We start from the raw sequence: 54,178 nt of genomic DNA on the forward strand, positions 1-54,178 counted from the left end.
ATTTGTGCCTCGCCGCAGGCGATTTTAAATGCACAAATGCGGTTACTGTGCACAGCAGCAGGCTGTGAACAGTAACAAGATTTTTAAAATATACAAATGTTAGTAAAAGAATATTAGGAGGTTTCTTATGAAAGGTATTATTTTAGCAGGTGGCTCAGGAACAAGGTTATATCCGTTGACAAAAGCTGTTTCCAAGCAGATTATGCCGGTGTACGACAAACCGATGATCTATTATCCGCTGTCCATTTTGATGCTGGCGGGGATTCAGGATATTTTGATCATTTCTACACCAAGAGATCTGCCGATGTTTGAGGAGTTGTTTGGTACAGGAGAGGAACTTGGACTTCGTATGTCCTACGCTGTGCAGGAAGAGCCGCGCGGACTGGCAGATGCGTTTATTATTGGAGAGAAATTTATCGGAGATGACAATGTAGCGTTGATTCTGGGAGATAACATTTTCTACGGACAGAGCTTTTCTAAGCTGTTAAAGGAAGTTGCATCCAGAGAAAAGGGAGCGACGATTTTCGGATACTATGTACGCGATCCGAGGGCTTATGGTGTAGTAGAATTTGATGAAAACGGCAAGGCAATCTCTATTGAGGAGAAACCGGAGCATCCGAAGTCAAATTATGCCGTTCCGGGCCTGTACTTCTATGACAATGATGTTGTGGAAATCGCTAAGAATGTGAAGCCGTCTAAAAGAGGCGAGATTGAGATTACAAGTGTTAACAATGCATATCTGGAAAGAGGAGATTTGCGTGTGGAGACGATGGGTCGAGGATTTGCATGGCTGGATACCGGTACACATGACGCACTTCTTGATGCTGCGGATTTTGTAGCTGCATTCCAGAAGCGACAGGGGCTTTATGTATCCTGTATCGAAGAAATCGCATACAAACGAGGATTTATTACAAAAGAACAGCTTTTGAAGTTGGCGGAACCTTTAATGAAGACCGAGTACGGTAAGTATCTGGTAGAGGTCGCAGAGGGCTTATAATGAGACGCGGCTTAGTTATGAGAATGCTCAGTGTGGTATTGCAAGAAGATAGATTAAGACAGGATAGAGTAGTTTAGAAAGGACAGATGTTTTATGGGTAAGATTCAGGTAGAAACATGTGAAATCGAAGGGCTGAAAGTAATTACGCCGGCAGTATTCGGCGATGAGCGCGGATATTTTATGGAAACCTATAATTATAATGATTATAAAGACGCAGGAATTGACATGGAGTTTGTACAGGACAATCAGTCCAGTTCTAAGAAAGGGGTCTTACGCGGACTTCATTTTCAGATCAATTATCCGCAGGATAAGCTGGTACGTGTTGTCAGCGGTGAGGTGTTTGATGTAGCGGTTGATCTGCGGAAAGATTCTAAGACATACGGACAGTGGTGTGGTGTGCTTTTGTCGGCAGAGAATAAGAAGCAGTTTTTTATTCCGAAGAATTTTGCGCATGGTTTCCTTGTAGTATCTGATTCTGCTGAGTTTGCGTACAAGTGTACCGATTTTTATCATCCGAATGATGAAGGCGGTCTTGCATGGAATGACCCGGATATTGGAGTAGAGTGGCCGATTCCGGAGGGAATGGAGCTGACGATTTCGGAGAAAGATAAGAAGTGGAAGGGAATCAAATCCTTATAAACAGTCATTGGAGGTAGATTTGTGTCAACTTATATACATAACTTTTTTGCATACAAAGAACTGCTTAAGGAACTGGTGAGAAGGGATATTAAGATTAAGTACAGACGTTCTGTTCTGGGGATTTTGTGGTCGGTTTTGAATCCACTTGGTATGATGGTGATCATGTCTGTCGTATTTTCGCATGTATTCCGTGGAAATATCGAAAATTTCCCGGTATACCTGATGTGCGGACAGATTATTTTTAACTTTTACAATGAGGCCAGTTCTGTTGCTATGGGGTCGATTCTGGGCAATGCAGCGCTGATTAGAAAAGTGTATGTGCCAAAGTATCTGTTTCCTATGTCAAAAGTTTGTTCTTGCTTTGTAAACCTGCTTACATCATTCATCGCATTGTTGATTGTAATTGTGTTTACTGGAACAAAACTGTCATGGACGGTGTTATTAATTTTTATTCCGATATTATATGTGTTTTTGTTTTCTCTGGGAATGGGGCTTTTATTGTCTGCTCTTGTTGTAGCATTCCGCGATTTGATGCATCTTTACGGGGTACTGCTTACAGCATGGCTGTATCTGACGCCGATTTTTTATCCGGTAGAAATCCTTCCGGGATGGGTAAAGACGATCGTGGGACTAAACCCGCTGACAAATATTATTACAATGCTGCGGGAATTGATTATGTACGGTGCTTTGCCGGGAATGATGCTTCATGTGAAGTGTATTATTTCTTGCCTGACCGCGCTTGTACTGGGAATTGTTGTGTTCCATAAACAGCAGGATACCTTTATTTTAAAGGTGTAGGAGGAAAGAAAGATGAATGAACCGATTATTGAGGTGAATGACGTCTCAGTTATGTTCCGGTTATACAGAGAACGGGTAGATGGTATCAAGGAATTTGTCATTAAGAAGATAAAGAATCAGATCGCCTATGATGAATTCTGGGCATTGAAAGATATCCATTTTTATGTAGGAAGAGGCGAAGCTATTGGACTGGTGGGGAGAAACGGATCCGGAAAGAGTACGCTGCTGAAGACAATTGCAGGGGTATTAAAGCCAACCAGAGGAAATGTGAAAATCAGAGGAACCGTGGCTCCTATGATTGAGCTGGGAGCCGGATTTGATATGGAACTGACTGCGGCGGAAAATGTATTCTTAAACGGAGCAATTCTTGGGTATCCGAGAGAGATGCTGGAAGAGAACATGGAGAAAATTATTGAGTTTTCGGAACTGAGAGATTTTATGGATGTTCCGATTAAAAATTTCTCATCCGGTATGTTTGCAAGGCTTGGATTTGCGGTTGCAACGATTTATACACCGGACATTCTGATCGTAGATGAAATTCTTTCTGTCGGTGACTGGCAGTTCCAGGAGAAATGCCAAAGAAGGATTCATGAGATGCTGGAACAGGGAACTACTCTTCTGTTTGTTTCTCACAGTATGGAACAGGTAAAAAGTATCTGTAACCGGGCAATTCTCATTAATCACGGTGAGATGATGCTGGATGATTCTGTGGATAAGGTATGGGAGCGTTATAATCAGTTATAAAATTTTAGGAGAGCAAGGTTTCTAAAACCGAAAGAACCGAGGAGCAAAACATGTTAATAAACAGTGAAAATGCAAAGCGGCTGGCAATTTTTTTCTTTTATGACAAAAGTGGGATTGTCGACCGCTATGTTCCATATTTACTGGACGATTTAAAGAAAAACGTAACAGAGATCTGTACGGTCTGCAACGGCGGGATTCCTGAAAAGAGCAAGGAAGTACTGGAGCAGTACGGAGAGGTTTTCATTCGGGAGAACAAGGGGTTTGATGTCTGGGCGTATAAGGAAGCTATGGCTCATTACGGCTGGGACAGGCTGCAGATATATGACGAAGTAATTCTGCTGAATAATACGATTATGGGGCCGGTTTATCCGTTTCAGGAAACATTTGAGAAAATGGACCATATGGATGTAGATTTCTGGGGATTAACAGAATATTTTCAGTTCGCAGGTGATCCGTTCGGATATTCGCCTTATGGATATCTGCCGGATCATATTCAGTCTCACTGGATTGCATGCAGAAAAAGTCTTGTGTCAAGCAAAGCATTTCAGGAATACTGGGAACAGATGCCGATGATTGAAGACTATGCGCAGGCAGTTGGAAAGCACGAATCTCTTTTTACAAAACGGTTTGCCGACCTGGGATATAAGTGGGCGGTTTCTGTTGAGTGTGAGAATTTGAGGGAGTACAGCGGATATCCGTTGATGATGTGTCCCAAACGGCTTTTGAAGGAGTATCGTTGTCCTATTTTTAAGAAGCGGAGTTTCTTTCATATGGAATCGGATTATCTGCGGAACACTATGGGAGAGCAGACAACGGAACTGTATAACTTTCTGCAGTATGAGACGGACTATGATGTGGATTTTATCTGGGAAACAATTTTGAGAAGTTATCCACAGTATGATATTGTAAAAAATATGAACTTGACGTATATCCTTTCAAAGGAACAGTATGACAAGGAGTTGTTGGAGAAACAGACCAAAGAGAACAGGGTTGCTCTTGTCATGCATTTATATTTCCCGGATTTACTGGAAGAGTCATACCGCTATGTTTCTGCTATGCCAAAGGAGGCGGACATTTATCTGACGACCGATACAGAAGAGAAAAAAGCGGCAATTGAGCGGGCTTTTGCCAAGCTGCCGTGCCATAAGCTGGAGGTTCGCCTGATCCAGAACAGAGGACGTGACGTGAGCAGTCTTCTTGTAGGTGTACAGGATGTGATTATGCAGTATGATATTGTCTGCTTTGCACACGATAAAAAAACCGCGCAGATTACACCGGGAACAGTAGGAGCGTCTTTTGCATATAAGTGTTTTGAAAATACACTGGCAGGGAGGGCATTTACGGCGAATGTAATTGATACCTTTGTTAAGAATCCGAGACTGGGAATTCTTTCTCCGCCGGAACCGAATCACAGTGTGTTCTTTACGACATTGGGGAACGAGTGGGGACCTAATTATGATGTGACAAAGGAACTGGCAGACAGGCTGGGGCTGACAGTTCCAATCAGCAGAGACGTTCCGCCGGTGGCGCCTTACGGTACCATGTTCTGGTTCCGTCCAAGGGCTATGAAGCCGTTGTTTGAGATGGATTGGAAGTATGAAGATTTTCCGGAAGAACCTAATGGGATTGACGGTACATTTCTTCATGCGGTAGAGAGGATTTATCCTTATGTAGTACAGGAGTCCGGATATTATCCGGCAATTGGTATGAATGATAAATTTGCATCCATTGAATATACGAATCTGCACTATTATGTCAGAGAGTACAACAAGGTGTTTGTTGAAAATGAGATGATTGCCTGTCCGGACCAGTTAACAGATATATTGCGGCAGGCTTTGGAAATGAAAGGATTTTTTAGTACGTTTTTGAAGTACCGGGTAAAGATGGTATTGAGGAGACATGTATCAGAAGATACCTATAAAAAACTTAAGAAGAAATGGCAGAAGTTTCGGGGGAAAACGCCTGAAGAAACTGGTGTGAAGGTAGAAGGATAGAATTTTTACAAAAGAAAAGCGAGGCAGAGAAATGCAAAAAAGAATAGGAAGAGTGCTGGCTCTATTTTTGACAGCAGGAATGATCAGTACGTCACCTGAAATACAGGTTCTTGCAGAAGAGTCTGTTGAAATACAGGCAGATATTATAGATGATGTTCAGACAGAAGACCTGACTGAGGAAAACACAGCTGTGAACGAGTTTTTGGAAGAAGAAGCAGAGAATGATACTGCTCCAGACGCAGCTTTGGCAGAGGACAAGAGTGACTCGGAGGATGTTCCAGAGACAGATGTACAGGTATTTACAGAGGAAGGAATAGAAGAGAAAAAAAAGTCAGAAGAAAATGATCTTGTTATTGCGCCGGTACCGGATGTCAGTTCTTATCCGGTCAGCGGCAGCCTGTTTGACGATGTCAGTGATGATTCGTGGTATCTTCCTTATGTCACATATACGTTGAACAAAGGTGTGATGACAGGGAAAGGGAACAACAAATTTGCGCCGGGAGAGGCGCTGGCAAGAGCGCAGTTTGCTGTTGTTCTCTGGAGAATTTCCGGGGCACCAGAAACGGGCTACAAAGGAACATACCCGGATGTGCCGGACCATCAGTTCTACACATCCGCCGTTGAGTGGGCAAGCGGTGAAGAAGTAGGCGTAATCGGCGGATATGATGAAGGAAATTTCGGACCAAATGACAATATTACCAGAGAACAGATGGCTACCATGCTGTTTCGGTATGCAAAATACAAAAGTCTGGACACAACGCATATAAATGATCTGAAAGAGTTTCCTGATGCAGGCAATGTGACAGAATTTGCCCTTGAAGCAATGCAGTGGGCGGTTGGAAGCGGTATTATAAAAGGTGATAAGGGGAACTTAAATCCACAGGGGAATACAAACCGTGCGGAATGTGCCACCATGTTACAGCGGTTCTGTGAGACATTTATGCCGGGAACGCTGCAGGATATTGAGATTTCTGCAAGCAGCAGCTGGTCGGGGCTTTCTGTGACCAGCCAGCAGAACGGAGAATTTTGGATTAAGGCAGAAGGCATACAGGGGACTCCTGGTGTGCAAAAAGTACAGGCCCGGGTGTGGTGCAATGATTACTGGAGTGATGCAGATTTCTATGATCTGGAGAAACAGCCGGATGGTTCATGGGGAACATTAGGAAAGGTCAGAAATCATGCAAATCACGTGGGGACTTATCAAATGCAGACGTATGTACTGTTGGATATCGGAGTCAGAATCCCAGTAGGCGATGTACAGACGATGGAGGTGGAAGGAACACCGGGATACTATCAAGTGATGAGTCATGTGCAGGATATCTATGACCAGGTTGGATATGATTTGAATGCATGTTACTGGTGGTGTGTCAATAACATTACGTACAGGACACTTCCGATTCCGCTTGATCCAGAGGAAGGGTATACAGGTTCTGAGTGGTATGCAATGCAGGCATTTTTGAATGGAAGCGGCAACTGCTATGTATTTGCGGCAGTATTTTATTATTGTGCGCTGGGACTGGGATATGACGCAGAGTATATTGAAGGGCAGGTGGGTCTGGCGGCAGGCGGATATGGACCTCACGGCTGGGTAATCATCAACCAGGACGGCAGTTCTTACATATGTGACCCGGAAGCTCAGTACGAAATTGGCGGACATAACTTTTATATGCAGCCGGTATACAGTCCGGTTCTCCAATATACATGGTAGTAAAGGAGTAGACAATGGTTTTTAGTTCAATGACCTTTTTGTGTGTATTTCTTCCTGTGGTATTTCTGCTGTATTATATACTGCCGGACTTGCGCATCAGAAATGGGCTGTTAATCATCGCAAGTCTGCTGTTTTATGCATACGGCGAACCGGTATATGTTCTGCTGATGCTGCTTAGCATTTTTATGAACTATTTCTTCGGAAGAATGCTTGGAATACGGAGTGAAACGGGGAGAAAGCTGGTTGTTGCCGCCGCAGTTGTGACTAATCTTGGTCTGCTTTTTATATTTAAATATACGGACATGGTTCTAAAAACAGTGAATCAGATTAGCCATAGTGAGCTGCCTATGGCTAATCTGGCGTTACCGATCGGAATTTCTTTTTTTACGTTTCAGGCGCTTTCTTATGTAATTGACGTGTACCGGGGGGAAGCGCATGCGGAAAAGAATGTGCTTCATGTGATGCTGTATATTTCCTTTTTTCCCAGTTGATTGCGGGACCGATTGTGAAGTATCATGATATACAGGAACAGATACGGAAAAGAAAGGCAGACTCGCAGGAAATTGCAGAGGGAATGAGACGTTTTATTGTCGGTTTGTCCAAAAAGGTGCTGATTTCCAACACGATGGCATATGCGGCAGACATATTGTTTTCCTTACAGGCATCAGAGATGAATGTATTGTCTGCATGGACGGCGGCGATTGCCTATTTGTTTCAGATTTATTTTGATTTCAGCGGTTACAGTGATATGGCGATCGGACTGGGGCATATGTTCGGTTTTGGATTCCGGGAGAATTTTAATTACCCGTATATTTCTGGAAGTATTAAGGAATTTTGGAGACGCTGGCATATTTCCCTGTCTACATGGTTTAAGGAATATCTGTATATTCCGCTGGGAGGAAACCGCAGGGGAAGGGTGAGAACTTGTATCAATAAACTGATTGTATTTTTTGCCACAGGACTGTGGCACGGGGCAAATTGGACCTTTGTTATCTGGGGACTGTGGCATGGCATGTTTATACTTCTGGAGGAAGTGTTTCCGGTGAAAAAGCTTCCAAAAGTTTTGCAGCATATGTATGTATTTTTAGTTGTCTGTATCGGGTTTGTGATGTTCCGTGCAGATACATTTTCCCAAGGTATGATGATGATTGGAAATATGTTTACTGGCTGGGAATTTGAAAACCAGCAGATAACAGAAATGCTTTCTGTATTGACGCCAGTGTTTCTTATCACTCTTGTGTGTGCGGCAATCGGAAGTATGCCTGTTCTTCCGAAGCTGAAGGTATGGGTTGGAGCAAGTATAGTAAAAAACCGGGCGGCAGAATTGTTTGGTTATATCGGGACTGTATTTTTACTGGTATTGTGTATGTTGGCACTGTCAGGCGGAACCTATAATCCATTTATTTATTTTCGGTTTTAGGAGAAACGGCATATGAATATGAAAAAGAGATATTTGATTTATATTGTACTTGTCTGCGTTATACTGCTGGTTCCTTTTGCAGGAATGACTTTTTGGGCAACCAATGAAACGTCAGAAAATACAGTCCTTGCAAAGTGGCCGTCTCTGATAGAAGACGGGAAACTGAACCGGGAGTATCTGTCCGGGATGGGAGAGTATTTTGATGACCATTTTGCTTTCCGGCAGCAGATGGTGACGGTGAATGCAGTGCTGAGAGGAAAGGTGCTGAAAGAAAGCTCCATGCCGAAGGTGGTAGTCGGAACAGATGACTGGCTCTACTATAACGGTACTCTGGAAGATTATCAGGGTAAAAACCTGATGGATGAGCGTCAGATTTATATGATGATACATAATTTAAAACTTATACAGCAGTATGTAGAGAGCTGGGGCAGCGGCTTTATCTTTACAGTTGCACCTAATAAAAATAGTTTGTATAATGAAAACATGCCGTATTATTATCAAAAGGGCAGTGAAAGTAATCTGGTAAATCTGACGGAACAGATGGAGAAAGCAGGAATTTCTTATCTGAACCTGTACAGTTTGTTTCAAGAAGAAAATGAGATAATGTATTTTCAGCGTGATTCTCACTGGAATAACAGAGGAGCTGTGCTTGCGTATAATGGGCTGATGGATTACATAGGGAAGGAGCATGAGACATATCTGAATGTTCCGTATGAAGAAAAAGCGGTTCATACAGGAGACTTGGATGAGATGCTCTATCCGCTGGCATATGAACCCGAGACAGATTATATATACGATAAGGAATGGAATTATCAGTATGTAAATGACGTGACTGACAACATGGATGACTGGATTGAGACGGTAAGTCCGGGGAAGACCGGCACCATTCTCATGTTCCGGGATTCTTTTGGAGAGAGTCTTCTGCCGCTGATTGCGGAGGAGGCCGAAAGAGGATATTTTTCCAGACTTGTTCCGTATAATCTGACACAGACGGAGCAGTATCGCCCCAACTGTGTTGTGATTGAAAAGGTGGAGCGTAATTTGATCGATTTTATTGAGGAAGCTCCGATTATGGAGCCGGTACAGACAGAAGTGATGTCTGCGCCGGAGGCGGAGACAGATTCCGAGATTTTCACAGATAAACAGGGATCATATTTGATGATAAACGGGCAGATTGATGACAGATATGTTTCCGAAGAGACAGAAATCTATATTTCATTGAGAAACAGCCAGACGATGGAGACAAAGACGTACCCGGCATTTTATGTGATGACAGAAGAAAAATTCAATAATGGATATCAGATATATTTAAAAGGCAGTTCTCTGCAGCCGGGGAACTATCATATCAGCACAATTGTACAGAATGACGGACAGAATATGATCGTGGCTTCTGCGGATGTGCCATGGAATTAAGACGGCGGTAAGAAAAAGGAGGATTTATTCAAATGAAAAAAGCGGTTTTATGCCTGATACTGGCATTTAGTCTGTGTGGAGTTATAACAGGATGCGGTAAGAAGGAAGAACCTGTAAAGAAGACAGAAGAGAAGGCGGAAACAAAAAAGAAAGAGACGAAAGAAGAAGCTAAAGAAGAGTATATGGTCATTGGCAATGAAAACGCTGATGCATTTACAGTTCTTTTGAAGAACAGTACAGGGCAGGATATTACAGCGATTGCTGTGAAGACTTCTGATAAGACGGAATATCCTGCCAATATGATGAAGTCTGGCGAAACATTGAAAAACGGCAAGACAGCAGAGTTTTTCTATACACCGGAGAAGACAGCAGACTCGGTGCGGGATGCGTCAAATACGGACAAGCTGATCAATGTTACATATAATATGCAGGCAACACTGGCGGACGGCAGTGTCATAGAACTGAGTTCTTTTTGATTTGAGGATATCAAAGAAGAAGTAGAGCTGTGTTATGAGGAAGCTGTCGGTTACATTAAGTATGTCAGCAAGATATCTGGGGATTCTGTATCTACCAAAGAGCAGGAGTTAGGTGCTAAGGCACAGAAGGAAGCGGAAGCGGCAGCGGCGGCACAGGCAGCACAGGATGCAGCGCCGCCGCAGGAAGTGGAAAGTTATGCAGAACCTGAGTATACAGAACCAGTTTATACGGATCCGGGATATGCAGATTCAGGATATACAGAGCCGATAGTAGAGCAGGTACCCGAACAAGGTTCAGAGGGATGCCTTGGAGGAGGGGCAGCAATTAATTAAAGAGATTTACAGGAGAGGAGTAGAAGATGATGAAAGGAATCAAAGCAGGAATTGTAGGATTAGCACTCTGTATGACAATGGGACTCGGTTTTTCTTTTGTGTCTCAGGCAGAAGAGTTTGAAGACCGTCCATATACAGGGATGGATGAAACTGGTAATATTTATGAATTGACTCCGGAAGTGGGGGTTGTAGATGAGTCGGATTCCATTATGACCTTTGCTAATGACAATGATATGGTCGTCAATTTTAATACGAAAGGGAATGCAATAACTAGTTATACAGAAGCAGGTACGGGGACAGCAGGATATACAAATGGTTCTTGTGCAGCCGACGGGGCTTATCTGGGTAAGGAAAACGGTAAGGTCAAATTTATGCTGTCCGGTGTGGTCGGATATGTGCCGGAGAAAGAAGTACAAGTTATCAACCGCAGTTCTGCAAAAAGCATTAGTCATTATATTGTAAAAAGCGGATGGATTGTACATAACATCACTTACAATATGGAGAAATCAACATATGCCGGCAGTTTGCGTATCGGAAAGAATCCGGGATACCTGACAGAGAATATGGTTTATTATAGTTATGACGGACACTATTTCTATGCAGATTACAGTGTCATGCTGGATGATTATAAAAACAACAGACGGACAAGTGCCGTCAATGCGGCTTCTCCATATTTTAATTATTTTCAATATCTTCCGCTGCGCAGTGTATCAAGTTATCAGGCAAATAATTTTGACCAGAGTATAGCAAATAAAGGTTATGAGGAGTCCAAACTGCTGAATGCGGGGAACAGCATTGTCAGCAGCCAGAATACATATGGCGTTAACGGACTGCTGACCTTAAGCCTTGCGGCAAATGAGAGTGCATGGGGAACAAGCTGGATTGCCCTGAATAAGAATAATCTGTTTGGTTTGAATGCTGTGGACTCTTCACCGGGGGAAAGCGCCGATACATTTGCGGATGCAAATCATTGTATTACCGAATTTGCGAGAGAATGGATGTCTAAGGGATATCTGTATCCAAAGGACAGCAGATATTTCGGAGGTTTTTTTGGAAATAAGGGAAGCGGAATCAATGTAAAGTATGCTTCTGATCCATATTGGGGAGAGAAGGCCGCGGCGATTGCATGGAATCTGGATGAGAGTATGGGACAGTCGGATCAGTATAACTATACTCTTGGCGTTAAGGATATTTTTGCAACATCGCACAATAATGTCAATATACGCGCAGGAAGCAGCCTGTCTTCTAATGTATTATATACAAGCGGAACCCAGTCTGCGACAACCTATATTATATTGGATGAACAGCCAGAGAATGGATTTTACAGAATACAGAGTGATGGATTGTTAAATAGTTCGGGAACAGGGCTGGATAAAGGAACCGGTGAGTATAACTTCAGCAAAATGCATGCGTTTATCAGCACTGATTACTTAAGTATCATTAATCAGGGCAGTATGCTGACAGGCGTGGATGCGTTCTGGGATGTACATAAGGAGGGCTGGTATTATCCTTATGTGGAATATATGTATGACCGGGGAATTATGACTGGCTTAAATTCACATCTTTTTGGCGTGGAAGAGAATCTGGCACGTGCACAGTTTGCAACAACGGTACACCGCCTTGCCGGCTCACCAGAGGTTGGATACGAAAGTTTATTCTCAGATGTGTCTGAGGGGCTGTTCTATACAACTCCGGCTATCTGGGCACACAAAAATGGAATTATGACAGGATATGACGCTGATGGAAGATTTGGCGGAACTGATGATATCACGCGTGAGCAGATGGCGGCGATTCTGTATAGATATGCACAGAGTAATGGATGGAATGTATCTGAGAGAGAGGATCTGGGAAGCTTTCCAGATGCGGGAAATGTGCAGGAATTTGCAACAGAGTCTATGCAGTGGGCAGTTGCCGTTGGTCTGATTCAGGGAGACCAGGGAAGACTCAATCCTCAGGGATCTGCGAGCCGTGTACACTGTGCGGCAATTTTGACCAGATTTATGCAGCATTATAGTCTGTAAGAGACAAAAAGTTAAAAGGTTATGCGTTTCATTTTTGTATGAAAAAGCATAACCTTCTTTTAAAATTTCGTTTCCTTTTCCTGTCTGGAAAAGGATGTGAAACGAGAATGAGAAGGGAAAGAGTGATATGGGCAGCGGAGTAGTTTTCCGGCGGATTGTATTAGGAATAGGCGTCAGTATTTTTCTGATGCAAGGCTTTTGCGTACAGGCAGAGGATGGAAACAAAGAGGGGATTGTTGTCTTGTATTCACCTGACAAAGGAATGGAAATCAAGGCTTTTGCAGAAGAAAAGGGAGATAATATGCTGCAAGATACAGCTGTTTCAGAAGATCTGGCAGTGGCAGTTATTGAAATAGAAACAGAAGGGATATCGGCAGAAGAGGCGGCGGCATCGTACAAGGAACAGGAGCAGGTGATTGCGGCATCACCTAATTATGAACTTGAACTGTATGGAACGCCCGCTGTCAATGATCCAGATTATACACAGCAGACTTTCTTACATCAGGTTTCGGCTATCCAGGCATGGAAGCGTTTATCAGCTGTGCCGCACAGTAAAGTGCTTGTGGCAGTTCTGGACACCGGGGCAGAAACAGAACATCCGGATCTTGTCAATGTTCTGAACCGATCATTGAGCAGTGAGATTTTAAGCGAAGACGGAAAGGTCGGTCCGCTTCTCGGAGACGGGTATGTGAACGGCATTGACGCGGGCTATACTAAGAGCCATGGAACGCATGTCAGCGGGATTCTTGCGGCGGAAGCAAATAACGGACAGGGAATTGCAGGCGTGGGAAGCGCAGGGGATAATTCAGTAGTCGATCTGATGGTTGTAGATGTGTTTAATAAAGAGAAAACAACAAATCTTGCATATTTAATTCAGGGGATGGAGTATGCGAGAAAATGCGGGGCAAAGATAATTAATCTGAGTCTCGGCATAAGACGGGATACGGGGATTGACGACAGTGTGCTGTATGTAGAATGCCAGCGTCTTTATGAAGCGGGGGTTATCGTAGTCTGTGCATCTGGAAACCATGGTCTTTCTGACAATGGAAATATTTCTGTTGTACCTGCTGATTATGACAATACGATTGGTGTGATTTCAGTGGACGGTGATAACAGAAGGCAAGGTTTTTCAAATTATGGAGGAAGAAAGGACTTATCTGCCCCGGGCGGAAATATTTATAGTACCATGCAGAATGGAAATTATGGGAGATTAAGTGGAACCTCTATGGCGGCGCCTTCGGTGACAGCCGCTGCTGCAATGCTGTGTTCCGTAAATCCAACATTGACTACCGTTTCGGTACGTGATATTCTTCTAAAGAATGCTACAGATATTGGAGCGCCGGGGAAAGACCCAGAGACTGCGGGCGGACTTCTGAATATGAGACGGAGTCTGGAGGCGGTAATTCCGGAAGAGAACATTTTGATACAGCTCCCTTATTCAGATGTAAGTGAAGCAGACTGGTTCTATGATGATGCCGCCTGTCTCTATTTGTATGAAATGATGACAGGCTTGACAGAAACAAGATTTGGTCCGGCGGAACAGATCTGCAGGGCACAGGCCGCAACAATCCTGTACCGGTATGCGGGAGAGCCGGCTGTGACTTACAGAGGATATTTTCCGGATGTAGCAAAGGGGCAATTTTACACAGACGCAGTGGAATGGGCGGCTTCTAATGGAATTATAACAGGGTATGAAGACAGCGGACTATTCGGACCGGCTGATCCGGTGACGAGAGAACAGCTTGCAGTATTGTTATATCGTTTTGCTTCCGGACAAAACTATGTTACTTTGGAAGAGGGCAGTCTTGAGTTGTTTCCAGATGGGAATAGGGTCAGTGCATTTGCTGCCGGAGCAATGCGCTGGGGTGTTGGAACCGGAATTATCCGCGGATATGGTGACGGATCATTGTCTCCGCAGAATACAGCAGAGAGAGCTGTATGTGCAGCAATGATCAGAAGGTTTATGGAAAGATATTAAGGAGGTTTTGAATTTTATGCAGCATTGGAAGAAATCAGCATTAGCGGCGCTTCTTGTTATTTCTGTGGCGGTGGGAAGTATAACCCCTGTTTATGCAGAGGATATCGTGCAGATGGAAGCGGAAGCAGGGGCAGAGGCAGCTGAATCAAAAAGAGAGACGGATTTGATCGGATATGTTTATGTAGATGAGACGAAGCTGTCTCTTCCGGGAACGCAGAATATTGTTGTTGGATTTGCAGATGAAACAGTTCTGCCAGAGACAGCAGTACTGCAGTATCATTCAGAAGTGACAGGCGAACTTTATGAATCAGAAGCGGATGCGGTGACTGACGGAGCAGTTCTTTTTTCAGAGGAATATACAGAAGGAGCCGCTGCAGATGAATACATTTTGGATGGAATTTGTTATACGGTAAATGGTCAGGAATGGATGGCATTTTTTACAGATGAAGGAATAGAGACGACTGCATACACAGTCGGGATACTTGATGATGTGCAGACATATGGGGCAGAGGCTATTGAGAATGCAACGAATATTTATGTGTTGGATGGAAACGGTGAGATGACTGTGGAATCCGGTGATATAGAAGACGTGGAAGAGACAATTGCCGGAGCTGCTGAACAAACAGGAGAACTGCCAGAAGCACAGAGGGCAGGAAGAAGCAGAGCGGCGGGCGAGAAGAAATTAGTTGTTTATTTGTGTGCGGGGCACGATACAACACATATCGGGGCTGAAGGTTACGGTATGAGGGAGGAAGAACTGAATTTCAAAGTTCGGCAGTATTGTAAAGAAGAACTGGAAAAATACGGAGATGTAGAAGTATATACAGACCGTGATTCTGTGGACTGCAAATACCCGAACCGTGTAACAGGATACTGTCTGACTCAGAGAATTGTAGAAGCAGCTGCGGTCGGTGCGGATGTATTTGTAGATCTGCATTTTAACAATTCGATAGCCACAAGCGAAGCGTCAGGTGCGGAGGTTTATTATCCGAATATCAGTTATAATGAGTGGATTCATATGGAAGGAAATGTGCTCGCAAATCAAGTATTGGATCAGCTCAGTGCACTGGGACTTCAAAACCGCGGCGCAAAGATCAGAAACAGTACGACAAATGAGCGTGATGACGCAGGAAATAAGGCGGATTATTATACATCGATCAATGTAAGTAAGGCATATGGAATTACAGGAATCATTGTAGAACATGCCTATCTCAATAATGAGGCTGATGCAGAAAAGCTGAAAGATGAGAATTTTTTAAAAAAGCTTGGAGTTGCAGATGCCAGAGGAATTGCTTCTGCATATGGACTGACAGAAGGAGAAGATACCGGAAAAATGCTTTACTGGGATGTGAAGCCGGAGGATTGGTATTATGATGCGGCAGAATATGCTTTCTATAATAATATCATGACAGGACTGAGAACCACTCAGTTCGGACCGTCCGAGAATCTTGCACGCGCTCAGTTTGCAACAATTTTACATAGGATTCAAGGGACTCCGGAAGTGGAGTATACAGAGCGGTTTCCAGATGTGACGATGGGGCAGTTCTATACTGGGGCAGTACTCTGGGCAAGCCAGAAAGATGTGAATATTATAACAGGGTATGAAGACAGCGGACTGTTCGGACCGTCAGATTATATTACGAGAGAGCAGCTTGTGACAATGATGTACCGGTATGCAAAATTTGTTAAAGCAGATACATCAATCACCAGTGAGCTGACCGGATTTGCTGATGCAGATAAGGTAAATGAATTTGCTGCGGAAGCTATGAAATGGGCAGTAGGAACAGGGATGATTAAAGGGGATAATGGACTGCTGAATCCTGGAGGAAATGCAAATAGAGCAGAGTGTGCCACGATCATCATGCGATTTGTACAATATCTGGAAAAACATCCGGCAGAACCGGATCAGGGGCAGACTCCGGCTGATGATGAGAATCAGGAATTTACAAAGGCGTAACAAAATGTTATTCTTAAAAAGATAACAAGAGAAAGAGGAAGAAAAATTGACGGATATTCTTTGGAAAATAGTAAAAAAAATATTTTTTGTATTGGAAGCTGTCGTAGTGACATTGTTAAGCGTGTTTGCCATACTATTATATTCCAGCTCAATGTGGATGTTCCATACATGGCCCAAGCTCAATATGGATGAACTGATGTACCAGATTAATGCCCCGATGGAGGGAACCAATCTTTCGATGGTAAAGGAATATATTAATTATTGTATTCCGGCTGCGGTTATTGTCATGTTTTTGCTGATTTTTGTGTTGCTGGCTGCCCGGAAGAACGGGAGTTATCACAAGGTGATCGTTGGAGCGCTTCTTGTATCAGTAGGAATCTTTGCCGGAACCATCGTGTATACTGGGAAAAGGCTGGATATAATGAACTATACAGAGAATAAAGGATCTTATTCTTCTTTTATTGATGATAATTATGTAAATCCCAGGGATGTAACGATTACATTTCCGGAAAAGAAGAGAAATCTGATTTATATTTATCTGGAATCTATGGAAACGACTTATGCAGACAAAGAAAACGGCGGTGCCTATGATACAAATTATATTCCGGAGCTGACGCAACTGGCACTGGATAATGAAGATTTTTCAGGGGACAGTGATGTGCTGAACGGAAGTTATACGATGCCGTCTGCCACATGGACTGTAGCAGCAATGTTTGGTCATTCGTCAGGGCTTCCTCTGAGTATTCCTGTAGAGCGGAATTCTATGGATCAGCAGGAATCATTTTTACCGGGTGTTGTTACGATAGGTAATATACTTGAAGAAGAAGGATACAATCAGACGCTGTTGATCGGATCGGATGCGACTTTTGGCGGCAGGCGTCAGATGTTCAAAGAACACGGGAATTTCCAGATGAAGGATTACTATTATGCCCGCGATAATGGTCTGATTCCGGAAGACTACAGAGTATGGTGGGGATATGAGGATAAAAAGCTATTTGAATTTGCGAAGGCGGAGCTTACAGAACTGGCGGCGCAGAGCGAGCCGTTTAATCTGACAATGCTGACAGTGGATACACATTTTGAAGATGGATATTGGTGTGAACTGTGTGAGGATATCCATGATGGAAATACATATGGAAATGTGATGTCTTGTTCTAGTAAGCAGGTGGCGGAATTTGTAAAGTGGATACAGCGTCAGAAATTTTATGAAAATACGACTGTTGTGATTACAGGAGATCATTTGACAATGGACAGTGATTTTTGTGAGGAAGTGGATGCAGACCCGGAGTATGAACGAAAGGTCTATACTGTCTATATCAATGCTGCCGCAGAGCCAGAAAAGTCAGAGCTGACAAGAAACTATACAATTTTTGATGATTTTCCGACAACACTTGCGGGAATGGGAGTCATGATTGAAGGCAACCGTCTCGGTCTGGGAACAAATTTATTTTCTAAAGAATATACATTGGCAGAATTATATGGAGTAAATAGAATGGAATCGGAACTTCATAAAAAGTCTAAGTTGATGGAAGAGTTTACCGCAGATATTGTAGTAGAGAAGCCGCAGCCGGTAAAGGATGGACCGGCGGCTGTGCTGACTCTGGAGGAATATGACTATATGGCAGGATTTCTTCCGTTGTACATTCGTGAGATTGATGACAAGGGCAATGGAATCAGTGCAGTCAATGTAGCCGTATGGGTGAATGAAGATCAAAGCGATGTTCAGTGGATGCAGGCAGAAGCACAGGAGGACGGTAGTTATCTGATGAACATTAATGTGCCGAATTTTGATTTTAAGACTGGAGATTACAAAATTAAGGTCTATTTGGTCGATCAGCAGGGAGAACAGCATGAACTGGGCGGAATTGTTGGTCATGTAGAATAAGAGTGAATTTTAAATGAAGGCAGCCGAAGGGAACTGATGCAAAAGTAGATAAATAATCTACCGGAGCATCAGTTCCTTTTTTTGAGTTCATTGCTTAAATACCAAAACATTAATGACAAATTTTGACATTTTACGAAAAATCCCAAATTTACTTTTGTGGATATAGTAGCATATACTTAACAGAGTTGGTGTTATACGGCGCTGGTTATTGGCCGGGCTAGAGGAGGAATAGGAAAATTGACGGACAGTAGTATATTTATTATGGATAAAGACAGGTTCTGGGGCAGTGTAGATATGGAAAATATTTATTATATTGAAACGATCAAGTCTACACACTACTATGAGGTGAAGACAAAACACGGGGAAGGAAAACTTCATGCAGATATTGTCGCATTACAACAGTGGCTTCCGGATTATTTTTATAAAAGCAGAGCATCTACACTGGTTAACATGAAGCTGGTTCGAAAAGTGGATACAAAAAACAGACTTTTGTATTTTACGAATGAGATTTGCTGTAGTTATACTGCAAGACGGTCAAAGGAAATCAAGGATATATTAAATATACGGAATTATAGAAATTATAAGGAAGAAGGGAATGAGAAGAATGCAGACACTGCCCTTTGAGAAAAACCGGTATTATTATGGGAAGATGCTGACATCAGGAGATTTTCAGGCAGAGCAGAAATATATAAATGGAAAGCGCAATTTTCTGAATAGTATGCTGCTGGGAAACGGTGTGTTATGCGGGCTTGGGGTGCTGAATCTGGATGACCTGTCGATTCTTGTGGAGAGTGGAGCGGCGATTGATTCTGAAGGAAGGGAAATTATCGTGGACAAGTCGGTTGTGAAGAAAGTGTATGCGCTACCCGGCTTTCAGAAGGAGGATACAGACTGTTTCAGTCTGTGCCTCCGGTATCATGAGGAAGAAACACAGCCGGTCTATGCAGTAAACCGGAAGGAAGGGCAGAATGAATATGAAAACAACCGGATTAAGGAAGGATATGAATTGTTTCTTATTGATAAACGTATATTGGACCGGCAATTTCATCTGGATTCAGAGTTTTTCGTAGAAACAGAGTTGTTTTCTACGAAGGATTACCGGGTGGTGCTTCGTCTCCCGGCAATTGGATGTAAAGGAAGAAAACTACGGATTTCCATTGAGTCAGAAAAGAAAAGTAATGCAAGAAAAAGTGTGGAACTGGCTTACGATTTACAGATGCCGGTATTTTTGACACGGGAGATGAACCACTGTCTGGAAATCAGGGAACGGATAGAACTGTCAAAGTCGGGAGAAAAAGAGAGGAAGGATTACTGGGTGTTCTGTTCACAGTCAGAACTGAAGGAGAGCAGCGTGTTAATTTTGCCTGTAGGACAGAAGAGGGAACGAAAAGAACTGGAATTGAAAGTACGGCTTACAAGGGATGAGCCAGAGGAACTGATCCGCCGGGAACTTGGGAAAATGGGGCTGGAGTTTCATGAGAATTTTGGAGAAGATTCTTTTGTCCGGCTGGCGGACTTGTATATGCGGCATACGGATACTGCCTGTGTGATTCGATATGTGGATGAATCGGTACGGTCATATATTCCTCTTCCTTCGGGTGAAGCACAGAGGAATCTGTATATGTCCTATTATGATAATGGAGAGTGGACTACACCGGTTCAGGAAAAGGAGGTGCTGGCAGAAACGCCTTCCGAAGAAAGAGTATTCTTCCCTGAGGTGAGCTGTGGAACTCTGGAGATTCCGCTGGCAGAAAATATGAGGAAGGGAGCGATATGTTATTCTTCCGAGATTGTACACGGTCTTGGTCCGGGAAATGTCTGTGTGATCACTGGGCTGGACGAAACGGAGGAAGGGGTAGGAAATCTCCGTAAAGTTCCGGCAGTAATATATGGGGATGCGGGATTGTTTGCTGAGAAGAATCCGAATGGAACAAGTGTGGAAACGGCTGTTAAGGTATGGAAAGACAGAGGCAGCTTCCAAGTGGCAGCACAGGTGTATGGTGAGCAGAATACGGTGCTGCTGACAATGCACTGGATAGCATGGAAATATCCGCAGGTTAATAAGGAAACAGAGGATGATATAGAAAAGAAACAAGGGTGGATCGCTCCGGCAGAGGCAGCTGTGAATTTAAAACCGGGAGGCAGACATTTTTTCAGGGTAAATTTCCACAATATGCAGCCATGTACCCTGAAATATGAAGTGACAGAGGAACATGGAGGAAAAATTAAAGAGGATGGAACGTATACGGCGCCAAGACGGACAGGTGTATATGAAGTCAAAATTTCCTGTGAGGAATATCCGGAAATATGTACCTATGTTTATGCAGTGGTGGTGTGATGAGAGGGCAGATACAAGGAATCCTGTATGAAGGAGAAAAGGGAAACGTTGGTCTTGGACAAAAAGAAGACGGTGGTAAGATCTGTGTATGGATTGTAACAGACAGAGAAATCATTCGGAATCTTCTGGCATTGCAGGAAGAACAAAAAGGGAAAGTTCCGTGGGAAAAAAGCTATATGGAGGGAGAAAGCCTGATTTTGAATTTTCCATATGAAAAAAGAAGAAGGCTGACAGAGTTTCTTCCTGCCGGTAAATCTTTGGAGGACTTTTGGATAAAAATTCTGATACTGTGTATGTCCTGTAATCTGCCATGGCCGATGCTGATGTTGGTGTTGGAATCAAAAGCAGTCAATATCAGGCAGGATGGAACTCTTTATATCGGCTATGACCTGAATTATGACAGCATTCATTTTGACGCTGTAGAAGCAGATTGTGTACGGGTATGCGGAAGATGGCTGCAAGACGGTTTGACGGGACGGAAGAAAAAGCAGAGGAAAAAGAGGCTGCCGGAAGAAAAACTGGCAGAAAAGAAATTGAACAGAGGAGTATACAAGACATTTTTAGAATTGTATCAGGACCTGTATATAAGGAAAGTGCAAAAGCAGACAGAGGGCTTATGGCTTCCTAAGGATGACAGGGTATTTTATATATTATTTGGATTCGGACTGATTTTGTTCCTGATCGCACTGGGGACGGTAATTGTCTTCTTGATAACAGGGGAGACGCCTTTATTCCAGCTATTTCAGGAACCGCTACGACAGATCGGAACCGTGCTTCTGGAGTAAGGCTTGTGTAAGAAAAACAGAGCAATGAAGGGGAAAGGAAATGAACGGAATGCAAAAGTGCAGGGGATTATTACCGGAGAAAGAAGAAGATTACATTGTATTCTTCCGCTGGATGATCGGAAGAAGGGCAGCATATTTGGCAGCTTTTCTTTTTATTTTATGCGGAGTAGTTTTGATTTTTTTATGCAGTCCGTTATGGCAGCCGGATATAGGAGGGGGATCATTCCGGCGGTTTGCCTATGACTCCACTTTGCTGAAAGTCTATCATGGAAAGGCAGAGATTATAAATAGTGACGGAACGATAGCTTATATAGGAAAGGTAAAGGACGGCACGGCAAACGGGAAGGGGACATTGTATGAGCAGTCAGGGTCGGTGGTCTATGAGGGAACATTTGCCAATGGGAAATATGAGGGAAAGGGAACACTCTATGCGCCGGGAAACCGGATAATCTATCAGGGGAATTTTTGGCGGAACCGGATTCTTTACGAAGAACTGGTGGGGAAACCTGTAAGTAAGGCTGCAGAATGCTATCAGGGGAAGAGGACTGTTTACAGTTATGAGGATTGTGTCTGTACGGCAATGCGGGAAATCGAGGCGGTATATTATACAGTCCGGGATGAAGATTCGCTGGAGGATGAGTGGACCGTGGAGGGTGTATATGTGCTGAAACCAGAGTTCTTTGGAGATGAGGACGTGCTTGTAAGCTGGTCGGACTTGGAAGTATATTTTGGAGAGGAAGAATATTCCGGGACTATGGCTGTAAAGTTTCAGGATGTGGCAGCAGTCCGGGTGATGAGGGAAGTACGAGGAGAAGACGCGGCGGATGGGATGGTCCTTATGGAAACCTTCCGTCAGGTTTACGAGGTTACGGCATTTCATCCGGAAGAGAATCTGGAAATCCGTACTTATAAAAAAGATGATTTCTGGTATACATTTTTCGGCGAGAAAGGGAACGAAGGATTTTCCTTCTATCTGATAGAAACGGAGGGATGAAAGGATGCTGAAAAAATTTTTAGCCCTTGTACTTTGTATCTGTATACCGACAGCTATACTTCCGGGTGAAAGTCAGGCTGCATGGAATACGGTGACGCTAAAGCAGGTACAGGAGCTTGCCTTTGCAAATAACAGCGCTTATCAGAAACTGGAATCAGAATTACTATTGTTGAAAACAAAATATTCGGATGCTGTGAAATCTATCTGGCTGAAACAAAAGGACATGATGACGTTTCGGTGGAGCCCGTTACTTAATTTTCAATTTCCGGAGTGGCCCGATCAGGCAGATGCCTATGACTGGCAGTATAAGCCGATTCAGATTCAGGCGGATATTTCTGCTCTTCTTCATGAGATGGATGATATCCGGTATGAATCGCTGGAAAAGAGTTCATTGTTGTATACAGAGCTGTATCTGGAACAGGAGCAACTGGCATTTCTTGAAGAGCAGATAAGGGAGCTGGAGGAATCTATCGGACGAAATGAACTGCTTCTGCCGCTGGGGGAAGCAATACAGTCAGAGACAGACGCGATGTATCAGTCAAGGGATGCATTACAGTTAAAGCTTAAAAACTTGAAAAGCGAGATTGGACAGAACCAGAAAGAACTGATTCAAATGACTGGGCTTGTATTGTCTGGAATAGAGGCGGAAATACCATGGAATCTGGAAAATCCATTTATTTCTGCGAATATAGGAGAGGATGTCCTGCCAAAACTGACTGCCCACATGCTCAATAACAGTCAGGCTTATTATGAGGCAAAAATGGATACAAAGCTGGGACTGAAAAGTCTGGAGATTAATGAAAAATTGCTGAAGAAGCAATACGGAAAGAAGATGCAGAGCCTGCAGTCTTTTATCAATCAGGCAAAGCAGGGAATGGAGCTGGACGGCGCGGCATTTCAGCTTGCCTATGAACGATTTCTGGAGGCAGCCGACAAGCCTTGGAACGGCAGTATTCGGATTTTATTTATAAAAATTCCGAAGGAGTGGTTCAAGGGCTCTCTGGATGGCGTGCGGTATATTCAGGACGATCCGTATGTGCTGCATACAGCGGCTCTGGAATATGTGAATCTGGTAAAGGCAGAGGAGCAGATGAAACGTGAACTGACTGCGCAGGCGGAGAAGAGTTACCGGGCACTGGTCAGCGCTGAAGGTTCTTATATCAGCCTGACAGAGGCTGTGGAAAAAGAGGGACGGCTTCTGGAAAAAGAAACGGTGAAAAACAAACTGGGACTGCTGACGCAGGATGAATTGCGGGGAATTAAGAAAAGCTATGAAGAACTGCAGATGAATGAATTGGAGGCACTGGCAGAATATAGTAAGCTGCTTTATTCTTTCGATCGTCTTACCTGTGGGGGAGTGACTGCTTATCTGGCTGGGGAATCACTGGATACAGAGGTGGGATCCGGTGGAAACAATGATATTACAAACGAAAATGGTGAGGAGGAGGTTCCGGAAAAACCGACGTATTACATTCGGTCTGTAATAGAGGATCAGATGTTCGTCTTTGGAATTTCTGTTCCCGAAGGATTTACTCCGGAAATCACATCATTTGAACTGTGGGTCAATGAAGTACAGATTGGTGGGAGAATCCCCGCAGGACAGCCGCTTCGGCATCTGACGCTGTCAATAAACGGAATAGATACTGCCAGAGTTAAGCTGTATAACGGGGAGGAACTGGTAACAGAATGTGAGATTGAGACAATGGTAAGCAGCGCGCCTCTGCAATTTGAATGAAAAACAGCTTTTACTGGGGAGAGGAAATAGATACCTGCAAAATAAAGGAGAATGCGGTTGGGAAGAAAATACAAAAAAGTCTGGAAAACGATATTGTACATACTGTTTGCATGTTTTTTGGCGTCAGGAGGAAAGAGCCTGACTGTACAGTCGGCACCGGAAGAAGTGCAGGCAGTACATATTGAACCGTCAGAAATTGAAACCTCTACACTGGCAATCGGCACACACCTGATCTATCTGGGGGCTATGAATGATATGATTTATGAACTGGCTCAGGAAACGGCTCAGAATTTCAATCAGTCGGAGATATATTACAAGTCGGAGCTGGGGGAGGATGGCTGGTATTCTATCGGGGGAGCAGATTCGGTACAGGTGATTCTGCCGGAGGGGAACAGGATAGATGAGGAGAAGATAGGAGCTCTTTTCTTTACACATCATACCCGTTCAGACGGAGTGACATATGATTTGCGTACGAATGAACCGGTCTGTCTCTTTGATATCAATAATCCTTATGACAGAAATGAACTTTCTGAACTAGAGGAGCTGCGGGACCAGAAAACTCTTTTGAGAAAAGGGGGAATGGACATTGGATTTCTGGAGGATTTTTTTGAGGAAGGGAAAAATTCAGAGATTCAGGTCAGGCAGATGTGGGGCAGACAGATTCAGACGCTGCATTCAGTGTATTTAGCCGCCGCCGGGAATGGGGAAACTGAGAGACAAACGATACTTCTGGAATTAATGGAGCAGGCAGATGCAGTCAGGAGACTGGACTTTAACCGGGAAACACTGGAATCGCTGAATGTACTGCTGGATACTGTGACTGGTTCAGAGACACTGTCGGGAAATGCAGATTTGATACAGGCAATCGGAGTGTGTATTGGGAATCTGCAGACAAGTATGGATGCGCGGGAGAGTAAAGCTTCTTCTTTGGGAGGGAGTGTACCCTCAGAAGGTGACTCAGTGTTGGCACAGGTGGAGAAGGAACTTACAGAGGAGTTATTAAATGCAGCGGAGACAGAAAATGATGCACTATGGGGATTATTAGATGAAAGGGCTGCTTTATCCCACATTGAGAATGGAATTTGCGTAGATAAGAGAGCTGAGAAAGCAGTTTTGGATAACCGATTACTTCCTATGGGTGAAACGCTTTATGAAAGTACCGGGGATGAGGTGATTTTACAGGAATTAAATTATTACCAGACTCTTCGGGAACAGATAGAAGGAAGGGATCAGAAAGAGATGTCTGACGGAGACAGAGAGACAGGGACAGAGCAAAACGAACCGGATGGAGTATGGATAAAGGCATTTTTGGAGAAGGAGCTGAAGAGTGGATTTGGAAATGCAGATTCAAGAGCACAGAATACAGTTCTTCTCGCACTGGCGAAATACTGTGAGGTTTCCGATGAAGATACTTCCAGTGAAAATACTTCAAAGACACCTGATCAGGAAGAAGCACAAACCGCAGCAGAACTTTTGTGGGAGTTAGCAGCGGAGGCATCAGAAGATGAAGAGGGCGGTGTATTTCCCCAAGGAGGCAGGGAACTCTCTGGTCAGACACAAGGGAGCGGAGGAATGGAAACAATCCTTTATGCTCCGGTAAGAAAGGCTGCCATGTGGTGTTCTATGCGGTATGTATGGAAACAAGAGCACCGTCAGGCAGTTTTGGCAAAGAGAGGTAGGTATTATCGGTTTGAGGCGTTTTCAGATCAGGTAGTAAGAGAAAGAAAACAGACAGATCAGATGGAAAGTATAGCAACATATGATTCCAAACTCTATCTTCCGGGCAGTTATCTGCAAAAAGAGTTTGGGGTGAATATCCGTTTGCTGGGAGAGACCGGGTACGCACTTTTTGCGGAGAAAGAGGTGGAGACAGAGGCAGAGGAACTTAGTGAAAAGCTGTTGGAGAGAAGGGGGGGATAGGAATGGGGATAATGGTGGTACAAGGAGCGGCGCTCCAATGTTCTTTCGGTATGGCGCCGGGAAATTTATGTGGCACAGGGAATATGACTTGTCTTGCAGATGGAAAGCCCATGGCTACAATTCAGGACGTAGCTGCGGGCAGTCAGATTACGCCTTTCGGTATGTGTCAGTCACTTGCCAATCCGCAGGTTGCGGCAGCAACTGCGGCGGCACTTGGTGTACTGACACCTCAGCCGTGTATGCCTGTGACGGCGGGAACATGGATTCCAATGAAACCAGGTGTGCTTATAGGCGGGGTTCCGTGCCTTATGCAGGACTCACAGCTAATCTGCTCAAATGGAATGGGAATCATTACAATCTGTGCACCGGGGCAGGCTTGTGTGAATGGATGACAAAAAAAGAAGGGAGAATTATATATGGCAGAATATTTATCACCAGGAGTATATGTAGAGGAATATGACAACGCGCCCCGCGGAATGGAAAGCGTGGGAACGAGCACTGCGGGTTTTGTAGGGATTGCAGAAAAAGGAAGTGTAAAGGGAGCACCGGTCCTGGTTACTAATTATGCGGAATTTGTCCGTAAATTCGGCGGATATTTCAGTGAATTTGCGTTCGGAGAGTACCGCTATCTTGCAGGTGCGGTAGAGCAGTTTTTCATAAATGGAGGTACCCGTTGTTATGTGGCGCGTGTTGTACCAAAGGATGCAAAGACTGCTGAATTTAAAAATGATATGCTGACGATAAGAGCAGCCAGTCCGGGGAGCTGGGGCAACCGGATTTTGCTCGAATTTGGAGAAGTAACAAGAAAGAAAATGCAGCTTTTGGAGAAAAAATCAGATACGGTGTATGTGGCAAAGCATACTGTTGGATTTGAAGAGGGCAGTCTTGTCAAAATTGGAGAAGAGTACAACAGGATTACAACCATTTTCGGAAAAGAGGTGACCTTTGAACAAGAATTTGCACAAGAGGTGACAGATACGGATCTGGTACCAGAGAGGGTACTGTATCTGGTAGAGCTGGAAGTACAGGTGCATTGTCAGGATATGACAGAGGTGTTTTCAGAGTTAAGCCTTTCCCCTTCTTCTCAAAATGAGATTCAGCTTCGGATGAAATCGGGGGAACTGGCAACATTGAAACTGGATCCAGAATGGAGGCAGGAATTGAAAAATCCGGTGGAACAGCTTCTGGGAGAGAATATATCTTCTGTCGTGTTGGAACATGGAAGTGACGGAACGATGGAGATGATCAATGAGGGAACCTTTATAGGGGAAGATAAAGGACCGGGGGAAAGAACCGGAATCCAGGCATTTCTGGAGAATACAGTTGTCAGCATTATGGCGGTACCGGGAATTACCATGCCGGCTGTTATAGTGTCGCTGATCGCCCATTGTGAGAACACGGGAAGCCGCTTTGCAGTACTGGACATGCCCCGTGACCTTACAAAGCCGGATAAGCTGCTGGAATACCGTGAACTGGTAGACAGTACTTATGCGGCAATGTACCATCCGTGGATTCAGTGTTTTGACCGTTCTGCGCAGAGGCAGGAATATTTTCCGCCGTCAGGAGCTGTTTTGGGTGTGTATTCCAGGACAGACGTAACGAGAGGGGTACATAAAGCGCCTGCCAATGAAACGGTGTCTTGTACAGGGTTAAGTATTCCATTTACAAAAGGTGAACAGGATATTTTAAATCCGGCAGGTGTCAATTTGATCCGTGCGATGCCGGGGCTGGGAATCCGAATCTGGGGGGCGCGTACTGCAAGCAGCAATGCCTCTTTTAAATATGTAAATATCCGGCGGTTATTTATCTTCGTAGAGGAAAGCATTAAGGCAAATACAAACTGGGTTGTTTTTGAACCGAATGACGAGGGACTATGGAATCGTGTAAGACAGTCAATTTCCGGCTTCTTAAATACACTTTGGAGGGGCGGTATGTTTGCGGGGGCGACGCCGGCGGAAAGTTACTTTGTAGATATTGGTCCTTCTACCATGACCGCAGATGATATCCAAAACGGAAGGCTGATCTGCAACATCGGAATTGCGCCGTCGCGTCCGGCTGAGTTTGTGATATTCCGTGTGACACAGCATACGTCCGAATCTGGAGAATGATATGACGAAAAATGATAAGTAAAAAAGAAAAAAGGAGAAAGAAGCTATGGCAGATTCAGGTTTGATCTATCCATTGACAAAAATGAATTTTATTGTAGAAGCAGGAGACGGGGTTGCAGCATTTACGGAAGTAAGCGGAGTAGAGGCAAGTGTGGATGTAGTGGAGTTTCGTCAGGGAAATTCTAACAGTCTGGCGCCTGTTAAGATACCGGGGCTTGTTAAGCATGGAAATGTGACGTTAAAGTATGGCTGCACTCTGAATAATAAATTTCTGGAATGGGCGGCAAAATGTGTCAGCGAGATCAGAGGCGCTGAAGATATCAAACGAGAGGTTAAAATCGAACTTATGGATCTCTCCGCAGGTGCTCCTAAGGACATACAGGATAAAACATCCGGCTCTTGTGTCTGGATTTTAAAAAATGCGTGGGTGATGAAATATTCTGCACCAGATTTGAATTCTACTGCATCAGAGGCAGCAGTCGAGAGTGTGGAACTGGCATACGAGGAACTGACAATTCCAGGACAGACGGCATAAAGCGAGGAGTAGAGGATGAAAACAGAATATGAATTTGAGCTTCCGAGAGGATACAGGGACAACTCCGGGGAGATCCACAAAAAAGGAAGAATGCGGCTGGCAACGGCGGGAGATGAACTGGTGGCGGCGAGAGATCCGAGAGTGCTGAACAATCCGTCTTATCTTACGGTAGTACTGCTTTCCAGAGTTATAACAGAGATGGAGGGTCTGGAGACTGTCAGTGTCCATGTGATGGAAGAGCTGTATACGGCAGATCTTGCATTTTTGCAGGATATGTATCAGAAAATCAATGATCTTGAGCTTCCGGTCATGAAGGTAGTATGTCCCAGTTGTGGACAGGAGCATGAGGTGCAGATAAATTTTACGAGAGGGGCTTAAGCCTCTGCCCGGAAGAAGAGTTATATCGGGAAACGGCATTTATTGCTTATTATTTTCATTGGAGGATGGCGGATATACTTGCACTGGAGCACAGAGACAGGCGCAGATGGTGCAAAGAGATTTCAGATATCAATGAAGAGCGTAATCCGTCAGAGAGAAAGGAGCGGAACATATTTGCCAGATAGGCAGGATGCATATGGAAAAATCAGAAATATGAACTTTCAGCTGGTGGTTGAGGAGCATGCGCTGGAGTGCAGAAGTATTAACACCTTTACGCAGGAAATTGAATATGAGGTGATTGCAGAGGGCGGATGCAGCGATACGGTACATATCCGAAAAAAACCGCTTGCTAAGCCATTTACCTTTCAGGTAGAGAGATATGTGCAGGCAGGGCATCAGGATGTATTGGAAATCGGCAGTTTTTTTGAACGTCTTATACTGGAAATCAGCGCAAGGCCGGGAGATTTTTCTGCTCCGCAGGTATCGTTTATTTTTTATGGATGTCTGGTGAGCGGTAAAAGCTATAATGGAATGAATGCGGAAAAATCAGACCTGCTTGTAGAAACAACAACCATCGTATATGAGCAGTTGGAAGTAGCAAGTAACAGTTTGGTATAGGGCTTGTTACAGTTCAGCCCAGGACTTTGCACTGGCTGCAAAGTCCGTGAAATAACGTATAGGTAGAGATGCATCAAGCCACCACGAAGTAGTTTTGCATGGCTTGATGCCTGTAACAGGAAGCCGAAGGCTGAACTGTTACTAGGACTTTGCATTTACTGCAAAGTCCGTAAGAATGTGTGGTGAAGAAATGGCAGTTAGAATTTCATGAAAAGAAACATATGGAAGTGGCTCAGCCATTTGATGAAGCCGAAGCAGATGGCGGAAGAGCTCCAGAATGAAGAGAAGGGGAGTTTTGAGAAAGCAGTATGCCAGCGGTATCAGTGGAAACAGGAGAATTTTGCGGGGACGCGCCTTCTCCATCTGGCGGGGCTTCCGATTCAGACACAGAGGGAGAATGTTTCTCTTACTGTGGACCGGAAGATGATCCAGCAGCAGTATCAGTACAAGGAGGAGCTTAATTGTGTCAACCGGAAGATCTGTGCAATAGAAATGGAAGAGAAGCAGTTTCGGCAACAGGCTCACCGTATGGGTCTGAAATTGAAGGCAGCTGAGAAAAGAGAGCGCGAAGAAATCTGCTTACGGCAAAAGCAGGTCCGCAATCTGGAAGCTGATATTGAAAGGGCAGTAAAGAAACTTCGGGAAGAGATGGATGAGCGGGAACGTTCTTATAGAAGAAGAACAGAAAACTTAGAGCTGTATAGCCGGCGTCAGATTGAAAGGCAGGCAGAAATGGCGGAAACGAAAGTTTACAGGAGACTGGAACGGGAGCTTTTAAATGAAAGGCGAAGGAGAGGTCTATAACGTACCGTATGTAAACGGGGGAGTATAAGTGAAAAAAACTGAAGCATTTTTTAAATTTCAAAATACAGACGGCAGTGGGAAAGACGAATTTGTACTTCCTTTCTGTCCGGCAGGCATTCGGTTTTCTGTCGGATATAAAAGGAAGAAAAAAGGAGATTTACAGGAAAGGGGAGGCAGCGTCTCCAAAAAATCGGTAGAGCAGCAGTTGTTTTCTGGTGTGACGATGAGTATGCATCTGATATTTGATAAAAGCCGGGAGGGAACATCCGTGAAATCGGATGTAGAGCGTCTGATGCTGGAATTAAGGGAAAGCTTGTCGGACCGGCAGAGTATGTTTTGCTGGGGAACGACTATATTTCAGGGAGTATTGGAACAGGTATCAGCTAATTATGTAATGTTTGGACCGGATGGCGCTGCCTTGCGTGCGGAAATGGATGTAACAGTTGCATGCAGAGAGAAGGAAGCGTTGAAACAATTTTTTCAGGCGGATTATGAGACTATATTCAAACCGAAAAATTCGGTAAAGCACAGAGAAGGCAAGGCAGTTCTGACAGTTAAGGGAAATGAAAGAGACAAGGAATATCAGGTACAGTATAATCCAGGTTCCATACAGTGTACGAGAAACAGAGAGATATCTCTTGCAGGAAAGGATTCAGGAAGAGCGGCGGATAATCCTGCACAGCACACGTTTGCAGAAGACGGATCTCTTTCTCTGGAGCTTCTTTTTACAGGGAAGGAGACACAAACGCAGGTCAACGGGCTGCTTGGAATGAAAGTGATTGATGATCAGAAACCAGTAGCACTTTGCTGGGGAGAGCAGTATTTTTTGGGATGGATTTCTTCGGTACAAGGGGAGTACACATCCTTTCAGAATAATGGGGAACCGGATAGCGGGAAGGTAAGTCTGACGATTTCAGGTACAGAATATGAAATATCAATATAAAAAATTAAAGGAACGGTATGAACATTTTGCCTGTCCGGTTGTCCGTCTCTGCGTGGAGGGAAAATGGCTGGATGAATGTGTGGCAGATATCCTTATCAGTGAGGTACACGTGCATCTGACCTGTGGATATGAAGCGGGAGACGCAGTAGTAACACTTCATGGAATTACAGACGAGACAGACAACACATTTTTATGGGAGCAGTTAAAGCCTTATGTATCACTGGGCTCAGATGTAATTTTAAAAATGGGGTATCCCAATGAAACAGAGGAGGTATTTTGTGGTTATATTGCCTGTGTGGAATGTATCTGTGCAGAACTGCCGTCCATAGAACTGACTTTGATGGATATAAAGGGAGTTATGATGAGTGGTACCAGAGCGGCACAGTTAAAAAGCAGAAATTATGGAGATGCTGTGAAGGAAATTCTGGGAGGGGACAGATACCGGGAGCTGAAAGAGAAAGAAATGTTCAGAGGAATGCGTATTTCTGATACGCCGGACAAGCAGAACGGACAGGAAGAAGAAATGAGAACCATCGAGTGTGTGTCAGAAAGTGATTATGATTTTGTCGTCCGGGCAGCAAAAAAATTTGGCTATGAGTTCTTTGTGGACTGCGGTATGGTGTACTTTCGCAAAGCGCAGTCCGATGATACTGTCCTGATGGAATTAAAGCAAGGGGAAGCAGCACTTTCAGCGAGTGTGCTGTACGATATCCGGGGAATTGTAAAAGAGACAGAGGTGCGGGCGCATGATGATGCAAAAGGAACATTGATATATGCTTCTGCCGTGCAGAAAAATAAACTCTCTTACGGAAACCGGACTGGAAGGATCATAAATCAGACAAAGAAGGTGTATATGGAACCATGTGTGAGGTCAAAAACAGACGCGTCTTCTCGGGCAGATGCTCTGCTTAAAGAAAATCTAAGCCGTTTTGGAACACTGGAGTGTGAGTGTATCGGGATGCCGGTATTGAAGCCGGGATATTTTGTACATTTGAAGGGGTATGGAATTCCGGTGGACAATCAGTTTTATGTGACTGCGGCGGAACATGTTTTGTCTGAAAATGGATATACTACGAGGCTTATTGCCGTGGCAGAGGGAATGAAGGAGGTTTAAAGTGTCGATATTAGACAGTATTAGTGAACTGGCGGCAGATCAGATACAAAAAACAGGACAAGAACGGATTTCAGGGATTGTAATCGGTGTAGTAGCAGAGAATTATAGTGAAGCATATCCGGGGCAGATTAAAGTAGAAATTCCTGTGCGTGATGAGAGCGCTAATGTTTTGAAATGGGCAAAAGTAGTTTTTCCTTATACCGGCGCCGGGTGGGGGATATATTTTTTGCCGGAAAAGGACGATCAGGTGATACTGGCATTTGAGAACGGAAGTATTGACCGTCCTTTTGTCATAGGTTCTATTCCTAGGGAGAAGGACAAACAGCTTACAAAATCAGCGGATGAACGTAACAGGATCAAGCAGATTGTTACCCGGAATGGCAGTCGTATTACAATGGAAGACGGCGAAGATGAAAATGGGGGAAAGGATCGGATCATACTAAGTACAGCGGAAAAGGAACTGATGCTTTTGCTGGATAATGAGAATGATACGATTGAGATTTCTGATAAGAAAGGAAACAGCCAGATAAAAATGAACGTTGAAGAAGGCAGTATTGTTATCAGGGCAGATAAAAAGATTACTTTGCAGGCGGGGGATTCAGCAAAATTAGTACTGAACGGGGAAAATAACAGCCTTAAGGGTTTAGCAGATAAAATCCAGATGAAAGGCAGCCGCGCTTTGGAATGTAAGTCAGACGGCAGTTCAAAATTTACCGGGCAGCAGATCGTTATAGAAGCAGCTGCATCTTTGAAATGTTCTAGCAGTGGAATGGCGGTGCTTTCCGGAACTCCGGTAAAAATAGGATAAAGGAAGAGGGGGATAGAATGGCGGCAGGGATGAAGTTTCCGATACAGATTAATCCGGCAACGGGAAGATTTGTAGAATCAGAAGGGGTGGAAAATATCCGGGAGTCAGTATATATGATACTGATGACACAGAAGGGAGAGCATCCCATCAGGAATAAAACCGGCAGCACAATTTTGTCTTATCCATTTATAGATATTTCTTCTACCAGAATACACATGCTGGAAAGAGAGGTACGGGAAACTCTTCTTCGGCAGGAGCCGAGGATTTGTGATGTGCAGGCACATGCGGCCAAGGAGCCGGGAGAGGATTGCCTGATGGTCAGGGTTGAATACCGGGTGAAAGAGACCGGGGAAACACAGTCACTGGAACTTCAAGTTGGTTAAGGAGGAGAAAGAGCAGGATGACGTGGGAGAAAATACTTCGCCTGGCAGCGGATTATCTGCCTCAGTGGAAGATACCGCAGGAACCGCCGGATATGGGGGAAGTTGTTGCAGGACTTTTTACAGAAATGATGGAGTCATGTGAGAAAAAATTTGAAAAGCTGCCGCAGCGGGCAAGACAGGAACTACTTAGTTTGTCGGGAATCCGTCCTCTTCCGGCGAAACCTGCGCATACGATCCTTGTAGCAGAGACAGAAAACAGTCTGAGTGAATCCGTAAGGATTCCGAAAGGAAGTCCATTTCTTTATGACAGAAATGACAGGGAGAATTCGGTCGTTTTTACTTCTGAGCAGGAAATACTAGCAGTTTCGTCTAAGCTGACAGATATATTGTCAGTTTCGGAGAAGGCAAGGCATATAAGTGAAAGGAAACTTCCGGGGATGGATGCCCCCCTTCGGCTATTCTCTGCCGAGGGTGAGAATCTGTACAGAGAGGAGCTGGTGCTCAAACATTCCCGCCTTATGCCATCGGTCTTGCGGATTCCAACGGCATTTTTAAGAAAAGCGGGGCTGCAGTGTACGGGAGCCAGACTGCGGGCCGGAGGGGCAGGAATCCAGCCGGAGCTTCTGTATGATGGGGAAAGAGAACTAAATGTGGAGAAGGCAGTCGTTTTTGGAGAGGAAATACTGGAATATAAAGAATGCTGGATTGGACATGAGAATGTATTTTCAAAAGCAGGAGCAGAGATTACCTTGTCCTTTGAACTGGAAATGAAGATGTTTCAAAAGGGGGCATATCCAGAGGAAAAAAAAGAATGGAAGTTGATACAGAAAAAGCCGATGGAGGACAAAAGGCAGCCGCCGGATGTGTGGCCCGAAGAGATTGCATTTTCCTATTATTCCGGTCTTGGCTGGAAAAAACTGGATTTAAAAAAGGATGAGACAAAGATATTTGCACAGGATAAAAGGAGCCGGCGGTGTGAGCTTCGGTTTCAGTGTCCCGATGACTGGGAGCAGGTCATTGCCGGGGGAAATGAGATAAAGTGTCTGCGGATACAGGTTGTGAAAGCACCCTGTTGCTATGAAACAATAGGACTGCACCATTATCCGGTACTAAGCAGGATTCAGCTTGCTTATTCATATGGAGAAAAAGGTGTCCTTCCAGAACAGGTAATCCTGCCCCGGGAATTTCCCTATAGAGGGGAGAACGTTTTACTTGGTTTTGACAGGATATTTCCGGCCGGAAGAGTCAGTTTACTGTTTCTACTGGCGGAATCTGTGAGGGCAGAGAGAAAAAAGATTGTTTTTGAGTGCTCTACAAAGGATGGATTCTGTCCGGTCGCAGTGGAGGATAAGACGGATGGACTTATCCGTTCTGGTTTGATCTATATGGAGATTCCGAAAAAGGCGGCAAAGCTTACTGTAGAGGGAAGAGAGAGGTTCTTTATCCGGCTGCGGAAAAGCGATATAACAGACCGCATGCAATTTGAGCCGGAGATTACGGGGATACTGTTAAACGGAGTTGAAGCGTGCAATTTTGTCTGGACGAAAGAGCGGGAATATTATCTGGAAGAAGCAGTGCCTTATCCTGAATTTCCTGTTGAGGGAGAGTATCTTCTGGAGGCGGAAGTGAAGGTGAGGGAGGGAGAGCAATATGTTCTTTGGGAAGAAGTGGAGGATTTTGAGAAGGGCGGATATAAGCAAAGGGGGTATGTGCTGGACCGGCAGGAAAAAGTGGTAAGGTTCGGTGACGGTAAACGCTTTAGGGTGCCGGAGTGTACAGAGACGGCTGCGGTAGTTATCCGTGTCTGTACTTGTGAAGGCGAATTTGCTAATCTGCCCGGCGGGACGGAATTTATCCCCGGATATTCTGCCAGATTATTAGGAAGAGTGTATCAGCCGCTTTTGTCCTATGGCGGCAGAAATCCGGAAATTGAAGAACAGATGTGGAAACGGAGAGCTTTTTTTATGAACAGCAAAAGAAGACTGGTTTCCAAAGTGGATTTCCAGTCTCAAATCTGCGAATATGCGGATGAGGCTGTGAGAACGGCTTTTGTTACAGAAGAGGACGGTACAGATACATTGGTTGTTTTAATGAAAGACTTCGGAAAAGGATCTCTGTCTTTTGAGCAGATGAAAACGAGGCTGGAGCATATGTGGAGAGACAGGCGGGGAGCCGCATTTCAGAATATGAGGATAAAAATCATAGAACCACTTGTGATCCGGGTGGCTGTAGAAGTCTGGCTTACAGGGCAGTGTGAAGATCGTTTCTTGTATGAGGAGGAAATCTTAAACCAGTTGGAGGCGTTCTTTTCACCGGAATGTGGATGGGAGATCGGAAGGCTGGTTTCAAGACAGGATTTGGAGAGGATGCTGTATCAGGCAGAAACGACAGTATCTTTAAAATATTTGAATGCGGTATTTTCTTATCATGACTTAAGCGGTACGTATACGTGGAATCTGGATGAAGAGCGGAAAATCCCGACGGCAGTGTGTATTAGCGGGGAACATAAGGTGCACTGGATAGAAACATAAGATGGGATAAAAACAGGAGGTACGGGGATTGTGATAGTTAGAAGAAAGATGACTGTGGGAGAGCAAAGAAAGGCGGAAGAAAGACTTAGAAGAGCAGAATCCCGGATTCCCTTTTATACCAGTAAGCAGATGAATCGGCTGCCCGCAGAGCCGGGGATGACTATTCTGGAAAATCTGGTGGTGCTGGAGCTGTTACTGGAGGAAGAACTGGAAGACATTCCAGAGTCTGTTAGAAGGAAACTGATGGAATTATATGGTGTGACAGCAAGTGAAGGAAAGAATGCAAGAACACTTCTGCAACCGGAGCAGATTCCTGGACCGCTTTGTTTTTTTCCGGGACAGAAATTCAGAAGCGGAGAGATGTGCTTTGAAACGATGTATGATGAAACAGTCATGCCGGGAAAACTACAGAAAGTATTTCTGGAGGAAGAAGGGAAATTCAAAGAGATTGAAGAGCTTCAGCATAACAATCCACTGGCAGCTTATCCCTTTGGGAAAAAGCCAGAACCCGGAAGCTGCATGTATCTGCTTTTTGACGGAGCAATTCCGTCAGGGGACAGACCTTTGATTCTGGCAGTAACGGCAAATCCATTGTTTCCGAGAAACCCGGCAAAGAAAAAAGAATTTCCTGTATTTGCAGAAATCAGATGGAGCTGTTATACCAGGGAGGGCTATCAGGAAATCCGGCATGAAGATGATACGGGAGGTTTTTTGATAAGCGGTGAAGTGAGACTGTGGATGGACGGGATTCATCCCGCGGCAACAAAGATCGGTACATATGAAGGGTATGTTCTGCGGTGTGAACTGGTATGGGAACGGTATGATGTCAATCCCAGGATTGCCGGCATTGACGGTCCTCTTCTGGAAGTTTGGGAGCGCGATACACTTGGAACTGTCTGCACTGCCAGGGCGGGAGAAAGACTGAGGATTCCATCCATTTTCCCGGAAGAAACATATACCTGGATATATGAAAAAGAGGGGACTTCTTACATTTCTGTTACGGAGGAACATTTGGAAAATGTGCAAAAAGCAGTCTGCATGTGCAAAAAGCTTGCACTTCAGAAAACGCTGGGGATTATTTACGGGTATGATAATCAGGAATTTGATGTGAGCCGCTTAGGGAGGATACTGCCGGGAAGTCTGGAACTTATGGCAGTGGAAAAAGACAGAGAAAATGGTCAGACGCGGGTGACTTTTTTTCCGCAGAAGGAAGATGCAGAGACGGAAACACCGCTTCTGTTTGTCTATGATGAAGAGAAGAGTGTGATCCGGATTACAGACCCCGGAGATTATACGGGCTGTGAGTTATCCATTGCCGGGTGTGCTTTGTATCATGGGAGGGAGGGCAATCTGCTGAAGGGTAACTACTTTGTCAGGGCAGGAGGGAGTGAGGAAGAACTCTACTGTAACCGGTGTCCGGGGCAGGGAGGACAAAATCCGGATACATGGAAGGAGATGTGTCAGATTCTGAGGGAGGAGCAAAGGAAACCATATACTGCGGTGACAACGAAGGATTATGAAATACTGGTGAAAGAAATTCCGGGATTGTGTATTCAGAATGTAAGGGTTTATTCGGAGGAAGATGGAACGGTGGTTGTAGCAGTTCAGCCTTATTCGGAAAAAAAAACCACGAACCTGCCAGCGGGTTATTTCCGTCAGATCCGGAACTATCTGGAGGAAAAGAGACTTTTGGGTACCAGGATAGAAATCAGGGGATGGCATGATACACCGGATAAAATGCAGAAGGAGTAAAATCAAAGAAAAATCAAGAAGTATGAGAACTTATACATTCGGATATTCAAGATTGAAAAAGGCAAAGGGTGAGGGGTTTCTGGTAAGAGAAGACGGGAGTATTTTTATAACAGGGAATCCGGGCATGAGTGTTATTGTACCGGAACCATTGAACGGAGTGGATGAAAGCTGCCGATGGGGAAGACTGATACTGGAAGCAGAATTAAGAGATGACAGCATTCTGACTATTTATGCGGAAACAGACGGAGATGGGGAAAAGATGTCCATTGGACCGTTTACAAATCAGACAGAGATTCTTTTGTGTGAATTGAACGGAAGATTTCTGAAGCTCCGGCTGGAGGTGAAAAACGGCGAAGGCTGTGTGATCAGGAATTTGCGTGTAGAAAACTATGACACAGAAATACTTCAAATGATGCCGGAATTTTATCAGGAAAGAGGCAGTGTCTTGCATCGTTATCTTTCCATATACCAGTCTGTGTATACGGATTTCCAGAAACGGTATGAGAGTCTGGACGAACAGATGGATATCCGTACCTGCTCTGTAGAAATGCTGTCACTGATGGAACAGTGGCTTGGAATGCCTGATACTGATTATTTGCTTTCGGAGGATATCAGACGGGCGCTTCTTATGCGGGCTTCCCGTCTTGTGAAGATCCGGGGAACCAGACAGGCAGTCATGGAGACAGCAAAGCTTCTGGCGGGAGAATTCCCGCAGATTATCGAAAGTGATGATAGAACAGTAACTATCGTGTTTCACCGGGAGGTAAGCGAAGAACTGGAGCTTCAGCTCTTGTATATTTTGAAGTGGTTTTTACCTGGAGAGTGCAGGGCGCATATTGTGTCCTGGCAGGATCCGATGGGACTGGATGAATATTGTGCACTAGATATCAATGCAGCGCTGAAGGTGTGGAGTCTGGGGACACTGGACAGAGAAGAAGCTATGGACCAGTGTGTACTGGGATGAGGAATGGTAACAGTTACGAGAAAGAAATTAGGAGGAATAGAAATGCTGGAGATAAAAGAAGTGATACAGGAGAATAAGGTGATTCTTGAATTATCAGGGAGGATTGATACAAATACAAGCAGGACGGCACAGGAGAAAATTCTGGCAGCGCTGCAGAAAAGTGGGCTGGTATATCTGAATCTGGAACAGGTGGATTACGTGTCCAGTGCCGGACTTAGGGTTTTTCTGATCGGACAGAAGACGGCGGCAGCAAAGACAGCATCGCTGCGACTGGTTAATGTACAGGAGAATGTCCGGGCTGTACTTGATATGTCCGGATTCAGTAAGGTGCTGGAGATATGGGACAATATACAGTAATCGCAGATATCAGTGAGGAAATCGTACGGGTGATGCGAAGGGAACTGGCACCGGAGCTTGTCGCAGATGAGAGTACAGTAGGTCTGTGCAGCCCTGAAGATCAGGATAATATGACTTTTGGTATTTATTTATATGATATCCAGGAAAATGATGAAATCCGGCGGAGCCAGATGATCAATGTATCAGAAGATAAACAGAGTTATCCGCCTGCATTTTTCAGCCTTTATTATATGATGACTGCTTATTCTCAAAGTGATAAAAAATTTAAGATGGTACAGGAACAGCGTATGCTTGGGCGGACAGCAAGATATTTCCATGATTATCCTTATCTTGAGATCGGGGGAGAATACATACCGATTCAATTACAGAAGATTTCTACAGAGGACAAGATTAAGCTTTGGAATTTTAACGGCAAGCCTTTTCAAGTGTCTTTGTTTTATAAGGTTGCTCCGGTAAAATTGGATTCAGGACGTTTCCGTGAAGTGACAAGAGTCCGTCAGAGAGACATCCATATGAATCAGGAAAACGGAAGCAGGAGGCGATAGAAAAGATGGAAGATCAGACGGAAGAAACTGGTTTTTTGGCATATCAGATTCCATGCGTGTATACATGGGCGGATCTGGTGGTGACCCCGGCATTAGAGGAAAGCCTTCATGACCTGTGTAATCTGGTTCGTTTTCAGAATTTTGTAGGAGAACAAAGGGGATTTTACGAGAAACGTCTTTATGGACGGGGTGTGTGCGCATTGTTTTACGGACCTTCAGGAACGGGAAAGACGATGGCGGCGCAGGTGATCGCACGGGAGCTTGAAATGGCATTGTATCGTGTGGATTTTTCCCAGATTCAAAGCAAATATATCGGTGAGACACAGAAGAACATAAATATTTTGTTTACGCAGGCCAGAGAAATTAATGGAATTTTACTTTTTGATGAGGCGGATGCATTATTTTCCAAACGTACGGAGGTAAAGGATGCCAATGACAGACACTCAAACGGGGAGATCGCATATTTGTTACAAAAGTTAGAGGAATATGAGGGAATCTCGATTTTGACTACCAATTTAAAAAATCAGATGGATGAGGCATTTAGAAGGAGGATACGAAGGATGATTCATTTTCCTCTGCCGGACTGGGAGACAAGAAAACGGCTTTGGAAAAGTGTATTTCCGATGCAGGCGCCTTTGGCAGAAGAAGTAAAGCTGGAGCGGTATGCCTGGAAGCTGGAGCTTTCCGCCGGAGAAATCAAAGAAGCGGCGCTGGATGCTGCGCTTTTTGCAGCTTCTGAGCATGAGAAAATCGGGGATCGGCACATACAAAAAGCGCTGAAGCTGTGCTGCTCAAAATACGGGAGAATATTGACAGAGGGTGATTTTTGATGCATTTAAGGGATATAGAATACAAAGGAATAGTTTTTAGCAGTGAGAGAGTCTATTACTACAGGAAAGCCAGAGAAAAAGATGTAAAAGAGATTGCAGATTTATACAGAGGCTGTGCAATATGCCGGAGGAATTGCAGAGAAAAACTGGATAAAGAAAGCCAGAACTCTTTTGAAAAAACTGGTGGAATGTATTTGATATTCGGAGAAGAAGAAATAAGAAGAGAACTTCACAATCCCGGTTCTCTGTGGGCTGTATTCCTGGAAAAAGGGAAAGTTGCAGGGAGTTTCTGGATTGCGGAGGAGAATCCTATGCTTGAGGATGGAAGAATAAGGGAATACATCGGTGAGGAAGAACCGCTGATTTATCCGAGAGAGATCATAGTGTCCCCCGAGTATTCAGGGGAAATGTTGGGACAGCTTCTATTTGCAACGGCTTTTCAAGCGCTGGAAGAAAATGGATTTCGATATAGTCTTTGTGATGTTTACCGGACGGCAGCATATACACTGGACGGAATATGGAAAAGGGTGGACTTGCTGAACAAACCAAGTTATCTCAATATGCTTTCGTTAGGCGGCAGATATCAGGGAACAGGGGATGTGCGGGAAATTTCTCTGGAATGTCTGAAAGTGAAAATTGAGCCGCAGATTTTCTTGTTTTCTCATAAAGAAACACTTAAGCTGACAAAACAGTTGTTTACTCAGAAAGGAATTCAAATTTATGCAGAAAATTGAAGAACAGCTTAGAAGCCGATTTTTTCAGATACTTCTGACAGGTGTCGGCGTGGTCATTCTGATATCTGCTGTCAGTCTTTGGATTCTGGCAGAAAGAAGCTAGAAAAAAGAGTGGGAGAAGGTTTTGACGGAGATGTGATATCATCGCTGCCGGAACCTTTTCTTTTTTCTTCCATAATATGTAATGTAGACCAATATGGAAGGAGTTAATAAAATTGGCAGGATATCAAAATAATATGCGTTACGGCCGCCCGGGCAATATGTATCAGCAACGTAATGCAGGCTGTAATTGCGTGCAGCGAATGCCTGAACGCTGCGGAAACGAATGCCGGAATGAGCATCGAATACTGGAACACCGTGCAAACGAATGCTGTGAGGAACAACGAATGGCAGAACATTGTATGCCAGAGCGCAGCGGAAATGAATGTCATAAAGAACAGCATATGGGGGAGCATCGAGGAAACGAATGCTGTAAGGAGCGTCATGAAGTAGTACGTGAGGAGAAGGAACGGAGAGAGCACCACAAAGAAAAAAGGGATTGTGACTGCGCATACCGAAAGGATGAACTTGCGGGAATGCCGCTTGCGATGGCGTATGTGCCGTGGCAGAAATGGTGCAAAATCTATGACGTTTGCGAAGGATTTCAGAGAGGGACCATTTTCAGAGAACTGGATATGCCTTTTGAGGGGAAAGGGGGCTGTAATCGATGAGTGAATGTCCTTGCAGAAAAGAATTGATGCAGAGAATTAATGAAGCCAGCTTTGCTGTTGATGATGCGAAATTGTTTTTGGATACCCATCCGTGTGATGAAGAGGCATTGGAATATTTTCAAAAATACAGCCGTATACGAAGAGAAGCAATGAAAATGTATGCCGAGCATTACAGTCCACTGACCGTTGATAACGCTATGTATACCTGTGAGGATACATGGAAATGGATCAATGAGCCGTGGCCATGGCAGGAAGGGGGATGCTGATTTATGTGGAATTATGAGAAGAGATTACAGTATCCGGTAAAGATTACCCAGACAAATCCGAAGATGGCACAGGTAATAATTAGTCAATTTGGTGGTCGGAACTGCAATAACCTATAATCACCGATAAACCAGCATAAAATCAAGGCTTTCCGTTTTTTTATCATAAATGATTTTATCAAAAATAAGATTCAAAGCTTCACTTTTCTGTACATCCGGTGTTTCTGTACTGGAAATGATATCATAAACAGAGGAAACACGGGATCGCATTTCGTCTTTATTATCAGATTCAGATTCTTCATGCAATTGAAGAAGGGCAGCTTCAATTTCTTCACGCTCTTTGGATAAATGAAGCTTATTCACTTTGTATTCTTCCAAAGAGTCTATTTCGTTTAAATATGCTTCTTTAATACGGCGCTCTTTCGTTGCAAGGACTGACAGGCGCTTTTCGAGTAAGGCAATTTCGGACGTATAATCGTTTTTGGTACAGACCGTGTAATTTATCTCACTGGACGATTTTAATTCCAGCAGAGCTTCAATAACGGCCGCCTCTATCTTAGGTTTTGACACGTAGTGAGAAACAGAGCATCTATTTTTAGAATATCCGATACATTGGAAACCATTTTTGGTAGCAGAAAGCGCAGATCCACAGTCGGAACAGTATAGAATACCGCTAAGCCAGTGGCGGCGTGATTCTGCAGCACGTTTCGCAGGCCTGTACTTTTTAACCATCCTATCTTGAACTTTCATCCAATCCTCTTCTGATATCAAAGGTTCATGGCTCCCCTTTTTTAGAATGCAATCATCATTTGGACGGATGGAACGGAGTTTCTCTTTTCCGACATTCCAACGGACATAACCGTAGTAAACAGGGTTTTGCAGAATATATTTTACAGTCCGGTTCTCAAAGGGATTGTTACGCCTGGTTCTATATCCAAGGGAATTCAGCTTTTTAGCAATAGAAAATTCGGTCATGCCGCCAAGAAAATCACGGTAAATCATACGGATAATATCGGCGCTTTTTTCATCTATATGGAGCTGCTTATTTTCCATGTAATATCCAAGGGGGGCGCCCGACTGGTATTCGCCGCGTTTAGCCTTTTCTGTCATACCTTTCATGACTTCATCAGACAGGTTAAGGGAATAGTACTCCGCCATGGCCTCAAGCATGGCTTCCAGAATCACGGAAAACTTATCATCCTCAATATGTTCCGTGATACTGATCACTTGGACACCGCATTCTTTACGGAGCAGTGATTTGTACACAACACTGTCTTCACGGGAACGTGCAAAACGGTCGAATTTATGAACAAGGATTCCTTTGAATGGGGAAGGCTTCTGCTTGGCGGTGGCAATCATCCGCATAAAAGCCGGCCGCTTCTCTGCCTTTCTGCCGGAGATGCCTTCATCTACAAAAATATATTCTTCAGGCACAATGATCCTGTTTTTCTTGGCATAATCCAGAATAGCAGAACGCTGGGCGGCAGGGGAGAACTCCACCTGGTCGTCCGTGCTCACACGGATGTATGCAGCATAAGTGTCAAAGTTTTCAAAACTCATAGATATTGCCTCCTAAAAAATGTAAAAAATAACAGCCAGTGTAAAATGGATATTGTTCCATATCCGTTGCAGGGCGGTTCTTGACTTTTATGATACATTTGCTATAATGTACTTAACAAGACAGCCGATAGGTAGGTGCAAGCTACCCGATCCGGTGAATATAACTGTTTACAAAGTAAGCCGTCCTATCCGACCAAGATGCAGGGCGGCTTACTTATGTTTCAAATTCAGAATTACAACTACAAGTAAAGCAAAAGTAAGTATAATCTGCATTTCCTCGTATGTACTCATAAGCATTTCCCCTTTCCACAAGACGGGATCGGGAACCAGCACGCCCCTCGGCTGTCTGGGTAAATACATTATCCAATGTGTCGTAAAACCCCTTGCTTTAACTATGGGGAGTGTCAAGGGTTATTGTAGCCAGCGCTTTGGCGGTTCTTGACTTTTATGATATATTTGATATAATGTACTTAACAAGACAACTGGAAAAGATGGATGCACCCCATCCGCTCCGGGCAAATATTTAAGTTACTATGAAATAGTCGTCCTAACCATTACCAGTGAGCAGGACGGCTATTTTCTATGTGTAAAAGTCAGAATTGCTATAAGTAAATTGCAAGCTGTTAAAAGAATCATGAATTCTTCGTAAGTACTCATAGACACCACCTCTTCCGTAAGACTCCGGAACAGATGGAAAGCTGTCCTTCCCAGTTGTCTGGGTAAATACATTATTTAGTTGTTTCCCTGTCCACTGTGGGGGAGAGAAAATTAACCCTCACATCCTTCAGTATGTTGTCTAGTGTTCTGATTAGAATGTCGGCTTTGTGTCTTGGTATTGCGAACCGCTTTCCAGCGGTGCTGCTGCACCAATTGTAGCATGTGCAAATACGTGCGTCAACAATCATGTATGGGGTTATCTATATTCCAGTATTTGCCAGTGGTATTTTGCCTTCACAATTATTAAACTAGTGATTATGAGGATACTGCTTGATAAAATAATGATAAGTAAAAACTTAACAATTCGTCAGGTATCAAGCCTCACGGGAATTTCCAAATCATCTATTCAACGAATCATGAATCATGAAATTTCCCCTACGGCAGATACCCTAGAACTTCTTGCAAAAGGTCTAAAAGTGCACATAACAGACCTTTTCGACTCTCCGTATAAATAAGTGTCCCATATCTGGGACAAATCTCCGGCGCTGCGTAAGTTTTTCCGTGCTGCGTGGTCTTAATTAATAGGAAGAAAATTCCAAATACATTACAAGAACAAACGTTCGGAAAATTATTGAAATACATGATGAAATGTAGTATTATTTATACAAGGAATTTCGAGCGTGCGTTTAAGACGAACACGGAGGGGTACATATGAGTGACAAAAATTATAAGCCGCTAATTATTGAGTTGCTTAACAGTGCAACCGAAAAACAACTGGAACGTCTGTATTTTTTCATATTGACGTTCTTAAGCTAGGTTTAACAGCCTGGCGTGTTATTTAATTGCTGTTCTAGGGTGGTGTAGGTTGCTGCTGCATCATCAAATGGTTAGACGGTGACAGCTAGGGCAACAACTAGCCTTGGTGGGTGTTTTGCCCCTAAAAAAGGAAGAATCCCTCGACTGTATTGCAGTACGGTCGGGGGATTCATTTCTTCGTCAACGTGGACTTCTTACATCTTTTTATTTGCCGGCATTATAGCATATACAGAAATTTTCTAAAGCCAATAGGATTGCGATCATCCTATTTCAAAAATACAAAAATGAAAATATACTTGCTAGTTTTGGATATTTAAGATATATTATAGTTAGTAAATATTGCTGTTAAGTTTATTAACGGAGGCTAAGATGTCAATAACTGAAAATAAAAGAAATCAAATAAAAGAGTATATCCTCGATAAAATTGGAGATAATGAAGATGTAGTACAGAAAACGTGCACATGTTTTAGAATATCAGAAACAACAGTATATCGTTATTTGGATGAATTAATACAGTCAGGTGCGATAAAAAGAAGGAGACGAGGTAAATATATACTTGTAGAAAGACAAATAGATTTCACTTATGATAATATTGATTTGGAAGAAGATGTTATTTTTTTAAAAGATATAAAACCAATTCTAGAAGAACAAAAACTATCAAGTAATGTTATCAATATCTGGTATTATGCATTTACTGAAATGTTTAATAATGCAATTGAGCATTCAGAATCTCAGAAAATATTTTGTTCATTATTTGTCAGTCAATCTAGTATACATATGCTAATTCGTGACAATGGAATAGGCATTTTTAACAAGATAAAAGAATATTATAGCTATGAGTCCTTGGATGATGCCATTAACGAGTTGTTTAAAGGAAAATTAACAACTGATAACAAAAATCATACAGGTGAAGGTATATTTTTTACATCCCGCATAATGGATTTGTTTGTTGCTGTTTCAAGCAACAAGCACTTTACGCATAATAATTACTACGAGTTTTTGGAAACATTAGATGATGATGACGAGTTGATTAAGTTAATGAATAATGTAGGAACAGTAATATTAATGAAATTAGCCAATAGGAGTCATAAGCAAATTAAAGAGGTGTTTGATATGTTTAGCGATAATGATAATGGTTTCAACAAAACAAGCATTCCAATGAAAAACGTATTTGGAAATAATTTTCCTGTGTCGAGATCGCAGGCAAGAAGATTATATAATAGATTTGATAGATTTGATGAAGTTGAGCTTGATTTTTTAGATGTTGATGAAATTGGGCAAGCGTTTACGCATGAACTTTTTGTTAAATTTGCACACTTAAAACCGGATGTAAAAATCACAATTGTAAATGCGAATCAAGATATATTAAATATGATTAATCGCGTGAAAAATACGAAATAAAAGAAAAGAAGAATCCCTCAACTGTATTGCAGTACGGTCGGGGGATCCATTTCTTCGTCAACATGGACTTCTTAGATATATTTAATATGCCGCATTTTCAGAACCGAGGTGCGTTTGTGCCGAAATTCGGCACATGCCATTTTTAATATGCTTCCATAATAGGTTTATAATAATCACTTACTAACTTAAAATCAGACCATCCAGATGCATTTTTCGGATATCTGATTGTAAAGGATTGCGGCCATGGACGGATTGCATTGAATCTCTCTGGGACATTCCCTTTAAAGGTATAGGTTTTGATTTCTATATTATAAAGTTGGACAGACATTCTTAACTGGACATTTCAAGGCATATACGATTGGTTTGAATCCGTTGGATGGTGTTTACTATTGGGATTTGCGCCCTGTGATGAAAGTAGATGCTTTGTTGAAAGAGCATATAAAATCTTTGGACTATTTGCTGTGTGAAGATGTTTGGAAGTATATTTAGAAATAGCCATAAAAGGAAGGTGATTGTATGGAAAAACAATATTTTGAACCGAATAGAAATAATAAAAATAATTATATGTTAGATACAAGTGCGTATAATTATATTGCTAGAAAGCCGGAGTTGCTTGACGTATTAAAACAATCTACTGCTTATGGTTTTTGCTATTATTCGACTGCTATTCAGGATAGAGAACTTGCGGGGAAAGGAGCAAAAACTTATAATCGTGAGTGCGAACCTGTGAGAAAAAAGACCATGAGTCCAGAATTAATAAAGAAATTTGATTCTATAGATAGGGAATTAAACATAATTTTATTTCCGGAAGTAGCGGTTGTAATGAAAAATCATACGAGAGTAGATGGAACAAATCGTTTTATTTCAGAAAAAAGTTTATCGAGAATTGTTTTTGAAGAAATTATAAAGAATAATGACAAAGAAAGCGACATGCCATATGAATACAATTATGATGCAATAATTGCAGAAGCATCTGTATATTATGAGTGTACACTTGTTTCCAATGATAGAAAGCAACGAAATGCTGTAAATTTGCATGTATCTAATGGGGCAATTACTGTAGATGAACTATTGAAGGTAATTAGTGAGGTCAAGGAACAAGGCGAAGCCGATACGCCGTAGGGCAGTCCTTGACAGAACGGATGTTGCTAATAACACCATGATACATAAGAGGACTTGGGAGGTCAGAAACCTTGCAAGTCCTTTTGTCTGTTACGGTATTGGATACAAGTAGAATACATGTAATCTTACGTTTTCGGAGATGTAATTTTTCACAAATGTTTTCTATAACCTGTTTTCTCTATGTAAAGATACTTTTCAAATAATCTTTTAAAATTTTACGGTATTCGTTATCCAGTTCTAAATATTTTTGAATTATCTTTTTGTCAATTCCATCCAGATTATAGTCTTCAGCAATTTCATCAACTATACTTTCAGGTGTTCCACTAAACATTTCACCATTACCATTAGTAAGCCAGTGATAATTAACGCGATACACTTTGCATATAGATAAAATGGTTTGTTTGGATAATCCAGAGTTTCCGCTCTCCATTTTACTTATTGCTGAGCGTGAAAGTCCAATTTTTGAACCAAATTTTTCCATACTTAATCCAAGTTCTTTTCTTAGTTCAAATAATCTTTTATTCATTTATGCCACCTCCCTCTTCATGCCGGAATCCGGCTGAATAAAAAATTTGTTGCCAGGATGGTACTTTGCCACTGTAAAAGAAGAATCCCTCAACTGTATTGCAGTACGGTCGGGGGATCCATTTCTTAGATAAATTTAATATGCTGCATTTTCAGAACCAAGGTGCGTATGTGCCGAAATTCGGCACATATTATTTTTAGTATGCTTCCATAATGGGTTCAAAATAATCACTGACTAATTTAAAATCAGCCCATCCAGATGCATTTTTCGGATATCTGATTGTAAAAACCTTTGCAGTACGCCATGGACGGATCCCATTAAATCCCTGTGGCACATCACCTTTGAAGGTATAGGTTTCAATTACCACATTATCAAATGCTGTCTCAACAATCTTTGTTACAGTTGCCGGAATTGTAATATCAGTAATTGTCTTATTACTCGTAAACGCTCCATACCCAATGCCTGTTACGTTAACTCCGTCAATAGATTCCAGTATCTCCACGCTTCCAGAGGCTGATTTACCGTCTGTAACCCAAATAGAAGGTTCGCCTTTGTATGTGGATGCTTCATATTTAATTTTATTGATTTCTTTTTCACAGATACCATTCGATGAATTATACACAAATCCGTTTTTATCTGCCCATGCTTTGATATCAAACTCCGGTTCAGGTGTCGGTTCTGGCTCAGGGGTCGGCTCCGGCTTTGGCTCCGGTGTTGGGTCTGTCACATGATTACCGCTAAATCTGGAGATCATCGTTGCACATACCGCACGCACTACATGCCCCTGCGGAACAAGATTCCCGTTGTCTCCTGTCAGAATCTTATTGGTTACTGCATACGCAATTCCGTTTTTCGCAAATTCATTGACGCTTCCTGCATCCGGAAACCCGGCAAAAGAAGAAACATCCACTGATGGTGAACCGTCATAGCGGTACAGGATCGTTGCCATCTGCTCACGGTTAATGTTATCGTTCGGTCCAAAGCAGCCGTTGCTGCTGTATCCTGTAATGATTCCATTTGCGCTTGCCCAAGCTGCCGGGGTTGTATAGAACTGTCCGTAAGCAACATCCGGGAACTGTCCATTGTATTCCACTTCCGGTGAACCTTCCATTCTCCAGAGGATCGTTGCAAACTGTCCTCTGGTCAGCTTGTCGTTTGGTCCGAATTTTCCCGTATCCGTGTACCCGGACATCAGTCCCTTGTCAGACACATCCTGCACATACTCATAAAACCAGTCCCCCGGATTCACATCCGGATAAGCCGCAGCGGACACTATGCCGCTAATTCCAAAAAACATCATGCAGCTGATCATCACTGCCACCAAATTTTTAAAATATTTTTTCATCTCTTTTCCTCCTTAACCCTTTTAGATGTAACAGCCTAGCTTTCTTTGTGTAGTTTCACGCAAATTTTTTCTAATGTCTCCCAATCAGATTCATCGAGCTCCATAAGCATTTTGACAAACCTTCTTTTAAATGAATCGGATTCATCTTTTAAAATATTCGCAGCCCATATCATTAGTTGGTTTTCTTTATCCAATTTGATGAACATTTCACCGTTTCCAGTTCGGAGCCAATTTTCATTTACCATGAATTTTTCACAAATGTCTTCTATAAGTCGATCACTTGGAGTGGCTCCTTTATTTGTAATTTTGGAGACATAGGCTTGCGTGATATTTAACTTATTTGCAAACTCTGTTTTGGTAATATTCTTTTTTTCTAATAAAAGAAGAATACGATCCCTAATAGTAACCAAAAAATCACCTCTTTTCTAATCTGAATATATCATAAACCAGAAAATAAATCAAGGGCAATATTTAACTAAGTTAAGTTTTTGGTATTGACAAGTTAAACAAGTTAATATATAATTAAACCAAGTTAAGTAAAGTGAGGTGAGAAAAGCAGTTATGAGTGAAAAAGAGGAAAAAATCTTAAAAATATTTGAGGAAATTTTACCTGAGATGTCAGAAATAGAAAAAGAGAAACTTCTTTCCTTTGGGGAGGGAATGGCATTTATGAAAGACAAGGATAACAAAGATAAGAATGAAGCATAGGGGATGGGAAGGTGATGTTGATGTATATAAAAGCGGAAAGATATTTCACCTTCAAAACCCTGTAACAGTGAAATGGAGCGAGACAAACGCAAGAGGACAACGTAACAAGTACAAACAGTGATCATAAAATAAAGCGGAGGTGGGTGTATGAAGTATAACTTCTATCTGGGTGAGAAGAAAATCCCTCTTTCTTCGTTAACGGAACAGGAACGGGCAGAGTATCTCCGCTGGCTCAATGACCGGGCGCTGAGGGGGCTTGGTTATGAGCCGGAGGAAGAGGTAAAGAAAGAAAAAACCGCCTGAAGGCGGTAGGAAGGACAAGCTATGGGAAAGAAATGGAAATCAAAATCAGGGGCTATATGAAAGACCTGGGAGAAAGAAGGAAAATAAATTGCTGAAAAAAATAAGGAACTGCTCCATAGGCATTTTTGAATGTTCTTGTCTCTATCTTGCGTTTGTGGTAGATGCCCCGGAAGTTACATTGGGATGGCTTATTATGAACTCCCGGGGAGTGCAGTGCGCAATTGCCTTGATTCTGGCATCTGCATTTGCGTACATTTTAACAGATCGGCTGTCAAAGGCAAGAAAGAGACGGAAAATACAGGAAAGAAAAAGAGCACATCTGCTGCGAACAGATGCGCCCTACTGGAATTAAAAGTAAATGAAAAAACATTTATATGTTTATATTACACGAAAGTTTTAACTGCGTCAACATGAAAAGGAGAATTTTAAAAATGACTTTAAATACAGGGAAAGAAAGTATGACAGATGCGGAGAAGAAGGGATTATTAGTTGCACTTGTTGAATCATGTTTGGATGGGGAAATATATGAGGGTACTTACTGCAGGATATCGGCGCAGATGCATTTTGCAAAATTGTGCGGAATTATCACAGAATCAGAATATAAGGAATTGGTAGACAGAGTGGATTCAGCAAGGCGCGGAAAGGAGGGGAAATTGTGATTCTTTTAAAAGGCTATAACCAGAAACAGAAAAAATGGGTACAACTGTATATTTCTGAGGCTGGTATCGTTTTTGGGGATGATTGGCATTATATTGCGGTTGGAAGTATCAAGCGTTACACCGGGCAGTCTGATGTAAACAAAGAGATGCTTTGGGAAGATGATGAGATCGTAAGTGAACTGAATGGAGTACATATGTTTATCCGTTACGGTGAATATGAAGCATACTGCCCGGAGGATAAAGAACCGATGAAAGGCGTAGGCTTTTATGTTGAGGCAGAAGGGTATCAGGATATGCCGCTGGGACCAACGGAAGAATACGCAATTAAGGTGATGGGGAATGCGGAATAAGATGTGTGCCGAAATTCGGCACAAAAGAAAGGATTTAGCGAAGTGGAGGATTGTGTTATGTATATTAAAAACATAAGCCTTTGCTTGAATTTAATTTTAGCCGCAGTTCTGATTGTTGTCAATAAACAGGAGAAGCAGAGGGCGAGAAAAAGAAAAGAAATGGAAAAAAAGGCAAGAGATCTTTTGTATATGCAAGAGTTGATATTACGAAATAATGATTACTCTGCTATGAGTGTGGAATTGGAGATAACGAAATATCTGAGGGATATACTAGTCCCGTGTATTGTAGAAGGAAAGTTTACAGAAATAGATGAAAAACGACTTCACCCGATTGTAATAAGGGTTATGGAAAGGGTGGAATAAGGCGCGTGCCGAAATTCGGCACAAAGAAAGGAAGAGAATGAGATGGAAAGAGAAGAGTTAGAAAAAATATTAGAAGAACATAAAGAATGGATTGATGGAAAAGGCGGGAAATGCGCCAACCTGCGTGGAGCCGATCTACGTGGAACCATCCTACGTGGAGCCGATCTACGTGGAGCCGACCTAAGTGGAGCCGACCTACGTGAAGCCAACCTACATAGAGCCAACCTACGTGAAGCCGACCTAGGTGGAGCCGACCTACGTGGAGTCAACCTACGTGAAACCAACCTACGTGGAGCCAACCTACGTGGAGCCGACCTACGTGAAGCCGGCCTATATAGAGCCGACCTACGTGAAGCCGGCCTATGTAGAGCCAACCTACGTGGAGCCGACCTTGACTTCTCAACATTACCATTATGGTGCGGAAGCTTAAAAATGACAGTTGATAAGCGCATTGCTGCGCAGATCGCATACCATTTTTGCAGACTGGTTTGTGATGATGTAGAATTTCTGGAAGCTCGGAACTCCATCTTGAAATTTGCCAACAAGTTCCACCGTGTTGATGAATGTGGGGTGTTGGAGGAAATAAAACTGAACAGTGGAGAGAGGGAAGATGTTTCATCTGAATAATAAATTTGGAATTGGTGACAACGATGGATAAAGAACAAAAAGCAATTGAGCGAATTAAATTAGCATCAGAAATGAGCATACACCACTATGGGAAACCGCTTGTCTGTACATACAGCGGCGGAAAAGACAGTGATGTAATACTGGAATTATTTAAGCGTTCCGGTGTCTCATTCGAGGTGCATAACAGCTATACAACAGCAGATGCACCGCAAACGGTCAGGCATATAAGGAATGTATTTAAGCAATTAAAACTGGATGGAATCAAATGTGGGATTGAAATGCCCGTATATGGAGGGAAACCAACAAGCATGTGGAAGCTGATTCCACAAAAGCTGATGCCGCCGACAAGAAAAGCAAGATATTGCTGCTCTGTTTTGAAAGAAACTGGATGTGCAAACAGATATATTGCCACTGGAGTGCGTTGGGATGAAAGTACAGCCAGATCCGAAAGGGGAGAATTTGAAAAAATCGGACATACAAAAAAGGAAAAAGAGAAGTTTAGTACAGTAATGCTGATGAATGACAATGTTTCCTATAGGCGGATGACAGAGTTATGCATGAAGCAAAATAAAATGGTGGTAAATCCGATCATAGACTGGACACACTCAGATGTTTGGGAGTTCATACATTCTGGGCACATAGAAACTTGCGAATTGTATCAATGTGGATATAACCGGGTTGGGTGTATTGGCTGCCCGATAGCAGGAAAAAAACGCTGGAAAGAATTTTCGGATTTCCCGAAATATAAGCAGATATATATCCATGCATTTGAAAGGATGCTGGAAGAACGGGATAAGAGAGGGAAAGAAAACAGATGGAAATCAGGAGAAGAAGTATTTCTTTGGTGGATGGAGGATGATAATATACCGGGGCAAATGAGCATTGAAGATTTTATTGGGGAAGAGAGGTAAAGAGATGGAACGATACACAGAATACCATGTGGGAGTTGCAGTATTGAAAGATAAGACGAAGATGAAAGAAGCGATGTCAAGGTTTGCGGAGCTGGAAGAACGGGACACGGCGAAGAGACCAATAAAGGAAGAGGATTCAGGAATTAGATACACGGATTCATATCGCTGTCGGAACTGTGGAAAAGGATTCACAGGAATTGGGATTGCCAGTTTTTGCTACCACTGTGGGCAGAGATTTGACTGGAGGTAGTGGAATGACGGAGAATGAAGCGATAAGGATATTAGGAGATACTACATTATGCACGCCATTAGGGCAAG

The 54,178-nt window shown here is 43.2% G+C and carries 56 protein-coding genes and 2 pseudogenes; 54 read left to right on the forward strand and 4 right to left on the reverse strand.

The genetic code is table 11. The features are described from left to right. The first annotated feature begins 127 nt into the window (after positions 1-127). From rfbA to NFS18_RS12505, 42 genes and pseudogenes are all read left to right on the forward strand, one after another. On the forward strand, positions 128-997 hold the full coding sequence (gene rfbA, locus NFS18_RS12310; RefSeq protein WP_251390530.1) for a glucose-1-phosphate thymidylyltransferase RfbA: 870 nt from the start codon (positions 128-130) through the stop codon (positions 995-997). A 93-nt stretch (positions 998-1,090) separates the two neighbouring features. Continuing rightward, positions 1,091-1,636, forward strand: coding sequence for a dTDP-4-dehydrorhamnose 3,5-epimerase (rfbC, locus tag NFS18_RS12315; RefSeq protein ID WP_251390531.1), 546 nt, complete (start codon positions 1,091-1,093; stop codon positions 1,634-1,636). Between the two features lie 21 nt (positions 1,637-1,657). Then, positions 1,658-2,434: an ABC transporter permease gene (locus tag NFS18_RS12320; RefSeq protein WP_251390533.1), complete on the forward strand. Its 777-nt coding sequence runs from the start codon at positions 1,658-1,660 to the stop codon at positions 2,432-2,434. 12 nt (positions 2,435-2,446) lie between these two features. Then, complete coding sequence (locus NFS18_RS12325; protein WP_251390535.1) at positions 2,447-3,178, forward strand: ABC transporter ATP-binding protein; 732 nt, start codon at positions 2,447-2,449, stop codon at positions 3,176-3,178. Positions 3,179-3,228: 50 nt separating this feature from the next. Next, positions 3,229-5,172, forward strand: a complete 1,944-nt coding sequence (locus NFS18_RS12330; RefSeq protein WP_251390537.1) for a rhamnan synthesis F family protein — start codon at positions 3,229-3,231, stop codon at positions 5,170-5,172. A 31-nt stretch (positions 5,173-5,203) separates the two neighbouring features. Beyond that, positions 5,204-6,880: an S-layer homology domain-containing protein gene (locus NFS18_RS12335; protein ID WP_251390539.1), complete on the forward strand. Its 1,677-nt coding sequence runs from the start codon at positions 5,204-5,206 to the stop codon at positions 6,878-6,880. Positions 6,881-6,894: 14 nt separating this feature from the next. After that, positions 6,895-7,371, forward strand: a complete 477-nt coding sequence (locus tag NFS18_RS19535; protein ID WP_331477685.1) for an MBOAT family O-acyltransferase — start codon at positions 6,895-6,897, stop codon at positions 7,369-7,371. Between the two features lie 14 nt (positions 7,372-7,385). Further along, positions 7,386-8,300 (forward strand): MBOAT family O-acyltransferase, encoded by a 915-nt coding sequence (locus NFS18_RS12340; RefSeq protein ID WP_331477686.1) that lies wholly within the window; start codon positions 7,386-7,388, stop codon positions 8,298-8,300. A 12-nt stretch (positions 8,301-8,312) separates the two neighbouring features. Continuing rightward, complete coding sequence (locus tag NFS18_RS12345; RefSeq protein ID WP_251390541.1) at positions 8,313-9,713, forward strand: alginate O-acetyltransferase AlgX-related protein; 1,401 nt, start codon at positions 8,313-8,315, stop codon at positions 9,711-9,713. 32 nt (positions 9,714-9,745) lie between these two features. Further along, positions 9,746-10,189, forward strand: coding sequence for a hypothetical protein (locus tag NFS18_RS12350; protein ID WP_251390542.1), 444 nt, complete (start codon positions 9,746-9,748; stop codon positions 10,187-10,189). 186 nt (positions 10,190-10,375) lie between these two features. After that, positions 10,376-10,522 carry a hypothetical protein gene (locus NFS18_RS12355; RefSeq protein WP_251390544.1) on the forward strand — a complete coding sequence of 49 codons (147 nt, stop codon included), beginning with the start codon at positions 10,376-10,378 and terminating at the stop codon, positions 10,520-10,522. A gap of 26 nt (positions 10,523-10,548) precedes the next feature. After that, a complete protein-coding gene (locus NFS18_RS12360) occupies positions 10,549-12,543 on the forward strand; it encodes an S-layer homology domain-containing protein (protein ID WP_251390546.1) in 1,995 nt (664 codons plus the stop codon). Between the two features lie 127 nt (positions 12,544-12,670). Beyond that, complete coding sequence (locus tag NFS18_RS12365) at positions 12,671-14,521, forward strand: S8 family peptidase (protein WP_251390548.1); 1,851 nt, start codon at positions 12,671-12,673, stop codon at positions 14,519-14,521. 16 nt (positions 14,522-14,537) lie between these two features. After that, positions 14,538-16,478 (forward strand): N-acetylmuramoyl-L-alanine amidase, encoded by a 1,941-nt coding sequence (locus tag NFS18_RS12370; RefSeq protein ID WP_251390550.1) that lies wholly within the window; start codon positions 14,538-14,540, stop codon positions 16,476-16,478. Between the two features lie 46 nt (positions 16,479-16,524). Beyond that, positions 16,525-18,363 (forward strand): sulfatase-like hydrolase/transferase, encoded by a 1,839-nt coding sequence (locus NFS18_RS12375; protein ID WP_251390552.1) that lies wholly within the window; start codon positions 16,525-16,527, stop codon positions 18,361-18,363. A gap of 237 nt (positions 18,364-18,600) precedes the next feature. Further along, positions 18,601-18,987, forward strand: coding sequence for a LytTR family transcriptional regulator DNA-binding domain-containing protein (locus NFS18_RS12380; protein WP_251390554.1), 387 nt, complete (start codon positions 18,601-18,603; stop codon positions 18,985-18,987). Further along, complete coding sequence (locus NFS18_RS12385) at positions 18,959-20,701, forward strand: hypothetical protein (RefSeq protein ID WP_251390556.1); 1,743 nt, start codon at positions 18,959-18,961, stop codon at positions 20,699-20,701. The genes NFS18_RS12380 and NFS18_RS12385 overlap by 29 nt, the downstream gene beginning before the upstream one ends. Beyond that, complete coding sequence (locus NFS18_RS12390; RefSeq protein WP_251390559.1) at positions 20,701-21,486, forward strand: hypothetical protein; 786 nt, start codon at positions 20,701-20,703, stop codon at positions 21,484-21,486. The genes NFS18_RS12385 and NFS18_RS12390 overlap by 1 nt, the downstream gene beginning before the upstream one ends. Before the next feature lie 40 nt (positions 21,487-21,526). Continuing rightward, the gene (locus NFS18_RS12395) at positions 21,527-22,480 is read left to right on the forward strand and encodes an MORN repeat-containing protein (RefSeq protein WP_251390561.1); all 954 of its coding nucleotides are present in this window, start codon (positions 21,527-21,529) and stop codon (positions 22,478-22,480) included. Between the two features lie 4 nt (positions 22,481-22,484). After that, the gene (locus tag NFS18_RS12400) at positions 22,485-24,215 is read left to right on the forward strand and encodes a TolC family protein (protein WP_251390563.1); all 1,731 of its coding nucleotides are present in this window, start codon (positions 22,485-22,487) and stop codon (positions 24,213-24,215) included. A gap of 57 nt (positions 24,216-24,272) precedes the next feature. Further along, complete coding sequence (locus NFS18_RS12405; RefSeq protein WP_251390565.1) at positions 24,273-26,135, forward strand: hypothetical protein; 1,863 nt, start codon at positions 24,273-24,275, stop codon at positions 26,133-26,135. A 2-nt stretch (positions 26,136-26,137) separates the two neighbouring features. Beyond that, a complete protein-coding gene (locus tag NFS18_RS12410; RefSeq protein ID WP_251390567.1) occupies positions 26,138-26,527 on the forward strand; it encodes a DUF4280 domain-containing protein in 390 nt (129 codons plus the stop codon). Between the two features lie 24 nt (positions 26,528-26,551). Further along, positions 26,552-28,243, forward strand: coding sequence for a phage tail sheath family protein (locus NFS18_RS12415; RefSeq protein ID WP_251390569.1), 1,692 nt, complete (start codon positions 26,552-26,554; stop codon positions 28,241-28,243). 46 nt (positions 28,244-28,289) lie between these two features. Next, complete coding sequence (locus tag NFS18_RS12420) at positions 28,290-28,778, forward strand: phage tail protein (RefSeq protein ID WP_251390571.1); 489 nt, start codon at positions 28,290-28,292, stop codon at positions 28,776-28,778. Positions 28,779-28,793: 15 nt separating this feature from the next. After that, positions 28,794-29,156 carry a phage tail assembly protein gene (locus NFS18_RS12425; protein WP_251390573.1) on the forward strand — a complete coding sequence of 121 codons (363 nt, stop codon included), beginning with the start codon at positions 28,794-28,796 and terminating at the stop codon, positions 29,154-29,156. A 17-nt stretch (positions 29,157-29,173) separates the two neighbouring features. Further along, positions 29,174-29,341: pseudogene (locus tag NFS18_RS19540) on the forward strand (DUF6760 family protein); the annotation flags it as partial. Beyond that, a complete protein-coding gene (locus tag NFS18_RS12430) occupies positions 29,331-29,774 on the forward strand; it encodes a hypothetical protein (protein WP_251390576.1) in 444 nt (147 codons plus the stop codon). The pseudogene NFS18_RS19540 and the gene NFS18_RS12430, both read left to right, overlap by 11 nt. Before the next feature lie 207 nt (positions 29,775-29,981). Beyond that, positions 29,982-30,578 (forward strand): hypothetical protein, encoded by a 597-nt coding sequence (locus tag NFS18_RS12435; RefSeq protein WP_251390578.1) that lies wholly within the window; start codon positions 29,982-29,984, stop codon positions 30,576-30,578. A gap of 28 nt (positions 30,579-30,606) precedes the next feature. Then, positions 30,607-31,521, forward strand: coding sequence for a CIS tube protein (locus NFS18_RS12440; protein WP_251390580.1), 915 nt, complete (start codon positions 30,607-30,609; stop codon positions 31,519-31,521). Next, positions 31,505-32,635 carry a phage late control D family protein gene (locus tag NFS18_RS12445; RefSeq protein ID WP_251390582.1) on the forward strand — a complete coding sequence of 377 codons (1,131 nt, stop codon included), beginning with the start codon at positions 31,505-31,507 and terminating at the stop codon, positions 32,633-32,635. The genes NFS18_RS12440 and NFS18_RS12445 overlap by 17 nt, the downstream gene beginning before the upstream one ends. Before the next feature lies 1 nt (position 32,636). Next, on the forward strand, positions 32,637-33,443 hold the full coding sequence (locus tag NFS18_RS12450; RefSeq protein ID WP_251390584.1) for a phage baseplate assembly protein V: 807 nt from the start codon (positions 32,637-32,639) through the stop codon (positions 33,441-33,443). Between the two features lie 17 nt (positions 33,444-33,460). Beyond that, positions 33,461-33,826: a GPW/gp25 family protein gene (locus tag NFS18_RS12455; protein ID WP_251390586.1), complete on the forward strand. Its 366-nt coding sequence runs from the start codon at positions 33,461-33,463 to the stop codon at positions 33,824-33,826. A gap of 17 nt (positions 33,827-33,843) precedes the next feature. After that, positions 33,844-36,357: a baseplate J/gp47 family protein gene (locus NFS18_RS12460; protein ID WP_251390588.1), complete on the forward strand. Its 2,514-nt coding sequence runs from the start codon at positions 33,844-33,846 to the stop codon at positions 36,355-36,357. Between the two features lie 30 nt (positions 36,358-36,387). Continuing rightward, complete coding sequence (locus NFS18_RS12465) at positions 36,388-38,109, forward strand: baseplate J/gp47 family protein (protein ID WP_251390590.1); 1,722 nt, start codon at positions 36,388-36,390, stop codon at positions 38,107-38,109. A 22-nt stretch (positions 38,110-38,131) separates the two neighbouring features. Next, positions 38,132-39,073 carry a phage tail protein gene (locus NFS18_RS12470; protein ID WP_251390592.1) on the forward strand — a complete coding sequence of 314 codons (942 nt, stop codon included), beginning with the start codon at positions 38,132-38,134 and terminating at the stop codon, positions 39,071-39,073. A 42-nt stretch (positions 39,074-39,115) separates the two neighbouring features. Further along, positions 39,116-39,430, forward strand: a complete 315-nt coding sequence (locus NFS18_RS12475; protein WP_251390594.1) for an STAS domain-containing protein — start codon at positions 39,116-39,118, stop codon at positions 39,428-39,430. After that, positions 39,412-39,975: a DUF4255 domain-containing protein gene (locus NFS18_RS12480; protein WP_251390596.1), complete on the forward strand. Its 564-nt coding sequence runs from the start codon at positions 39,412-39,414 to the stop codon at positions 39,973-39,975. The genes NFS18_RS12475 and NFS18_RS12480 overlap by 19 nt, the downstream gene beginning before the upstream one ends. 5 nt (positions 39,976-39,980) lie before the next feature. Next, a complete protein-coding gene (locus NFS18_RS12485) occupies positions 39,981-40,805 on the forward strand; it encodes an ATP-binding protein (RefSeq protein ID WP_251390597.1) in 825 nt (274 codons plus the stop codon). Then, positions 40,802-41,539 carry a GNAT family N-acetyltransferase gene (locus NFS18_RS12490; RefSeq protein WP_331477688.1) on the forward strand — a complete coding sequence of 246 codons (738 nt, stop codon included), beginning with the start codon at positions 40,802-40,804 and terminating at the stop codon, positions 41,537-41,539. The genes NFS18_RS12485 and NFS18_RS12490 overlap by 4 nt, the downstream gene beginning before the upstream one ends. Positions 41,540-41,754: 215 nt before the next feature. Next, entirely contained in the window at positions 41,755-42,249 is a 495-nt protein-coding gene (locus NFS18_RS12495) for a spore coat associated protein CotJA (RefSeq protein WP_251390599.1), read from the forward strand. Further along, complete coding sequence (locus NFS18_RS12500; RefSeq protein WP_251390601.1) at positions 42,246-42,515, forward strand: spore coat protein CotJB; 270 nt, start codon at positions 42,246-42,248, stop codon at positions 42,513-42,515. The genes NFS18_RS12495 and NFS18_RS12500 overlap by 4 nt, the downstream gene beginning before the upstream one ends. Before the next feature lie 3 nt (positions 42,516-42,518). Further along, a pseudogene (locus NFS18_RS12505) lies at positions 42,519-42,611 on the forward strand (manganese catalase family protein); the annotation flags it as partial. A gap of 21 nt (positions 42,612-42,632) precedes the next feature. Here NFS18_RS12505 and NFS18_RS12510 read toward each other — a convergent pair. Continuing rightward, a complete protein-coding gene (locus NFS18_RS12510) occupies positions 42,633-44,072 on the reverse strand; it encodes a recombinase family protein (protein ID WP_251390603.1) in 1,440 nt (479 codons plus the stop codon). Positions 44,073-45,070: 998 nt separating this feature from the next. Between NFS18_RS12510 and NFS18_RS19750 the strand changes: the two genes are divergently transcribed. The 3 genes from NFS18_RS19750 to NFS18_RS12525 all read left to right on the forward strand — a co-directional run bounded on the left by NFS18_RS19750 (position 45,071) and on the right by NFS18_RS12525 (position 48,068). Next, on the forward strand, positions 45,071-45,244 hold the full coding sequence (locus NFS18_RS19750) for a helix-turn-helix domain-containing protein (RefSeq protein WP_251390638.1): 174 nt from the start codon (positions 45,071-45,073) through the stop codon (positions 45,242-45,244). A gap of 670 nt (positions 45,245-45,914) precedes the next feature. After that, entirely contained in the window at positions 45,915-46,946 is a 1,032-nt protein-coding gene (locus tag NFS18_RS12520; RefSeq protein WP_251390606.1) for an STAS-like domain-containing protein, read from the forward strand. Between the two features lie 516 nt (positions 46,947-47,462). After that, positions 47,463-48,068: a hypothetical protein gene (locus NFS18_RS12525; RefSeq protein WP_251390608.1), complete on the forward strand. Its 606-nt coding sequence runs from the start codon at positions 47,463-47,465 to the stop codon at positions 48,066-48,068. A gap of 178 nt (positions 48,069-48,246) precedes the next feature. Here NFS18_RS12525 and NFS18_RS12530 read toward each other — a convergent pair whose 3' ends face one another. From NFS18_RS12530 to NFS18_RS12540, 3 genes are all read right to left on the reverse strand, one after another. Next, positions 48,247-48,594, reverse strand: coding sequence for a helix-turn-helix domain-containing protein (locus NFS18_RS12530; RefSeq protein WP_251390609.1), 348 nt, complete (start codon positions 48,592-48,594; stop codon positions 48,247-48,249). 196 nt (positions 48,595-48,790) lie between these two features. Then, a complete protein-coding gene (locus NFS18_RS12535; protein ID WP_251390612.1) occupies positions 48,791-49,939 on the reverse strand; it encodes an S-layer homology domain-containing protein in 1,149 nt (382 codons plus the stop codon). Positions 49,940-49,974: 35 nt separating this feature from the next. Continuing rightward, entirely contained in the window at positions 49,975-50,349 is a 375-nt protein-coding gene (locus NFS18_RS12540; protein ID WP_251390614.1) for a helix-turn-helix domain-containing protein, read from the reverse strand. A 151-nt stretch (positions 50,350-50,500) separates the two neighbouring features. Here NFS18_RS12540 and NFS18_RS12545 point away from each other — a divergent pair, with 151 nt between their 5' ends. The 9 genes from NFS18_RS12545 (at position 50,501) to NFS18_RS12585 (ending at position 54,110) form a co-directional block, all read left to right on the forward strand. Then, entirely contained in the window at positions 50,501-50,647 is a 147-nt protein-coding gene (locus tag NFS18_RS12545; protein WP_251390616.1) for a hypothetical protein, read from the forward strand. Positions 50,648-50,794: 147 nt separating this feature from the next. Then, on the forward strand, positions 50,795-50,950 hold the full coding sequence (locus NFS18_RS12550) for a hypothetical protein (RefSeq protein ID WP_251390618.1): 156 nt from the start codon (positions 50,795-50,797) through the stop codon (positions 50,948-50,950). A gap of 88 nt (positions 50,951-51,038) precedes the next feature. Further along, the gene (locus NFS18_RS12555; protein ID WP_251390621.1) at positions 51,039-51,302 is read left to right on the forward strand and encodes a hypothetical protein; all 264 of its coding nucleotides are present in this window, start codon (positions 51,039-51,041) and stop codon (positions 51,300-51,302) included. Between the two features lie 79 nt (positions 51,303-51,381). Further along, positions 51,382-51,609, forward strand: a complete 228-nt coding sequence (locus NFS18_RS12560) for a hypothetical protein (RefSeq protein WP_251390623.1) — start codon at positions 51,382-51,384, stop codon at positions 51,607-51,609. Beyond that, the gene (locus tag NFS18_RS12565) at positions 51,606-51,959 is read left to right on the forward strand and encodes a hypothetical protein (protein WP_251390625.1); all 354 of its coding nucleotides are present in this window, start codon (positions 51,606-51,608) and stop codon (positions 51,957-51,959) included. The genes NFS18_RS12560 and NFS18_RS12565 overlap by 4 nt, the downstream gene beginning before the upstream one ends. 57 nt (positions 51,960-52,016) lie before the next feature. Beyond that, positions 52,017-52,322 (forward strand): hypothetical protein, encoded by a 306-nt coding sequence (locus NFS18_RS12570; protein ID WP_251390627.1) that lies wholly within the window; start codon positions 52,017-52,019, stop codon positions 52,320-52,322. Positions 52,323-52,364: 42 nt separating this feature from the next. After that, positions 52,365-52,949, forward strand: coding sequence for a pentapeptide repeat-containing protein (locus NFS18_RS12575; protein ID WP_251390629.1), 585 nt, complete (start codon positions 52,365-52,367; stop codon positions 52,947-52,949). Between the two features lie 23 nt (positions 52,950-52,972). After that, on the forward strand, positions 52,973-53,860 hold the full coding sequence (locus tag NFS18_RS12580; protein WP_251390631.1) for a phosphoadenosine phosphosulfate reductase family protein: 888 nt from the start codon (positions 52,973-52,975) through the stop codon (positions 53,858-53,860). Between the two features lie 4 nt (positions 53,861-53,864). Continuing rightward, on the forward strand, positions 53,865-54,110 hold the full coding sequence (locus tag NFS18_RS12585) for a hypothetical protein (RefSeq protein WP_251390633.1): 246 nt from the start codon (positions 53,865-53,867) through the stop codon (positions 54,108-54,110). Positions 54,111-54,178 lie beyond the last annotated feature (68 nt).

Source organism: Mediterraneibacter agrestimuris, from assembly GCF_943193195.1.
In the GTDB taxonomy this organism is placed as follows: domain Bacteria; phylum Bacillota; class Clostridia; order Lachnospirales; family Lachnospiraceae; genus Schaedlerella; species Schaedlerella agrestimuris.

Bases quoted from the DNA above. Each gene is read 5' to 3' on its own strand.
- rfbA (WP_251390530.1), top strand. From the start codon at position 128: ATGAAAGGTATTATTTTAGCAGGTGGCTCAGGAACAAGGTTATATCCG.
- rfbC (WP_251390531.1), top strand. From the start codon at position 1,091: ATGGGTAAGATTCAGGTAGAAACATGTGAAATCGAAGGGCTGAAAGTA.
- NFS18_RS12325 (WP_251390535.1), top strand. From the start codon at position 2,447: ATGAATGAACCGATTATTGAGGTGAATGACGTCTCAGTTATGTTCCGG.
- NFS18_RS12330 (WP_251390537.1), top strand. From the start codon at position 3,229: ATGTTAATAAACAGTGAAAATGCAAAGCGGCTGGCAATTTTTTTCTTT.
- NFS18_RS12335 (WP_251390539.1), top strand. From the start codon at position 5,204: ATGCAAAAAAGAATAGGAAGAGTGCTGGCTCTATTTTTGACAGCAGGA.
- NFS18_RS19535 (WP_331477685.1), top strand. From the start codon at position 6,895: ATGGTTTTTAGTTCAATGACCTTTTTGTGTGTATTTCTTCCTGTGGTA.
- NFS18_RS12345 (WP_251390541.1), top strand. From the start codon at position 8,313: ATGAATATGAAAAAGAGATATTTGATTTATATTGTACTTGTCTGCGTT.
- NFS18_RS12350 (WP_251390542.1), top strand. From the start codon at position 9,746: ATGAAAAAAGCGGTTTTATGCCTGATACTGGCATTTAGTCTGTGTGGA.
- NFS18_RS12360 (WP_251390546.1), top strand. From the start codon at position 10,549: ATGATGAAAGGAATCAAAGCAGGAATTGTAGGATTAGCACTCTGTATG.
- NFS18_RS12365 (WP_251390548.1), top strand. From the start codon at position 12,671: ATGGGCAGCGGAGTAGTTTTCCGGCGGATTGTATTAGGAATAGGCGTC.
- NFS18_RS12370 (WP_251390550.1), top strand. From the start codon at position 14,538: ATGCAGCATTGGAAGAAATCAGCATTAGCGGCGCTTCTTGTTATTTCT.
- NFS18_RS12385 (WP_251390556.1), top strand. From the start codon at position 18,959: ATGAGAAGAATGCAGACACTGCCCTTTGAGAAAAACCGGTATTATTAT.
- NFS18_RS12390 (WP_251390559.1), top strand. From the start codon at position 20,701: ATGAGAGGGCAGATACAAGGAATCCTGTATGAAGGAGAAAAGGGAAAC.
- NFS18_RS12395 (WP_251390561.1), top strand. From the start codon at position 21,527: ATGAACGGAATGCAAAAGTGCAGGGGATTATTACCGGAGAAAGAAGAA.
- NFS18_RS12400 (WP_251390563.1), top strand. From the start codon at position 22,485: ATGCTGAAAAAATTTTTAGCCCTTGTACTTTGTATCTGTATACCGACA.
- NFS18_RS12410 (WP_251390567.1), top strand. From the start codon at position 26,138: ATGGGGATAATGGTGGTACAAGGAGCGGCGCTCCAATGTTCTTTCGGT.
- NFS18_RS12415 (WP_251390569.1), top strand. From the start codon at position 26,552: ATGGCAGAATATTTATCACCAGGAGTATATGTAGAGGAATATGACAAC.
- NFS18_RS12420 (WP_251390571.1), top strand. From the start codon at position 28,290: ATGGCAGATTCAGGTTTGATCTATCCATTGACAAAAATGAATTTTATT.
- NFS18_RS12425 (WP_251390573.1), top strand. From the start codon at position 28,794: ATGAAAACAGAATATGAATTTGAGCTTCCGAGAGGATACAGGGACAAC.
- NFS18_RS12435 (WP_251390578.1), top strand. From the start codon at position 29,982: ATGAAAAGAAACATATGGAAGTGGCTCAGCCATTTGATGAAGCCGAAG.
- NFS18_RS12445 (WP_251390582.1), top strand. From the start codon at position 31,505: ATGAAATATCAATATAAAAAATTAAAGGAACGGTATGAACATTTTGCC.
- NFS18_RS12455 (WP_251390586.1), top strand. From the start codon at position 33,461: ATGGCGGCAGGGATGAAGTTTCCGATACAGATTAATCCGGCAACGGGA.
- NFS18_RS12460 (WP_251390588.1), top strand. From the start codon at position 33,844: ATGACGTGGGAGAAAATACTTCGCCTGGCAGCGGATTATCTGCCTCAG.
- NFS18_RS12470 (WP_251390592.1), top strand. From the start codon at position 38,132: ATGAGAACTTATACATTCGGATATTCAAGATTGAAAAAGGCAAAGGGT.
- NFS18_RS12475 (WP_251390594.1), top strand. From the start codon at position 39,116: ATGCTGGAGATAAAAGAAGTGATACAGGAGAATAAGGTGATTCTTGAA.
- NFS18_RS12480 (WP_251390596.1), top strand. From the start codon at position 39,412: ATGGGACAATATACAGTAATCGCAGATATCAGTGAGGAAATCGTACGG.
- NFS18_RS12485 (WP_251390597.1), top strand. From the start codon at position 39,981: ATGGAAGATCAGACGGAAGAAACTGGTTTTTTGGCATATCAGATTCCA.
- NFS18_RS12500 (WP_251390601.1), top strand. From the start codon at position 42,246: ATGAGTGAATGTCCTTGCAGAAAAGAATTGATGCAGAGAATTAATGAA.
- NFS18_RS12510 (WP_251390603.1), bottom strand. From the start codon at position 44,072: ATGAGTTTTGAAAACTTTGACACTTATGCTGCATACATCCGTGTGAGC.
- NFS18_RS19750 (WP_251390638.1), top strand. From the start codon at position 45,071: ATGATAAGTAAAAACTTAACAATTCGTCAGGTATCAAGCCTCACGGGA.
- NFS18_RS12520 (WP_251390606.1), top strand. From the start codon at position 45,915: ATGTCAATAACTGAAAATAAAAGAAATCAAATAAAAGAGTATATCCTC.
- NFS18_RS12525 (WP_251390608.1), top strand. From the start codon at position 47,463: ATGGAAAAACAATATTTTGAACCGAATAGAAATAATAAAAATAATTAT.
- NFS18_RS12530 (WP_251390609.1), bottom strand. From the start codon at position 48,594: ATGAATAAAAGATTATTTGAACTAAGAAAAGAACTTGGATTAAGTATG.
- NFS18_RS12535 (WP_251390612.1), bottom strand. From the start codon at position 49,939: ATGAAAAAATATTTTAAAAATTTGGTGGCAGTGATGATCAGCTGCATG.
- NFS18_RS12545 (WP_251390616.1), top strand. From the start codon at position 50,501: ATGAGTGAAAAAGAGGAAAAAATCTTAAAAATATTTGAGGAAATTTTA.
- NFS18_RS12550 (WP_251390618.1), top strand. From the start codon at position 50,795: ATGAAGTATAACTTCTATCTGGGTGAGAAGAAAATCCCTCTTTCTTCG.
- NFS18_RS12560 (WP_251390623.1), top strand. From the start codon at position 51,382: ATGACTTTAAATACAGGGAAAGAAAGTATGACAGATGCGGAGAAGAAG.
- NFS18_RS12570 (WP_251390627.1), top strand. From the start codon at position 52,017: ATGTATATTAAAAACATAAGCCTTTGCTTGAATTTAATTTTAGCCGCA.
- NFS18_RS12575 (WP_251390629.1), top strand. From the start codon at position 52,365: ATGGAAAGAGAAGAGTTAGAAAAAATATTAGAAGAACATAAAGAATGG.
- NFS18_RS12580 (WP_251390631.1), top strand. From the start codon at position 52,973: ATGGATAAAGAACAAAAAGCAATTGAGCGAATTAAATTAGCATCAGAA.
- NFS18_RS12585 (WP_251390633.1), top strand. From the start codon at position 53,865: ATGGAACGATACACAGAATACCATGTGGGAGTTGCAGTATTGAAAGAT.